The following is a 57,671-nucleotide window of genomic DNA, read 5'->3' on the forward strand; positions in this document are numbered from 1 at the left end:
GGCGAGGCGGCAAAGACCGTGAGGGACGCATTTACAAACTCCACAACGTGCAGTGCGGTTACGCGAGACTTGATAGCACTGCTTGGCGGAGAATGCTGGGTTAACCTTATTTTTCGGTTAAGGGCCGACGAAGATTAGAAATTTTCGATTAATTCTTTTTGCGGCGTCTATTGGCAAAGGGGTTCTCGCCCTTGCGCAAGAACAGCCGCAACGGCACGCCCCACAGGTCGAAATCTTCGCGCAGTTCGTTGATGAGATAGCGCGTGTATGAGGTGGGCAGCCCTTCGGGGCGCGAACACTGGACCATGAATGTTGGTGGCCGGCTTTTGGCCTGTGTTGCATATTTCAACCGAACACGGCGACCGGACACTGCGGGCGGTGGGTGGTGCGCTTGCACGCCATCGAGCCAACGGTTGAGTTTCGATGTGGATATGCGGCGATTCCAAACCTTGTGGGCTTCCAGCACCGCTTCCATCAGCTTGTCTACGCCTTTGCCCGTCTGGCCCGAAAGCGTGACGGTGCGGACACCACGGATTTGCGGCAGCAAACGATCACACTTTTCGTGCAGTTCGTTCAGCGTGGCCTGCTTGTCTTTGATCAGGTCCCATTTGTTGTAAGCGATGATCGGTGCCCTGCCCTCTCTGGCGATCAGATCGACAATTTGCAGATCCTGCTTTTCGAACGGGATTGTCGCGTCGAACACGATCACCACAACTTCAGCAAACTGCACTGCGCGAAGGCCGTCAGCGACAGACAGTTTTTCGAGCTTTTCCTGAACGCGGGCCTTGCGGCGCATGCCTGCTGTGTCAAACAGTTTGATCTGGCGACCCTGCCACTCCCATTCGACGGAGATGGAATCACGTGTGATGCCCGCTTCCGGGCCGGTCAGCAGCCGGTCTTCATCAACCATCGTGTTGATGAGCGTAGACTTGCCTGCATTAGGTCGCCCGACGATGGCGATGCGCATGGGCTTGGTTGTGTCGTATTCTTCCTCGACATCGTCTTCTTCATCGAACTCTATTTCAAACGTGTCGTCGGACGGGTCAATGTCGAAGTCCTCTTCATCGTCGCCCTCTATGACATCTTCGTCTTCCCCAGCTTCTTCCTCACCCAAAGCGCGGGCATGGCCCACGGCTTCGATCAAGGCGTCTCGCAGTTCCACGATGCCTTCGCCGTGTTCTGCCGAAAAGGCGATCGGTTCGCCAAAACCCATCGCGTAGGCTTCATAGAGACCCGCATCGCCGCGTTTGCCTTCAGCTTTGTTGGCCACCAAAATCACCGGCTTGCCAGCGCGACGCAGCAGATTTGCGAAACCTTCGTCCAGCGGCGTAACGCCTGCGCGGGCGTCGATGAGGAACAGCGTCGCGTCCGCTTCCAAGATGGCCATTTCCGTCTGCTGGCGCATGCGGCCTTCCAGGCTCTCGTGGGCGGCCTCTTCAAGACCAGCGGTGTCGATAACTTTGAATTTCAGATCGAGCAGTTTTGCATCCGCCATACGACGGTCACGGGTAACGCCAGGAGAATCGTCGACGAGCGCTAGGCGCTTACCAACCAGACGGTTGAACAGCGTCGATTTGCCGACATTCGGGCGGCCTGCAATGGCTATGGTGAAACTCATTAAGGCGCCTTGGGATGCTGCTATTGGGTTGGGGTCGTCTCGGTAGCGGGAGCCGGCGCTGCTTGTGCCGGAGCCTCGGTGAAGGCGGGGCCGCCCTGCGATGCGATCAATTCCAACATCAAGGTCACTCGGTTAGACAGGGTGCGCGGCGTGCCGCTGTCGGCACGGATTTCATTAAATATTTTCGCTGACTGTTCCAGATCACCAGCGCGGTAATAAGCCAGTGCCAGATATTCGCGGGCTGACGCACGGTAGGGTGCGCCGGGGCCGGTAAGCGGTGCAACGCGGGCTTCGACTTCCGTTACCGTGCCTTCATCCACCAGCAAGGCGGCTGCGCGAAGTCGGGCAATGGAGCGAAGGTTTTGATCGGCTGACGAGAGAGCCGCAACCGCATCATACGCCTCAACCGCCTCTTGCCATTTGCCCTGCTTGCCCAGTTCAGCGGCCAAACGCATGCGCGCTAGTGCTTGATAAGCGGGCGACCCTTCTTCGGCGATTTTGCCAAGGTCAACCAATGCTTGATCAACATCGTTGTTTTCCGCCCGCCGCACAGCTTCCATAAATTGATCGCCTGCCCGTGCGGCTTGATTGGCTGTATAAGTCTCATAGAAACGATAGCCGCCTGTGCCGACAACGATGGCTATCGCGCCGCCGATTACAAAGGCTTTGTACTTATCCCAGAAATTCTGCACGCGTTCGCTGCGCAGCTCTTCATCAACCTCACGGAAAAAGGAATCGTCCGACATAAATTCTCGTCCATCTGATCTGGCGTTGTTGGCAGCAGCCCACCCGCTTCTTCAAGCGGCCTTCTACATCATTTCGCGGCTTGCGTAAGGGGGAGATGGGATGGAACTGCAACCCGCGCAAGAGGAAGACGGCAGGGCGGTGCAAGCCTGACCCAGAGTCACACAATGCCGACGCCCACAATCCACTCGTGCAAAAACGATACGAACAGAACCGTCAGAACCAAACCTCCAACGACCGAGACAAGGTCGGGCCAAATTTTGGCGTCCGGCAAATCTCCGACTGGGCGTCGGTAGCATGAAACGAGGTCAATTGCCGCCCAAACCAGAAATGACCCAAACAAAATGACCGAGGCGGTATCCCCATTTGCAGTCAGATGCGCGGCAGACCAAAGCAGGACACCCCACAACATCGGATGACCAACAAGCCGCTTTATATGTCCGCGTGGCAATTGTGATGCGGCCAGCAGGATGAAGGCGATGGGCATAACAAGCAGTGCAACCGTGCGCCCCCAGGATTCAGGAATGTAGAGTTGGCCTGCGTTTTCCCGCGCCATGCCGTATCCATAGATCAGGGCGATAAACGCAAGAATTGAGACAATCGAATAAATCCCACGCCAACCGTTGGGTCCAAAACGCTCGACCATGGAAGCGCGAAAACCATGGGCTGTGATTCGTGTGGAGTGGATGCCGAGAAAGCCAACCAGTCCAGCAATCAAAAGGGCCATGAACGATTTCCTGTGCTGCGCGCATTTTTGCAATTTCTTCGACGCTAGGGTCTCATCTGTCGCAAGACAAGCGAATGCCGGGAGGAAGGAGCGGGTTATGGTCGATTTAGCGAAAGCGTCGCAACGATTGATGGCAAAACAAGAAGAACTGGAGGCTTCCTCCGCGCTATCAGCCGAGGCGCGCAAGCCGGTCGCGCTCGATCAGCAATCGGTGGGGCGTTTGTCGCGCATGGATGCGATGCAGCAACAAGCCATGGACAAGGCTACTGAAGCGAAGCGAAAGGCCGATCTGCTTCGTATTGAAAACGCCCATCGTAGGTTGCGGGACGGCGAGTATGGGTATTGCGAGGAGTGCGGCGAGGAAATCCCCGATGGCCGGCTGGCAGTAGACCCTATGGCCGTGCGCTGCGTGGGCTGCGCAGGCGGGTGACGCCTATTCCCACTCGATTGTTCCCGGCGGCTTGCTGGTAACGTCGTAGACCACACGGTTGATGCCGTGGACTTCGTTAATGATGCGTGTCGCCGCCCGGCCGAGGAAAGCCATGTCGAAGGGATAGAAATCTGCTGTCATGCCGTCGACGGACGTCACCGCACGCAGAGCGCAGACGAATTCATAGGTGCGGCCATCGCCCATCACGCCAACCGTTTGAACCGGCAGAAGCACGGCGAAAGCCTGCCAGATCGTGTCGTAAAGGCCGGCTTTACGAATTTCATCGAGGTAGATGGCGTCAGCCTTTTGCAGTATTTTCAACTTGTCGCGGGTAATGCCGCCCGGGCAACGGATCGCCAAGCCTGGGCCCGGGAAAGGATGGCGGCCGATGAAACTCTCCGGCAGACCAAGTTCCTTACCAAGCAGGCGCACTTCGTCTTTGAACAATTCGCGCAGCGGCTCGACCAACTGCATGTTCATCCGTTCCGGCAGGCCGCCAACATTGTGGTGACTTTTGATCGTTACCGAAGGACCACCCGTGAACGAGACGCTTTCGATCACATCGGGATACAACGTTCCCTGGGCAAGGAAACCCGCGCCACCGATCTTCTTCGCTTCGGCCTCAAACACATCAATGAACAACTTGCCAATTGTTTTGCGTTTGGTTTCCGGGTCCGCCTCCCCTTCCAGCGCATCGATAAACATATCGGCTGCATCAACATGGACGAGCGGGATGTTGTAGTGTTCGCGGAACATGGCGACGACTTCGTTCGCTTCGTTCATGCGCATCAGACCGTGGTCCACCAGAATGCAGGTGAGCTGCTCGCCGATGGCTTCGTGGATGAGCATCGCGGCGACGGAGGAATCCACACCGCCGGAAAGGCCGCAAATCACTTTGCCATCGCCCACCTGTTCGCGGATCGCCTCAATGGCCTTGTCCTTGTAGGCCGCCATCGTCCAGTCGCCGGCCAGACCGCAGATTTTGTGAACGAAGTTCGACAACAGTTTCGCGCCGTCAGGTGTGTGGACAACTTCGGGGTGAAACTGGGTGGTATAGTATTTGCGCGCTTCGTTTACGGCGACAGCCAAGGGCGCGTTGGGCGATGTGGCGATCACCTCGAAACCATCGGGCAATTCCGTCACGCGGTCACCGTGGCTCATCCACACAGGGTAGTTGTTTCCAACCGTCCAAAAGCCTTCAAACAACGGGCTGGATTTGTGGATGGTAATTTCAGCACGACCAAACTCCCGCTCATGGCCACCCTCAACCTTGCCGCCAAGTTGGTGGGCGGTGACCTGTTGACCATAGCAAATGCCCAAAACTGGAATCTTGGCTTCAAACACCGCTTGCGGCGCGAGCGGGGCGTTGTCGTCGTGCACCGAGGCCGGGCTGCCTGACAATATCACGCCTTTGGGCTGAAGCCGATCGAATGCCTCGGCAGCGGAATTGAACGGCACGATTTCGCTGTAGACACCGGCCTCCCGCACACGCCGCGCAATGAGTTGCGTGACTTGGCTGCCAAAGTCGATGATGAGAATAGCGTCGGGATGGTCTGTCATGGCTAGGGATTAATTCAGCTATGATCGGGGGGCAAGCCGCCAACTGTCCGAAGCCAAATTGCCCACATCATTCGCTCAAACAGCCAGGGGATTGCGCAAGGCCCGCCAACGGCCATTTTCGGCGCAGTGGCTTGACTACTCAAGCCTCAGTCAAGCACCTATGACCTGCTCCCAACGCTGGTATCTAAGAAATACAGAAATGGCGGAATCTTTGAGTTCATCGAACGACAGTTCCAGTTGGCGGGCTTACGTCATCAATTTGGATCGATCCCCCGACCGGTGGGACGCCATCGCAACCCAGTTAAACGATGTGGGGGCTGATTACGAGCGGGTTACCGCGATTGAGGGGCAGTCTCTCTTGCCTGACCTCGACGGGCTTGATCAATCCGCCTTTGACTTTCGCCACGGTAAAACGATCAACCCCAACGAGCTTGGCTGCTATTTAAGTCACCATAAAGCGATACAGACGTTTATGGAGTCCGATGTTCAATTCGGCATCATCTTGGAAGACGACGCGGACCTCACCGCCGACTTTCGCGCTACGATCGAAGCACTCATTCGTGAAGCGCATAGATGGGATGTCGCGAACCTGAACGGTCGTCACAGCGGTGCGCCGGTGCCGCAATGCCAATTGACACAGAACAATCAACTGGTGGCGTTCCTGTTTCGCCGCACGGGTGCGCGTGGATACATGATCAACCGCAAAGCCGGTCGTCTCTACTGCGAAAAGCTGTTGCCTATGAAAGTGCCATACGACCACGAGTTCGACAGGGCTTGGGTTTACGGCTTTCGCTTCAGAGGCGTTGTTCCGGCTGTGGTGACCGGAAGACCAAAAGCAAAAGCCGGCACAACCATCGGCTACGGGCCGCAACACGCAAACGCCAGTCAACGCAAAAGCCAATGGCGTCGCGGCTCCGTTTTTCTTTACCGCGCTGCCAATGAGGTGGCGCGACTAACACATTACATCGCGCGCGGGCTGTTCATTCCTAGAAGCTGATCAGTTCAGCCACCAAATCCCGGCATTCAGGGCGAATGCGAACGATACCCATGCCGCGTAGGGCACCATGCAGATCGCTGCGAATTTGTCATGCGGCCAGACCACGGCGATGAACCGCATAATCACGATGGCAAGAACGCCGATGATCACCATGCCCCAGAAAATCATGTGTGCGCCAAAGAATATCGGTGTCCATGACCAAGCCAGCACCATCTGCAAGACCCATAGCGACCAGCCCGGTGTTTTCCCTTCACTGGTGAATACGCGCCAACCGGAAAAAGCGATCAGAGTGAATAAAATGGGCCAGACAACGCCAAAGATATAGTTTGGTGGATTGTAGAATGGCTTTACCAGATCAGCATGCCATTGATCGGCAGGAAAAAGATAAGCCAAACCGCCACCAACACCCTGAACGATCAGGATAAAGATGAGAATAGAGAAGAAACGGGCCATCGGGAGGGTCCAAACAAACTGAATTTACTGGACGTCTATAGCATGGCTTTTGCAGGGGAGTCAGCGGCGGCGCTACTGCTTCTTTCGACCCATCACAGCGAAGAAAAATCCGTCTGTTCCCGTCGATGCCGGGGTGAGCGTGATGCTCATCATATCTGCCGACCACGGCTGCGGTTTATCGAATCCAAATATTTCCTGCCAGACTTCACCGGCTGAAAGCAGTTCGAAATCGGTGTTGTCTTCGAGGAAGGAAGCAATCTGGTTTTCATTTTCCTCCGGCAACACAGAACAGGTGATGTAGACAAAAAAGCCGCCCGGTTTCACGAATGGCGCGGCCTCAGTCAAAACCTCTTCTTGCTCGGTAAGGCGTGTCTCCAACGATTCTTTTGTTAGCTTCCATTTTGCATCCGGTCGGCGGCGCCATGTTCCGGTTCCCGTGCAGGGCGCGTCTACGAACACGCGGTCCATCGCACCCACGAGATCGGACAGATCGGCATCCGGCGCATGGACTTGTGCGTTGCGGATGCCTGCGCGTTTGAGGCGCTCATAGATCGGTTTCAGGCGCTGTTTATCGGTATCGTAAGCGTGGATTTGCCCCTTGTTTTCCATCGTTGCCGCCAGTGCCAAAGTCTTGCCACCAGCGCCTGCACAGAAATCCATGACCTGTTCGCCGGGACGGGCAAAAATCAGATCGGAGACGATCTGCGAGCCTTCGTCCTGGATTTCGAACCAGCCTTTCTGGAAAGCCGCATCGGCCTGCACATTAGGTTGGCGCGAGGCCCCCTCGCCTGCTGGAATACGCAGGCCGTGGCGGGCGATGACGGTTTCGACCGCACCCGACTTGTGCAGTGCTTTGGCAACTTTGGAGCGGTTGGCCTTCAGTGTGTTCACGCGCAGATCAACAGGCGGGCGTTTGGTGAAGGCTTGGGCTTCAGCGATCCATTCTTCGTCGAAATTTGCTTGAAAGGATGGGGCCAGCCATTCAGGAATATCGGCCTGCACGTGCTCTGGCGCATCTTTCAGATTGCGCGTCGTGAAGGCCTCGATTTCCTTCTGCGAGAGCGGGTCAGGTGCGAACTTATCGCCTTCAAAAGCAGCGTTGAGGCTGTCAGGGGTAAAGTCCCAGAACCGCATTAAGGTGCCGAGCACCAATCGGCGGGTTTTGTCGCTGTCCATAATGTAGTGCGTGGAAGCACGGTTGCGCAGCGCGTCATAGACGATGTTGCCGATGGCAGAACGATCGCCGGAGCCTGCGAAGCGGTGATCCAGACCCCACGCTTTCAGCGCTTCGGAAGCCGGACGCTTACGCTTCTCCATATCCGACAGCACTTCGATCGCCGCCTGAACACGTCCACCCAGTCTCATGTCATCAATCCTGATTTTTGTGCGAAAAACAGCAACCACATACAGGCGAGAGCTGCAAAGTTTATCACGAATACCTGTCCGCGAAGCGGCACGTTATCGCCGCTCACTTGAACGATGGTGTGGAGCACGCGACCGACCAAAAAGATAGTGGCGAGAATGATCTGAGTTGAGTTCACCATTTCCGTGGCGAACAACAGCGCGACCAGCGCGTAGAACAGCATCGGCACTTGAAACTGGTTATCAAGGTTTTTTGCCCAGCGGCGAGAAGCCTCCGGCTCTTCTCCGATACGGGCGAAGTCAGCGTTTTCCGCTTGCCCCCGTTTGACGGCTGACATGCGTTTGATCGAAACCATGACGAACAAGAAGAAGATCAGCATCAGATGCCCGAATACGGGAATCAATATGCCGTTTGGCTCATCAAACATGACAGGCTTACGCCCAGAGCAAGGCTGAGATCGCCAGTTCAACCATCAGCGCAATGAGGGCATAGAAGGACCAGATGAACAATTGTCGGCGGCGCAGCACGTTGTGCTCGCCGATCATTTCGTTTGCGTGTTGCCACCGCAAGGCAACATAGACCGCCGCGAGAACGACAGTTATCCAACTGGTTACCCCCAATGCCATACCGATGGCGATGACCGCGTAAAACAGGACCGGCGCTTCAAACTGGTTGGCTACCGCGCGGGTGTATACAGCGAGTTGTTCCGGCTCTGCCTGAGTTGCGCGGAAGATTTCCTTGTCCACCTCGCCCTTTTTCACGGCCGCATAGCGGGCTTTGCTCATCACGCCGTAAAGCCGCAATGCAAGCGCCATGTTCAGAAGAACGATTAGAACAAGCAGCCGCAACTGCCACGGTTCGGCAAAGGTCCAGATTGGTGCTATGAAATCCATGCCTATCTCCGCGAATAGTTCGGGCTTTCGCGCGTGATCGACACGGTGTGGGCGTGGCTTTCTGCCAGACCCGCCGTCGAAATTCGCACGAACTGAGCGCGCTTGTTGAACTCTTCCAGGTTGGCTGCACCGACATAACCCATCGATGCGCGAAGCCCGCCTGCAAGTTGATGCAGCACGGAACCGACCGGGCCTTTATAGGGAACTTGGCCCTCAATACCCTCCGGCACCAGTTTCATTGTGTCGCTGACCTCGGCCTGGAAATAGCGGTCGGCCGAACCGCGCGCCATCGCGCCGACGCTGCCCATGCCGCGATAGCTTTTGAACGAGCGGCCTTGGTGCAGATAAACTTCGCCCGGGCTTTCGTCAGTGCCAGCTAACAGGGAGCCGACCATGACGACCGATGCCCCCGCCGCCAAAGCTTTGGCGAGATCGCCGGAAAACTTGATGCCCCCATCGGCTATCACCGGAATATCGTGTCTGGACGCAACTTCCACCGCTGACATGATGGCCGACAATTGCGGGACACCTACACCGGCCACCACGCGGGTGGTGCAGATGGAACCGGGGCCGATCCCGATTTTCACTACATCGGCTCCTGCATCGATAAGTGCCTGCGTGCCAGACGCGGTTGCGACGTTACCTGCAGCGATGCGCACATGGTTCGACATCTTTTTGGCTCGTGTCACAGCATCCAAAACGCGCTGAGAATGGCCGTGGGCGGTGTCGATCACCAACAGGTCCACACCGGCATCAATAAGGCGCTCGGCCCTTTCCATGCCATCGGGGCCAACCGTCGTTGCTGCGCCCACGCGCAGGCTGCCGTGTTCGTCTTTGGTGGCGTTAGGATTGAGTTGGGACTTCTCCATGTCTTTGACGGTGATAAGCCCAGTGCAATTTCCCTTGGCGTCAACCACTAGCAATTTCTCGATACGGTGCTGATGCAACAGCTTGCGCGCTTCGTCTTGCGATACGCCCTCGCGCACGGTCACAAGGTTTTCACGGGTCATCAGTTCATAGACTTTTTGTGCCGGATCCTCGGCAAAGCGCACGTCGCGGTTGGTCAATATGCCAACCAGGCGCCCCGTGTGATGCCCGCCCTTGCCGCCGTTCTCGACGACAGGAATGCCGGAAATGCGGTGCGCCGCCATAACATTTTGCGCGTCTTGCAATGTTGCATCGGGGCCAATGACCAGTGGGTTGACCACCATGCCGGATTCGAACTTCTTCACCTGCCGCACTTCTTCCGCCTGTTCTTCAGGTGTGAGATTGCGGTGGATTATGCCAAGCCCGCCCGCCTGCGCCATTGCGATTGCGAGGCGGCTCTCGGTCACCGTGTCCATCGCGGCGGAAAGAATCGGAAGGTTGAGGCTAATGTCTTTGGTAAGGCGGGTGGAAACGTCGACCTGGTTGGGCATGACCTCGGAATGACCGGGCTGCAACAGCACGTCATCGAAAGTTAGCGCCTGTTCGCCAGTGGAAGTGGTGATGATTTCAGCCATTGTGTCAAACCCGCTTTGCGGCCCACTCGGCATCTCCGTAGGAGGCGAGGCAGGCATTGCCATTTGACGCTTGCTGCTATCACGCGGTCGAGCGGGTGAAAAGGCCACCACTTGCGGCTTTTGCGTCAAAGGTGTTGACGATCGCAATTTGTTTTCCCGAACCGCACATATGCCCCCGCACTTAAGAGCAGTAGCCGGGGCAAGAGGCAGGCACTTGAAGGTTTATTAACCAAGTTTGTTCACATTCTCTTTAGTTAAAGGTTTTGCGTCCGGCGCTCCCCAAAAACACGCTGGCGGTTGTTTTAGGAATTGGGAATGTTCAAGAAATCTTCGTTGGGCCTGCTTGCCATGGCCGTTTCATTTGTCGCCATGGCCGCGACCGCAAGCGCTTCGTGTCTGGGCGTTTCGCGCACGATTAACGTATCATCGTTCAACGCAGCAATGGGTGCCAATGCAAGCGCTGGAATTGGTCTTCGCCACAAAGAGGTGGTTCTGACATTTGACGATGGGCCCATGCCCGGCAAAACAGTCAGCATCCTGAACGCGCTTTCGGCTGAATGCACAAAGGCAACGTTTTTCATGGTTGGCAATATGGCAAGGGCTTATCCAAGCCTCGTGCAGCGTGTTGCCCGCGCCGGTCACACGGTCGCCCACCACACGCAAGCTCATTCGCACCTGCCCGGCACTTCAATGGCCCGTGCACGCGCCGAGATTCAAAACGGTGTCGCCATGGTCAACAAGGCGCTTGGCCCGATGCGCAGCCGCTCTTCCCGGCTGTTCCGCTACCCTTATCTTGCCCGTAACGCTGCGCTTGATCGTGTTTTGCGCGAGCACAGTTTGCTGCCGTTTTCAGCCTATATCGATAGCACCGACTGGAAACCTATTTCTTCTGACGCGGTGGTGAACCGCGTGATGAGCCTGCTCAACGCGCGTGGCCGCGGTGTAATCTTGCTGCATGATATTCAATCCCGCACAGTTTCTGCCCTGCCCAAACTGCTCGATCGGTTGCAGGCTGGTGGTTACAAGGTTGTGCATGTTCGCACAGGCCGCATGGGCTCACCTGCTATGGCATCGCTGCCGCCTTCAAAAAAGGCACGCAAAAAGGCGATCAGCCGAAAGAACGTAGACCGCCGCATCACCGCATCCATCAAACCCAAAAGCACACGCACGCGCACGGTTGTTACGTCCAGCCGTTCATCAAAAAGCGAAAAGCGAACAAGCCTGATCGGCCGGCTTTTTGGAAATAATTCCAAAGACGAAGTGACGAAGACAAACACTCGCAAGAAAGTTTCCAAGAGACGCGCATCCAAGGCGAAGGCAAAGCCCAACAAATCCATGTCTTGGCGCGAAAAACGTCGCGCCGAGTCGCTGGCCCGCTCCAAGGCCAAGAGGAAGGCTGCAAAGGCCAAAGTGAAGCGCTCAGCCAAAAAAGGCGAAACAAAAAAGCGGCGCTTTTCGTTGTTCCGAAACTCGATAAAGCGCAAGCCGGGTGAAAGCACAGCAAGCTATCATTTCCGCATCAAGCGAGCGCGGGAGCTAGCCAACCGCTAACCCCATATGATGAAATGAAAAAGGGCCGCTCGACTGAGCGGCCCTTTTTGTATCAACCGTTGTCGATTGGCTTGCGGTCCATCGCGAGGAGGTAAAGCTCCACGGAACCGTCTCGCGAGGCTGGCGGTTTGACGTGGTGAATGTGCTTGAAGTTGCGCTTCATCTGATCAAGCAACTCTTTTTCCGTTCCACCTTGGAATGTCTTGGTGAGAAAATGCCCACCGGGTTTCAGAACCTGAAGTGCAAATTCCAAAGCCACCTCCACCAAGGCCATAGTGCGTATATGGTCGGTGCGTCGGTGGCCTGTCGTCGGAGCGGCCATATCAGATATGACAAGATCCGGAGCGTGGCCTCCCAGAGCTTCCATTAGCGCATCCGGGGCGTCATCATCGAGAAAGTCTTTCTTCAAAATCGTCGCGCCCGGCACAGGGTCCATGTCGAGATAGTCGATGCCAACGACGCGGATGTCCTCGGCCTTGGAGCCCAGTTTGGCGGCAGCCACCTGACACCAGCCTCCCGGTGCCGCGCCAAGGTCCAGCACGCGCTGACCGGGCTTGAGCAAATTATAGCGCTCATCCATCTCGAGCAATTTGTACGCTGCACGAGAAGCATAGCCCTCGGCTTTGGCTTTTTGCACGTAAGGGTCGTTCAATTGGCGCTGAAGCCACAGCGTCGAAGACAGCTTGCGACCACGGGCCGTTTTGACCTTCGTGTGCATGTTGCGAATGTTGGTGGACTTGGGTGTTTTGGGGCCACCACCAGGTCTGGATCGTCTTGCCATAACTCTAATCCTTACCTTGGGTCGGCTGGCCCTGCTGATTTGACCTTTGCGGAGCGCGGTTTGCCGGACGGCGCTGCCAGGCGTTGTCTCGGTTCATCATTTCGGTCAGCAAACCCTCGCGCAGGCCACGGTCGGCAACACGCAGACGGGGACAAGGCCAGCGTTTCTGAATCGCAACCAGAATGGCGCAACCGGCCAAGACGAGGTCCGCGCGTTCCTGCCCGATGCACGGATTGCGCACGCGGTCCTCAAACGACATGGCCAGCAGCGCTTCGATCATGTCATCCACCTGTTTCGAGGCCATCCATGTGCCGTCAACCTGACGTCGGTCATAACGCGGCAATTTCAGATGGATGCCAGCAAGGGTTGTAACGGTTCCAGAGGTTCCCAGCAGATGCACTTCGCCTTCGCTGGCAGCATCTTCGAGCATGTGCTGGCCTTCGAAGTTTTCGAGAATGCCGCTAACCTCTTCCACCATGTTGGCAAAGATTTCCCGGGTGACATGCTTGCCGCCACCGTGACGTTCAGAAAGCGTGACAACGCCAACAGGCATCGAGGTCCATGAAACCATTGCCGGACCAAGATCATGCCGCTTACGTTTGCGCAAATCGAGTAGTGCCAGTTCCGATGAACCGCCGCCGATATCAAACAGAACCGCGCCCTTGGCCTTGCGATCAACCAACGAGGCGCAACCGGCAACCGCCAAACGCGCTTCGGTTTCGCGGTCAACGATTTCCAACTTCAAACCGGCTTCTTCTTCCACACGGGCGAGGAACTCCTCGCCATTCATTGCCTGTCGGCACGCCTCGGTTGCGATCAAGCGCACGCCTTTCATGTTTCGGCTAGCGAGTTTACCCGCGCAGGCTTTCAACGCTTCCACCGCCCGATCCATCGCCGTATCGCTCAATCGGCCTGACCCTGCCAAGCCTTCGCCTAGTCGAACGATCCGCGAAAAGGCGTCAACCACACGGAAACGACCAGGTTGCTGAGGGACAGCGACCAGAAGCCTGCAATTGTTCGTTCCCAGATCAAGCGCTGCATAAGCGTTGTTGTGCTGATGTTTGGGTCGCGCTTTGGGCGTCCCATCATGTTGCTGCGGCTGGAGTGGCGATTGCGGCTTTTTATTTTGACCTTGAGACTGGCGCGCCTGCGGGTTTCGGCGAACAGAACGGCGGTTTCTATGCTGCTGCTTGCCCGATTGCTTGGGTTTTGTTTCGTAGGTCGTTCCGGCCAGATTGGCGTTTTGATCGTGCGGATCAGTTACGCTTGTTGGGCCATCAACTTTATGAGGTTTACGCCCCCGACCTCTGCGACGCGCCCGCTTGCTCTTTTTCGCGTGGCCAAGCGATGAGCCATCGCTTTTATCTTCCGCGTTAGCTCGCGGCTCAGCCTTGGTTGCTTGCGCACCCTGAAGAGACCCTGCCCCGTCGTTGGAGGCATTTATGGCGTTGTCGGCCTGAACGTTTTTGCGTTTCCGATTACGGTTTCGACGCCGCTTTTTCGGTCCTGCTTTTGCCTCGCCATCCTTGCCAGCGTTCGCGTTGGCTGATGTCTCGGTTTCAACGCTCATCCCCGGCCGCTTGGGAGCTTGTGCCCCCGTCAATGCATCGGACACCGGAAATCCTTTTGGCGGCGCGCTTCCCGCAATCGCGGAAGCCTCGACCGGCCGTTATTTTCAAGTTGTCACCAAGATAGCACGAAGTGCTGCAGGCACAAGACTGGGTGTGAGCAAGTGCACCCATAGCGCGCACTTGACGGCTCAACACCGCAAGCCTAGATACCGCCCGCGCAGACCGCCTGCGTCCAATGGGGAATAGGTTAACGGTAGACCCACGGACTCTGACTCCGTTAGTCCTGGTTCGAATCCAGGTTCCCCAGCCAAAGCGGCTTTCTGCTTGTGGCGAATCATTCATCGCACGGTGCGGCTGTTGATCCTCTACGAATAAAATTGAGTTCCACTTCGCGCCGGAACTCTGGATTTGGCCTGCCGGTCTCATTCATCTCGACCAGAGTATCGGCAGCCAGAGCGCCAATCTTTTTGGCTGGAAGTCTGATTGTTGTCAGACCCGGTTCCATGTGAGCAGAACCTTGAAAGTCGCCGATGCCGATAATGGAGACGGCGTCCGGAACCTTCAAATGAAGTGCTTGGCAGGCAAACATTGCGCCGTGGGAGATAATATCATTGCCGCACACAATGGCTGTCTTCGGTTCGCTTTTCAGAATGTTCACGACAAGTCGCTTTGCTTCGCCCACATCGTAAGAGCAGGTATGAATAGCGTCTGCTGAAACCTGAATACCGCCTTCTTTCGCCTTGCCAATCGCACCATCCAGTCGCGCTCGCGCACGATCATTGCCCTTCGTGTCAGCGAAGATAAAACTGATTTTGGTATGTCCAAGCTCCAATAGATGTTCCACCGCCATCTGGCCCGCCTTGAAGTTGTTGGCGCCGATGCAAGGCAAGTCCGACGTTTCAGAAAAATTCCAGATGGAGACCACAGGCACATTGCGTTGGGCCAGCATATTGAGCGCGATGGGGTCGTGGTCAAAACCAATTAGGGCAATTCCGTCGATCCGACGTTCCAGAAGGGAGCGAACAATGGCAACTTCGCGCTCCAACTCGTAGCCATGAGCGGCGATCAGCATTGTGCGGTCATGAACGAGCAAGCGTGATGCAAACGACTCGATAAGTTCTGAGAAAATTGCATTATCAATAGTGGGCACGATGATGCCGATCGTTCCGGAGAAACGATTGTGCATGGAACCGGCCATGCGATCGCGGATGTATCCAAGATCGTTTGCTGCCCTTTCGATCCGCGTCCGTGTCGGTAGTTTCACCATGTCAGGAGTGTTGAAAAAGCGCGAAACTGTGGCTGGTGACACGCCGGCACGCGCAGCAACCTCAACGATTCCCGGGGCACCTTTTCGCGATCTGACGTGCTTGGGCATGTGCAAAACTCAAAATGAAAACGTTTGCATTCTTGTTTTCATGGCATAGCCTTTCGGCAATTGCCAGAAAATGAGAGATCTGGCGATTGGCCTCGCATGAGGTCACGATCTTGGGAGGGGTCAAGGCGTATGGAGTTTCTCGGCTATTTCGGCGGAGTTTTCGAACCAACGGCATTCCTGCTGTTGTTAGGCGGGACTATTGGCGGTCTGATTTTGGGCGCAACACCTGGCCTTTCACCGACAATGGCCGTGGCGCTGTTGATCCCATTCACCTTCCAGCTTCCGCCAACGCAGGGGCTTATTCTGCTCGGCGCCGCCTATACGTCAACGGTCGCGGGCGGGGCAGTAAGCGCCATTTTGTTGAAAATACCGGGGGCGCCTGCCAACATTGCAACTGCGCTCGATGGCAACGCGATGGCCCGCAACGGACAGGGCGCAAAGGCCCTGCATATGTCGTTCATGGCATCCGGCGTTGGTGGCGTGATCGGTGTTTTGCTGCTGATCTTTCTGACACCAGTTTTGGCCCAGTGGGCGCTGGCTTTCGGGCCGTCGCATCTTTTCTGGATGGCGATTTTGGGCGTCACGGTAATCGGTTCGCTTGATTCAAAATCCTTTGTCAAAGGGTTGCTTTCCGGTTGTATCGGTCTTTGGCTTTCGATGATCGGCTATGACGACATTCAGGGTGCGCAGCGGTTCATTTTTGCTGACGCGCTGACGGGCGGCATCAACATAATCTCGGCATTGATCGGAATTTTCGCCATTCCGCAGGTTATCGAAATGTTTGCCAAAGGGCGTGTGCCGACCTCCATCTCCGCGCTGGAGGTGGAGAAACAATCCATCATGGCATCGCTCCGCGAGACGTTTGTTTTCAAGCGGGCGCTTGCGATTGGCACGGTCAGCGGCTCTGTTATCGGGCTAATCCCCGGTGTTGGCGGGCAGATTGCTGGACTTCTAGCCTATGACCAGTCGAAGAAATTTTCGGCCGAAAAGGACAAGTACGGAACGGGTTATCCCGAGGGCGTGATCGCGGCGGAATCGGCAAACAACGCCATGGTTGGACCGTCGCTCGTGCCGTTGCTGACGCTTTCTATTCCTGGCAGCCCAACTGCCGCTGTGTTGCTTGGTGGCTTGCTGATCCACGGCATTTTTCCCGGTACGGACCTTTTTGAGAACCACCCTCAAGTGGCGTGGACTTTCATTAACTCGATGCTTATCGGCCAGATTTTGATGGTTATATTCGGCATCTATATCGCCAGCTATGCGGCCAAGGTTGCGCGCATTCCAACGCCCATAATGGCGGCGGCCGTGATGGTGCTGGCTCTGTTCGGCTCCTATTCGATCCAGCAGTCGTTTGGCGATGTTCAGATCATGCTATGCTTGGGTTTCTGCATGTATTTTCTGGAGAAGTTCGGCTTCTCAGCGGCACCGCTCGTGCTGGGACTCATCCTCGGGCCAATCGCTGAAGCGAATTTCACGCAAGGCAGCATGATCGCAACAGCGACAGATGGCTTGCTTCCCTACTTTTTCTTGGGCCCTCTCAACATGTTCCTCATCGCACTGGTTATCGCGTCGATTGCTTACAGCTTCTGGGCATCGGCTGTTAAACAAGCCAAGGAGCGCGAACCGCTTCTGGAGGCCGCGCAATGAAGGCTAGCATCGCAGAACACCGCATTGCTTCAGGCTTCATATTGGCTGTAGCCGTTGGCGTGGCCTATATAAGTTTCACTGGCGAGCCGGTGGAGGCTTTCCTGTTCCCGCGTATTATTGCTGTGGTCATGCTGACGCTGGCTGCTTGGAATTTCTTCCGCGCCATTACGGGCGTATCGAAAGTAGGCGAAGGTGTATCTTGGGAACTGGCGAAAACCATTGCGCCGGGGGCAGCAATCATTCTGGTGTACATATTCGTGCTGGCAAAATTTCTAGGCTTCTACACAGCGTCAATGGTCACATTCGTTTCCATCTTCGCGGTCTATGACCCCGCGCCGCACACCGAAATCATGTCATGGGTGAAACGCATTGCCGTTGCGTTTGTCTTCATGGCCGTGATGTACGGGCTTTTCAGCCTGTTACTGCAAGTCCAAACGCCGAGAGGCATGTTCTTCTGATCGCTTGGGTCAGACATTCTGGGAGGAATACGATGAAAAAGTTTTTTAAAACTCTGGCGCTTACCACGGTCGCAGTCGCGGCTAGCTGGAGCATGGCGCAAGCCGCAGATTATCCCGATCGCCCAATCGGTGTGGCTGTGTCTTACGGAGCTGGCGGCGCAACCGACTTTCAGGCACGCATTGTGACGATGGTGGCTGGCAACGAAGATATTCTGGGCCAGCCCATGTACATCATCAACAAGCCAGGCGCTGGCGGGCGCGTTGGCTGGAACTGGTTTGCCACCGAAGCAGAAGCCGATGGCTACACGTTGTCGGCCTACAATATTCCACATTTCATAGCGCAGTCGATTAAAGGCGGCGTGAAGTATTCTGCCGATTCCTTTGAGCCGATCGCAAACTGGGGTGAAGACCCTGCCGTTGTCATCGTGCCGAAGGACAGCCCCTACAATACGATGCAAGAGCTGATAGAATACGCAAAAGCCAATCCCGGTAAGGTGACGACTTCCGGGGCCGGCCTGTTCGTCGGCCATCACATCGCGGCGCTGCAGATCGAGAAAGCCTGTGAGTGCAAAATAGCCTATATCCCGACAAAGGGTGGTGGTGCGGCTGCGATGAAGGCAGTGATCGCCGGTGATGTTGTCGCCGGTATCAACAACCTTTCCGATGCCTACCGCGCTAGCCAAGCGGGCAATGTGAAAGTGTTGGGCGTGGCCGATTTAAAGCGCAACAGCGACTTCCTGCCGGACGTTCCCACATTGAAAGAAACCGGCCTTGATGTAGACAATTCGTCGGTGAACTACCGCGGCCTCATGGTGCCCAAGGGCACGCCGCAAGAGGTCATCGACAAACTGGCGGCCCAAGTGCCGATGATGTTCAAGCACTCGCGCGTTGCCGGCAAAATGAAGGCCGGCGGCTCCCCCATGAACATCATGACCCGTGACGAGGTAAAGGCGATGTGGGCCGCACGTCAGGAAACGCTGAAAGAACTTTTGGCCGGTCTTTAATCCGAACCTTCGACAGGCGGGTTACACCGCCTGTCGATGCTTTTCCTTTATTGAGAGACTTTTAAAAGATGGCCCTTGCGCTCCAGACGTCTGACCTGTCCGAAGACGAGATGATCGTCGATACTCTGATAGAGCGTGCACGGATTGCCCAACGCGCTTTTGAGCACCGTGCAGATCAGGCCCGCTATGACCGCGCAGCGCTTGCCGCCGCATGGGCCTTGATGGAACCATCGCGCAACGAGGAACTCTCCAAACTCGCCGTTGCAACCACTGGTCTTGGCAACGTGCGCGATAAGATAACGAAAAATCACCGCAAGACACTTGGGGTATTGCGGGATATCAAAAACTCCAAGACCGTAGGTATTATCAAAGACGACTCCGCGACAGGCATCACCGAAATCGCCCGCCCTATTGGCGTCGTGGGTGCAGTTGTGCCATCGACAAATCCGGTCGCCACGCCCACCAACAACGTGGTCAACGCACTCAAATGCGGTAATGCCATCATCCTATCGCCTTCGCCTAAAGGTGTTGAGGCTTGCATGAAACTGCTGGGCTATATCCATGCGGAATTCGACAAGATCGGCGTGGCAAACGATCTGGTGCAGATGATTCCGGCTCCGGTCTCCAAGGCCAAGGCGCAGCGTTTGATGGAGAAAGCCGATTTGCTCGTCGTCACGGGCAGCCAGAACAACGTCCACCGCGCCTATTCGTCTGGCACACCTGCTATTGGTGTGGGGGCTGGAAACGTCACCGTAATCGTGGATGAGACAGCTGATCTTGCTGCAGCTGCCGACAAAATCTCGGCCTCCAAGACGTTTGACAATTCCACATCATGCTCATCGGAAAACGCGCTGATCGTGGTCGATGCCGTGCGCGATGCGTTCATGGCGGAACTCCACCGCGCGGGCGGCAGGCTTCTGGATAAACCCAACGCAGCAAAACTCAAATCTGCCTTGTTCCAAGGCGACGGCTTGAACAGGCGCATCATCGCGCAAGACGTGGACAAGGTGATTGCTGAAGTGGGGTTAGACTTAGCTGATGCCGAGACAGCAAAATTCCTTGTCATCGAGGGAAGCGGTATTGGGCCAGACTATCCTGAATCTGGCGAGAAACTGTCTTTGGTCGCGACGCTGTATCACGCCCGCGATTTTGACGGTGCCAAGCGCATCGCCTCTGAACTTCTCACCCATCAGGGGGCTGGCCATTCGGTCGGGATTCACACTTCAATTGATGAACGTGCCGTGAGCATGGGTGCTGAAATGCCAACATGCCGGGTGATCGTTAATCAGGCCCACTGCTTTGCTACAGGTGGATCATTCGACAACGGCATGCCTTTCTCCCTGTCTATGGGTTGTGGCTCTTGGGGCGGCAATTCGATTGATGAGAACTTCAATCATAAGCATCTGATGAACATTACCAGAATAGTGCGCCCGATTCCGATTGATGAACCAGCAGTAGACGAGATATTTGCTGACTATTGGCAGGAAGCGGGAAAGTGACTTCTGTTGCTTTGGAAACGCCTGAAAATGATGCGCCAGATTTGTCTTCAATCAGGCAGATCATCGATCATCACGCTTCATCCCAACCTGACGATATCGCCCTCATTGACCCGCTGTCGGGTGCGGACATTACATATCGTGAATTGCAAACCAGTGTTCAGGCTGTTGCGCAAGCCATTGTGCTTCGGGGTGTGCGACCCGGCGAGGCTGTCGCCTATGCTGCCAGCAATTCTCCACAAACTGCGATCGTGGTTTTGGGCATCGCCTACGGCGGCTTTCTGGCAACGGCTATCAACCTTGTAGCGGGCAACAGCATTATTTCTTATGTGCTGGAGCATTGCGAGGCCAAGCTGATCTTCGCCAATGATGCCGGATTAATGGCGCTTGAAGAGCCACTGCAAACCGCTGGCGACCTTCCGCTAATGGAGATTTCCAACGACTTGTTCTTGCTCAGCGATGTCTATGCAGCAGACGCCTCAACAGCGGAACTTGGTGGCTTGTTGATGTACACATCCGGCACAACGGGGCGGCCGAAGGGCGTGGTGCTATCCCAATCGAACCTGATTGCAGGTGGCGCAAACACCGCTCTCGCACATCAACTTTCCAGCCGTGATCGTGGTCTTTGTGTATTGCCGCTTTATCACATCAATGGGCTTTGTGTGACTGTCATGGGCGCACTCGTCTCGGGTAGTGGCTTGGTTCTGCCGCCAAAGTTTTCTGTATCTACATTTTGGTCCACGGTCATTGAGCAAGGTTGCACGTGGTTTTCAGTTGTGCCCACTCAGATTTCCTATCTGCTCCATGATGAGAGCAAAGAAATTCATCCTTCTCTTTTACAAAGAGTTCGCTTTGGTCGCTCGGCATCAGCACCGCTGTCACCAGATGTCCAATCTGCTTTTGAAAAGAAATTCGGCATTCCAATCATTGAAACAATGGGGCTGACGGAAACCGCAGCGCAAATTCTCTCAAACCCATTGCCGCCAGGAACACGCAAGATTGGCTCACCTGGAATCGCATTTGGCAATGAGGTCATGATAGCAGATAGCGAACAGCGCGAAGTTGCCCGTGGTACAGAAGGCGAAGTGTTGGTCCGTGGGCCAAACGTGATGAAACTGTATTTGAAGAATGAAGAAGCAACGAGAGAAGCGATCACCGAAAAAGGCTGGCTGCGCACTGGCGACTTGGGGCGCATGGACGAAGACGACTACGTTTTTATTACCGGCCGCCTCAAAGAATTGATCATCAAAGGTGGAGAAAATATAGCACCGCGAGAAGTGGACGAAGCGCTCTACAGCCATACGGATGTTATCGAAGCTGCCGCATTTGCCTGTCGTTGCGAACGTTACGGAGAGCGCATTGAGGCGGCAGTTAAACTCAGCAGCGTTTCGCAATTGAGCGAAGCGGATCTGATCGAGCTGTGCCGCAACAAACTCGGAAAGTTCAAAACCCCCGACAGAATTTATGTTCTCGATGAACTGCCCAAGGGACCATCGGGCAAAATTCAAAGAATTAAACTCGCAGAAATCTTCGATTTAGCCTAGCCAATAGGTCCGCCTTGAAATAGGCGCGTTCACGTTCGGCATCTGGTCAATGCGGCTCGTTGTTGATCATTTCACTCTTTTGCAACTGCGGTGCGAAGCACGAGGGAAATTTGCGGTGGTATTCTCGAACAAAAACTCATTTTCGCAGCCTTGAGTATATTCTGCCAAAGGCGCTCGCTTGATAGCATGACTTCGATCTTGGTTGCTGCCGAAATCAATCGTTCTTTTTGAACACAACATCATCCAAAACCAGCAAACCCAAATCGGACGTGAAGAACACACCAAGCGCGTCTTCAATATCGTGCACCATTGGGCGACCCATGACGTTGAAGCTGGTGTTAAGCAAAATCGGTACGCCGGTTTCGCGATGGAATGCGGATATCAGCTCGTGGAAGAGCGGATTGCCCTGCTGAGTCACGCTTTGCAGGCGGCCTGTGTCGTCCGCATGGCGCACGCCTTCGGGAGCGCAGCCCGCCTTCCATTGCAGCGCACGCTCCATATAGGGAGACGGTTCGTAGTCGTCGAAATATTCCGGGCCGTGTTCGTGCAAAATCGCAGGTGCGAAAGGGCGAAATTCCTCTCGGAATTTGACTGCGGAGTTGAGCCTTTCGCGGACTTCTGCTGATCTTGGGTCAGCCAAAATGGAGCGGTTTCCCAATGCACGGTGCCCAAATTCGGCCCTGCCCTGCACCCAGCCTACAATAGCGCCGCGGGCAAGCTCGCCAGCTACAAACTCGGCCAAGTGCTTCGCTTCTTTTGCTGTGAAGCATGGTTTCATACCATGTTTCAGCAAGCGCGTTTGGGTATTTTGAGACAGTTTTGAACCCAGATAAGGCGTTGTGAACCTTGGCACTTGCTGGTTCGGATGATCGTCTTTCCAAGCTAGCAATGCGGCACCGACAGAGTTGCCATCGTCACCGGGGGCCATCGGCACATGCAGGTTTTTGAAGGGCGTGGATCCAACTATCTTTCCGTTGGCGCTGGAGTTTAGGGCGCACCCACCGGTGAGAACCAGGTTTTCACCGCCCCAGCGCTCGTGAGCCACTGTCAGAAATTCGAACAACACATCCTCAAAAACCTTTTGCGCCGTGCAGGCCAGATCAGCGTTTTCCTTGAACCCCCGTTTTCGAAACGAAAGCAACTTTTCAAACCATGCCGCATGAGAACGGGAGAGCGAGAAACGGCTACCGTCAACTCTAACCACGGGGCGCAAGAGGTCGTAGAGTTCTTCATCAACCTCGCCATAGGCTGCCAAGCCCATCACTTTCCATTCCTCTCCAGCGAGAGGGTCAAAACCGATGGCATAGCAAACCTGGCTGTAGAAAATTCCCAAACTGGCCAAATTGGCGAATTGTTTGGAGTCGAGGCGCTGAAGTTCTCCGTTTTCAAACGAGAAAAATGCGGTGCTGGCCCCTTCCCCCATGCCGTCAACTACAACGCAGAGTGCTTTGTCGTATGGGCTGGAATAACAAGCTGTTGCAGCGTGGCACAGGTGATGGTTCCACGCTTGCTTTCTCATTTCAAAGCGAAAGCCGCTGCGCTCTCGCAAACGCAGATCGACGTTCAGCAGCATGTTGTTTGCTGTTGTTGGAGCTCTGTAAAGGGCATGGCGGAAATACCAACCGCGCCAGAGCATGGCCTCCTCGTCTGTCGGTCGGATCAATTTGAAAGTGGCTATGGCCAAGCGGCTAAGCGGTGCCAGCACGCTCGATGCACGCAGAGATGTTCTTGTCCATGTCAGATTTGCGCAGACTGGACCCTCGCGCACATAGTCATCCATGATTGGCTCAATCACGCCGAAAGGGTCAGGCGCTGCGTGCCAACCGCGCTTATATTTGAGGGCACGTTCGTTGGCTTCGGCAAAGACAACTTCACCATCTTCATTGACCACCGCTATTGAAGGGTCGTGTTGGGAGCATGAAAAGCCAAGATAAGTGGTCACGGGCGTTGCTCCAGCACATCGTTGATGATTTTCACACCAGCCGCTTCACCACCGGCCTGCAGCAGCCACTGCTGAATCTGACCCCAAGAATAGCTGCGCGTTTCAACTGACTTAAGAGCCTTAGCGATCACCTGCGCATTGCATTCGTTGCCAGCTGCAAGACGCACCCCAAACCCCTTCGCTTCCAATTGAGAAGCAAGCACTTTCTGATCGGCGATTGTGGGGATAAACAGCGCGGGCTTGCTGTGTCTCACCGTTTCCCAAGTCGTTGCCATGCCGGCATGATGAATAACCACGGCCGCTTCAGCAATCAAAACTTCCAGATCGGGCACGGACTCAACAATTGTGGCTGTCTGCCCAACGTATTGGTTTTCCAAGGACTGCCCCACCCGTTCAAGATGTTGAATATCCACCTTTCCTCCGCACTGAGCGATTACGGAATATCCCGCCAAAAACGCGCCTTCGATGGCGGCTCTGAACCGTTCCGTTTCATTGTTGGACAGTGTGCCAAAAGTGATAAGAGCGTGTTTGCGTTCCACAGGTGAAACCGGCGCTTCGCTTTGTGAATAGGATGGACCGATATAATGGCGAGGCACGTCCCCACGCGGATTACCGACTTGCAGCGCCTCGATGCAGAACACCAACTCGCATACGGGTGGCGCTAGCTTTCGCCAAGAGCGTTCCAAACCGAACGCCTCTTGCACTGACACTGCGAATTTCGATCTGAATTTTGAACGGATGAGTGCGGGCATGCCCTTACTCACATCGCGTGCCAATTTCAGCAGGCCATCTTCACGGCGCATCTGTCTTTGGGTTTCGCGGTTAAAAACCAAGGTTGGGATCGTGTGAACGCGTGGGATACTGAGTTCAGTTCCAATTCGGCTGCCCCACAGCGCCATGAAGTCCTGCACGATCAAACGCGGCGCCAAGGCTTCCACCTTGCCCAAAAGGGCCGGATAGATTGTTTCGGACGCATCGATCAGGTCTGCTGCCATCTTTATCAAATTGAAGTCCGGTGCATCAATGTCGTATTGAATTTCAGGATATGCTTCGAAACGAGCGCCTGTCGCTCGAACGATGGTTTCGAATTTTGTATGACCAAAACAGACGACTTCTTGGCCGTCTTCCACCAAACCACGGAGCAGCGGTAACATGGGCTTAACATGGCCCATCGCCGGTGTGGTGAAGGCTACGATCATCTCTGAAAAAGTCCTTCTTCCAAGGTGCACTCGCCTTGCTTTCACGCTTCATCGCATTTCAGAAAGAATGCGAGGGGCAGAGCGCTTTAACAGTGGAAGCACATTTTCGCGTTCGGTTTTACAGTTATTGCGCATGTTTTTTGGATTGTCCGGTCAATATTGGCGTGCGGACACTTCTTTAGCTAAAGTGCAGCAGCGCAAGGGGCACTTATGAAGCGATTGTTTGTCACTGGATCATCCGGCCTGATTGGCTCTGAAGTTGTTAGCAAGTTCGCACGCGCTGGCTGGCAGGTACACGGCTTGGACAACAATATGCGCGCTGACTTTTTCGGGCCCTCCGGCGATACCCGATGGAACCAACGCCGCCTGCTGAGCGAATTGAAGAACTTTGATCATTATGAAGTTGATATTCGCGACCGCAAACGGGTTGGCGCTTTGGTCAAAGAGATCAAACCGGACGCCATCGTCCATTGCGCAGCGCAACCCAGCCACGACCTTGCTGCCAGCCGGCCTTTCGACGACTTCGATATAAACGCTGGCGGCACGCTGAACTTGCTGGAGGCTTGCCGCCAACACGCGGCAGAAGCACCATTTGTTCATATGAGCACCAACAAGGTTTACGGTGATGCACCAAACGAAATCAATCTGGTGGAGCGCCAAACAAGATGGGACTACGACGATCCGGCTTTTGTCGATGGCATTGCAGAGACATTTCGCATTGATCAGAGCAAGCACTCGATCTTCGGCGCGTCGAAGGTGGCTGCGGACGTGATGGTACAGGAGTATGGCCGTTATTTTGGTATGCCCACCTGCACTTTACGCGGTGGCTGCCTGTCCGGCCCAAATCATGCTGGCGTAGAGCTACACGGCTTTTTGAGCCACCTCGTGCGATGCAATGTTGAGGGACGAAAATACACAGTCTTCGGCTACAAGGGAAAACAGGTGCGCGACAACATTCACAGCACCGACGTTGCTGCATTTGTCTTGCAGTTCATTGAGGCTCCACGCGCTGCCGAAGTCTATAACATCGGCGGTGGGAAGCAGAATTCAGTGTCTATTCTGGAAGCATTTGAAATCGCCAGCGACGTTTCGGGAAAGGCGATGGTGTATGACTACGTGGACCGTAATCGGGCAGGCGATCACATCTGCTATTATTCAGATCTGACAAAAATGAAGACGCACTACCCGAATTGGGAAATTACCAGATCGGTACGTGATATTATCGAAGAAATTCATGCTGCCACCACCCCTCAAGCAACCACCTGAACATGGCGATACGCTAGCCTACCGCGCTGTTGTCTTGGGCAAGCTGTTTTTCAAAATAGGCAATCGTTCGCTTTAAACCGTCTTCAAGACCTACGATCGGTTCCCAATCCAAATCCGCACGGGCGCGGGTAATGTCCGGGCGGCGGCGCAGAGGATCATCTTGCGGCAACGGGTGGAACACGATCTTGGAACGAGAGCCCGTCAGGTCTATGGCCCGCTGCGCCAGTTGCCGGATCGAAATTTCTTTGGGGTTGCCGAGGTTAATAGGACCAGTCAGTTCGGCAGGTCTGTGCATCAACCGAAACAGTCCGTCGACCAGATCATCAACATAGCAAAAAGAGCGCGTTTGGCTGCCGTCGCCATAAACTCTGATATCTTTGTTTTGCAATGACCTCACGACGAAGTTTGAGACCACTCGACCGTCATGCTGATGCATTCGCGGGCCATAAGTGTTGAAAATTCGGGCAACCTTAATGTCGACGCCAAACTGGCGGTGATAGTCGAAAAACAACGTCTCCGCACACCGCTTGCCTTCGTCGTAGCAGGAGCGAATTCCGATTGGATTGACATTTCCCCAATAGGTTTCAGGTTGCGGGTGAACGGCGGGGTCGCCATAGACTTCAGATGTAGATGCTTGGAGAATGCGACACCGCGATTTCTTGGCGAGTTCCAAAAGGTTGATCGCGCCGATCACATTAGTTCGAACCGTGCTCACCGGATCCCGTTGGTATTGGCAAGGTGATGCCGGACAAGCGAGATTGTAGATTTCGTCCACCTCTGCATGCAGTGGTTCAGTTACGTCGTGAACCAACATTTTGAAATCAACGTGGTTGGCGAATTTCTCGACATTGACTGCTGTTCCGGTTGAGAAATTGTCCACACAGACAACGCTGTGCCCTTCATTCATCAGACGTTCGCACAAATGCGAGCCGAGAAAACCAGCGCCGCCAGCAACGAGAACTTTCTTGCTTAGCTTGGTCATATCTTGCTCGCCATCGAACTTGATTTGGAGTCTGAGACACGGCCTTCCAACCGACATTCCACGCGGCGAAGTTTACCCCGGGGCGGTTCAGTCAGTTGTTCAAAAGCCAGATTAATGGACGGCTCGCAGCCATGCTTTGCAAACAATTCGACAAGCCGCGCCCTTGCGCGCTCACCGATATCGGAGAGGCAGTCCTGTTCAAGCTTCAATTCAATGCGCTCTGGTGCTGTCTGAATGACACGGAAATCCCTGATGGTTCGATCGGTGTCCACGATTGTGTTTCGGATGAGATCGGGCGTGATTTCCACCGCGTTTCCGCTTGTATCGGAAAGCTTAAATACATCGTCCACACGACCTATGACTTCGCTCACAACGCGCAGGGGCGAACCACAGGGGCATGGTGCACTGTCCATACGCAGCAGGTCGTTCATTCGGTATCGCATCATGATTTGGGTTGTGCGGCTGAAGTCTGAAATGATGGGAGAGACCAGGCCATCACCAACATCTTCCAGCTCGAAATGCATGCAATCTTCGCACAGGTGCAATCGGTTATGCTTGCAAGAAACCGCGAGCAGGCCTTCACTCGCCATATAGATTTCGCGCAGCCGCGTTTTCAAACCGGCCTCGATGATATTCCTATCGAAAGCCTCCAGCTTCTCCGCAGCCGAGAACACCGACCTTGGCGATACGGCAACACCCATCTCCACCATTCGGCGCAACACTCGGGGAGGCGCAATCAGTATGGTGGGGACAAAACCCTCTAGACCGTCAATCAAGCTGTCGAGCGGATTGCTGGTATCAAAAAACTGTAACTGCAATCGGCTGGTTTTGTTGGCCGTATCGTATAGCGGCGTATCGAGCGGCAGCATGACGGCAACGCGGTCTTTGTGACGCCAGAAGTCCGGCACGCCCTTGGCAAGGATTGCTCCTAACCATCTAAACCGCTCCTGTTGCGAAATGACGAAAAGGCCACGGTTACCACTTGTACCTGTGCTGGCTCCTACGACGTAAGGCCCGATTTGCTTTGGGCCTGCAAACGCTTCCCAGCCCTGTTTCGCCGAAATCCCTGCGCTGTTGTAGGCGGCAAAATCCGCCATCAAATCGGCTTTGGTCATCACTGGGAATTGTTGCAATCGCGAACCGTCCCTCGCCGCTTCGCCAAATGCGGGAACGGCGCTGACATGCCGCTTGATCCAATTTGATAAGCGCTTGGTCTGCCATTTTTCCACCGATGTCGCGCTACCATGGATTAACGGGAATGTGCGCACCCGCAGGTAGGAGCCGAGTGCATGATAAAGGCCGACCGCGCTCATCCCGCGGCACCTTCGGCTGGAACGTTTCGATCAATATCGCGTTCGTGAAGGTGCCAATCATGGCACAACAAAACATCCGCTCCCTGCTTCATGTAGGCCTGAATTTTTTCCACACTCTCCATCGCTTCAACGCGGTTGTTATATGTTCGGTTGGCAGGAAAGCCGGGCATTTTGTTTTCCAACAACGCATCTCGTGCCCATTGCACGTCAGCGGCATAGAGAAAAGGTGGATCAGTTTGCGGGAAAAACACGCCTATTTGGCCTTCCAGATGGCCAGGCAACGCGATAGCGATCAGCGAACCGTCTCCAGCGATGTCAGTGCCGTCTGTCGCGTTCCGTTCCCCGCCATTGTCTTCAATGAAGGACAGCCGAGTTTCGAAGTCATCCGGCAGCAGCGTTGGATAGACGCCTTCAAGCGCGTTTGAGATTCTCGTTTTGGCTTGAAGGCTTTGCCAAGCGGCTTTTGAACAAAGAAACCGCGCCTGCGGCAAATCTCTCAAACCGCCTATATGGTCTGCATGAAAATGGGTGATAATGACGGTGTCGATATCAACCGGCTGTAAGCCCAAGCGGGCAAGGCCGCTTTCCAGCGGCGCGTCATTGATAATTTTGGGGCGCAACAACAGCCCATAGAGTTTCAAAAACCAATCTTGTTTGGTGAGGCTGAAAACGTGCTTGCTGTATCCGGTATCGATCAGCGTATGGCCTAGTTTGGGATGATGGAAATATCCAACGCGCACGCGCAGTGGCACGACCTTTCGCCCTCCGCCTTTCAACACAAGCCCACGCATGACGGGCATGATTGAACTGGTGAAGAATACCGGACCGGGCAGTGTCACGCGCTTTGCTCGCTGAAGGTTCGGGACAGACCTTCATCAAATGATATTCGAGGTTGCCAATTGAGCAGTCTTTGCGCTTTTGAAATATCGAGCGTCTGGCTGTACGCAAAAATACCGAGACCATAGGCCGTCACCCGCGGCTCTGGCTGGTTTTTGCGCAGGCGCGCGATGCCTTCGCCCAACCGCACGGCCGCTAAAGCTGGTGCCACCGGGAGGTTGCGCCACCGAACGCGCGTGCCGCTGGCCGCGCATGCCTTTTCGACTATTTCTCCGATGGGAAGCGCATCGCCGCCAGAGACGTTAAACACTTCACCTGTCGCTGCTGTGCCCGCGTTCAACGTCGCCATAATGGCAAAAACAACATCCTCCACATACGTTATATCGGTCTTTGCGGCACCGTTGCGAAAGCGTGGTAGCGGCCCGGTCGCAGCAGCTTTCAACAGCCTTGGCAACAAGGCGGTATCGCCCGCTCCGTAAATGCCCCTGGGGCGCAAAATGCTGAACGGGACACCGCTGTCACGGACACGCTGTTCAGCAATTGCCTTGGTCTCCGCGTAAGCGTTGATTGGCTTGGGCAGCGGTTGCGTTTCACGAATGCCTATTTGGTCTTCAAACTTGAAATACACCGCCGGTGTCGACACGTGAACGAAGTGGCGCACGTTCAGCTTTGACGCCAAGTCGAGGCAGTTTTGTGTGCCGTCAACATTGGCAGACCAAAACTGGCGCTGATGGCCCCAAGCCGATGAATATGCGGCGCAGTGAACGATCGCAGTCACGCCACCAAGCGTTGCCAGCAGATTTTCGTCCATCGGTTCAGCCATATCCCAGACAAAACGATTGCAATCTGCCATTGGCAGTTGCACCAGCAATTGTTCGTTTCGCCCTGTGGCGATGACGTCAACTTTCTCCGTCACAAGACTGCGCACCAGTGAACCGCCTAAGAAGCCAGTCGCGCCTGTTACAAGCACCCGTCCCACGCCTAAAGCCCCATCACAATTCCGCCGAACGAAACACCGGCTGACGTGCCGAGCATAAGAATTCGGTCGCCTCTTTTGATGAGGCCACTCTCGTTTGCATAGTCTAGCGTGAAGGGGATGGAGGCCGCGATTTGATTGCCAACTTGCGAAGCGATGTTGACGACGCGCTCTGATTTGAAACCGCAGAGTTTAATCATGTGCGCCAGTGCACTTGGGCTCGCCTGATGGGGTATCACAAGATCAATATCATTTTGTTGCAATCCCGTTGACGCGAGCAGCTTCTCAACGAAGGAACCAAAGTGTTTGGCAGTTAGACGGAACAGTTCTTTTCCGTCCATCGTGAACTGACTGTGCGCGGCGAACATGTCGGGCTGCTTTGCAAAATCGAAACGGGTGCCGCCCGCTGCGAGCGAGCAATTGTCGTAGGCCGAAGCATGAGTCTCAAAGCGGGCAGCAAACAGTTTTTTCGAAGGGGCCGACGTCAAAACTGCTGCCGCTGCGCCATCGCCGAATAGCCCAGCAACATCGGGTTGGGTTTTCCACGGCAGGCCACGTGAGGCCAGCTCAGACGAAACGATCAGGATTTTGGAATAAGCACCAATAAGGCCATTTGCAAATTCAAGTGCCGCGGGAAAACCCAAGCAGGTGCAGTTTATGTCTGTCGCAAAACACGTTCCGTCGGTGATGCTTAAAGCACGTTGGATGGCAGGAGCTGTGGCGGGTATCGGTTGAAATGGAACGGCGCAGGCGCTGATAATGAGATCAATATCTTGTGCATCAATGCCGGCCTTGGATATGGCGGTTTTTGCAGCCGCAACACCGAGATCAATCTGGTTTTCTTCGTCACAGAAATAGCGGCTCGACACACCGGTTTTTGCTTCCAAAAATCCTGGCTTCAGCCCGTGGAGCTCTTCCAAATGGCAAGATTTAAACATGTCTGTAGGCAAGGCACGCCCTGTGCCAACAATTGCAAAATTGCCAGAGTTTTTGGGATGCAAATGCACAGCGATTTGTTGCCCGTTTTCAATTTTGGCACAGCATGACTTACATCAATCACTTTGTCTGCCAACAGAAACAAACTGCCCCAAACAAATTTCGCCCTTGTTGGGGCAGACCTGAATAATGATGCTTGTAAATGAACACATGACGGAGCGTGTATTGGAGGCCGATTTAAATTCGCAACATCTTAGAAAATTAACTTAATCTGCTATTTAGGCCTGGGGCGAATATTGCAGCCTTTTCTACTGCTTTCAGAAAAAACAAAAATCTCAAAACCGATGTATCGAAGGGCGTGCTAACAATCAGAGTGATTGATCGTGGGGAAAACTAGAGTTTGATCCAAGCTGTTTTCAGATTGATGTACTTATCGATCGCGTGGAGTGATTTGTCGCTGCCATTGCCCGATTGACCGACACCACCCAAGGGAACCGTGCCATCAGCTCCGCCGTATGTGTTTACATGCATCACACCAGTTCGCACATCGCGCACCATGCGGTGAGCGCGGGAAAGGTTTGAGGTCCACACCGCACCCGCCAAGCCATAGATGGTCGAGTTGGCGATCCGCACTGCCTCCTCATCGCTGTGGAACGGCGTGATACCCAGAACAGGCCCAAACACCTCTTTCTGTGCCAGTGTTGCATCGGGCGTCACGTCAGTGAAGATTGTTGGTTGCATGAAATAGCCGCCGGTTTCCTCCAACGTTCGCTTTCCGCCCGTCATCAGATTCCCGCCCTCCGCCAATGCCGTTTGGACGAATTCCAGATTCCGATCCAGCTGTGCTAGCGAATTGATCGCGCCTATATTTGTATCTAGTTTCAGCGGATCGCCGACCTTCATGGCCTCCGTGACCTTGATCAATTCAGCTACAAAGTCGTCATGTATGCTTGCCTCCACCAGAAGCCGAGACCCGGCCACGCAAACCTGTCCCGCATTCCGGAAAATGCCGCCAGCAGCGACCTTGACCGCCTCATCAAGCTTGGGAGCATCAGCGAAGACGATGTTGGGCGATTTTCCACCCAGTTCCAGATAGACCCGTTTCATGTTGGAGCGTGCGGCATATTCCAGAAGTCGGCGGCCGGTCGTGCCGGAACCAGTAAAAACCAACACATCCACATCCATTGATAAGGCCAGTGCTTCACCAACCACCGCGCCTTCGCCTGTCACCGCATTCAGCACGCCTTCCGGCAAGCCTGCTTCAAGGGCCAACTCCGCCATGCGCATCAACGACAGCGAAGCTGTCTCGGATGGCTTCAGCACGACCGAATTGCCCATAGCCAGCGCGGGGCCGAGCTTCCACGCGCCGATCATCAGGGGGAAGTTCCACGGAATAATCGCGCCAACAACACCAACCGGCTCCTTGTGGATCATGCCCAGTATGTCGTCGGAAGTCGGCGCAATTTCACCGTATATCTTGTCGAGCGCTTCGGCATAGTAGCGGATGGTAGCGGCGGCAGATCCCGGCTCGGCCTTCAGCGCCATGCTGATCTCGGTCCCGTTGTCACGCACGCCTAGGACAGCGAGTTCCAAGGCATTGGCGTCAATCAGATCAGCCCACTTCAGCATCACCTTCTTGCGAGCGGCAGGCGGTTGTCCGGCCCATCGTTTGTCTTCAAAGGCAACGCGTGCAGAAGCAATCGCCGCCTCCATGTCCTCAGTTGTCCCGCGAGCCGCCTTCGTGAGCAATTGCCCGGTCAATGGTGAGAGGATATCCATCTCGCCACCGTCTGATGCAGCAACGTGCCTGCCGCCAATCAGATGAAGCTGCGGCACAATTTTGCTGTTCCGCACGGCGTCGATAGAAGTCTGGTCCATTGGATATCCCATCCTGTCACGCCCAAATATGCAAATATGGGCAATTGCTTTTTCTTCCCTAGCGCCCTTCAATGTGCAGCAGATGGCGCGCCGTGAAAACATCAAAAGGCGCGATACACGAGCAGAAGCAAGCGGAGCCTGCAGAATGAAAGATTCAAACTTCCTGAAGGAAAATAACGGTCGTCTGATGTGGCACCCAATGACCTCACCGCAGGACAGCATCGACCATCCGCCCAAAATCATCACCGGCTCCAAAGATGTGACAATCACCGACATAGACGGACACAAAGTGGTGGACGCTGTGGGCGGGCTTTGGAACGTCAACCTGGGCTATTCGTGCCAACCGGTGAAAGACGCGATAGCCGAACAATTGGACAAGCTGCCCTACTATTCCACCTTTCGCGGTTCATCGAACGATGTGGCGATTGAGCTTTCCTACGAACTGCGCGAATTCTTCGAGCCCGACGGAATGCACAGAGCCTTCTTCACATCCGGTGGATCGGATTCAGTGGAGACTGCGCTTCGCCTTGCACGGCAATATCACAAGCTGCGCGGCAATCATGGACGGGTGAAGTTCCTCAGCCTGAAGAAAGGCTATCACGGCACTCATATTGGCGGGGCCAGTGTAAACGGCAACGCCAATTTCCGTGCCGACTACGAACCGCTGCTGCCGGGATGCTATCACATTCCCGCACCTTACACTTATCGCAATCCGTTCAACGAAACCGATCCGGAAAAGCTGGCCAATCTATGCATTGCGGCTCTAGCCGACGAGATCGCATTTCAAGGGCCGAACACAATTGCAGCAATGATCATGGAACCGATACTGGGTGCAGGCGGCGTTATTCCTCCGCATAAATCGTTCGCTCCGATGGTGCGGGAGATCTGCGACCGGCACGGCATTTTGCTCATCACCGACGAGGTCATCACAGCTTATGGCCGCACTGGCGCATGGTCTGGCGCGCGTCTTTGGGGCATTCAACCCGACATGATGGCGACTGCCAAAGCAATCACTAACGGCTACTTCCCTTTCGGCGCGGTAATGATGGGCGAAAAAATGGTGGAAGCGTTCGAGCACAATCCAGCCGCCAAAATCGGTCATGGCTACACTTATTCGGGGCATCCCGTTGGAGCCGCAGCTGCACTGGCCTGCTTAGCCGAAACCAAGCGTTTGAACGTCACGGAAAACGCCGCGGCCCGGGGTGATCAAATGTTTGAAGGCTGCAAAAAACTGCAGGAGAAATACGATATTATCGGGGATGTGCGCGGTGGCCACGGGCTCATGACGGCGATGGAACTGGTCAGCAACCGAGAGACCAAAAAACCCATCGATCCTGAAACGGCAGCGATTATTCAAGAAGTGACATATCAATCGGGTGCGATGGTTCGCATTTCCGGTCCCAATGTCATCCTCTCGCCCCCGCTGGTGCTGACTGAGCAAGACACTGACATCATTCTGTCATCGCTTGATAAAGGCTTCGCGGCAGCCGCATGAGCGAAAACTATGTCGCTCTGTTGGGCACTAAAGGCGGGCCGGCTATTCGACCTGGCTCATCCATACCGACCTCTAGCCTCTACGTCTTGAACGGTGAAAAACTCGTCGTTGATTGCGGCTTGGGCGTCACTAAGGGGCTGGTTGATCAAGGTATGCAACTCAAGGAGCTCTCCCGGATCTTCATCACGCATCTGCATTCAGATCACTATCTGGAGCTTGGGCCTCTTATTCACACGTCATGGACGGCTGGATTGAAAACGCCGGTAGACGTCTTCGGACCGAAGGGCCTGGACGCCTATTGGAATGGTTTCCTTCATTCCATGAAGGCTGACATTGAACTGCGCCAAGACGACGAAGGCAGGCCAACGTTGCGCGATCTGGTGAGGATTCACGTCATCGAGGAAGGCGTGGTGTTGGAGCAGGATGGGATCACCGTGTCCGCAATTCGCTCGCTTCATCCGCCTTTGGTGGATTGCTTTGCGCTTTCGTTCAGAACCGCCAAAGTGCAGGTGGTGTTTTCAGGCGACACGGCCCCTCTTCCCGCACTGGAAGACTTTGCGCGTGGCGCTGACTTGCTCATTCACGAAGCTATGCTGGAGGCTGCTTTGCCTGCACTGATGGAGCGTGTGGGCAATGGCAGCGACAAGCTTATGCAGCACTGGTTGCGCTCTCACACGTTTGCACATGACGCCGCGAAGACCGCAACAAACGCTGGTGTAAAGCGACTGGCGCTTTCACACCTTATTCCGTCGGATGACCCTACCTATAACGATGATCACTGGCTGGAAGCCATTAAAGATCATTGGAGTGGTGAATTGTATATTGGGAAAGATGGCATGCGGATTTCGCTCGATTAAGAAACACCCCTGCCGTCAACCGCAATCTTTCTTACTGGTGAGCCTGGCCCAAGTGAGCTACCCTATCACAACACTGGGTGAGCGCATCGCGGCCCGAACCGAAGCATTCGTATATTTTGGAATCGCAGTCTCATGAAAACTCTCTCCCTAGCCGCCTTGCTCGTCGCTCTTCCCCTTTCGGCGCAAGCTGAACTGCGTGTGAAATTCGATGAGGGTGCGCCAAAAGATCGTTTTACAATTCGAAATGCTGGCAAATGCACCATCAAAGATGCGCAAATCACTGTCGATCTTTCCGGTTCAAAGTCAGGTTTGATTTTCGACGTCACGAGTGCAGGCGCAGGCGTGGAAGTATTTCAACCGCTTGATATCGTTGCTGGCCGCCAGTCACTTTCAAAGATTCCGAAAGTGCGCGACGGCGACAAAAAAATCGTCTTTGACGTGCGTGAATTGAGTGCCGGAAAATCCCTCGCTTTCACGATTGATGTTGATGACACTGTAGGCACACGCGAGATCACTGTGTCAGGCTCGGAGATTGAAGGTGCTGGCGTGCGCTTCAAGGGCGCTGAAATGAGCGGTTTTGGGAACTTCTCGACCAATGCGCGTGCGGTGGTGAAAACGCCTAGCTGCTAAGTCAAAATCCGCTCTCCCGGATAAGAACCGAGCCGATACGTCTAAAAACCCGTTGTGACAACGAAACGGCTTTCGCCTGCAAGTGAACGGTTCCAATTTGGGTTTGTTCAACTGCAATGCTTTGATCGTCGGATGCCGCCAACTTCGCACGGTAATAGCTGCCCATGGGCGCAGGCTTTTCGCCGGATTGATCCATGATCGGAACCGTGCCGCCATAAATGTCAGCTAACTCGACGAACGCGATCTGCTGGATTGGTGTTTCACTTATCTGGTTCAAAATGAGTGGAATTTTTTCAAGCGCGAGGTTTTCGGGAATGAACGCGCCCTTTGCTTGAAGTGTCAGCCTCGGAACCTGATGTTCAGCGACCAGGCCCGACACCGAAACCTCCGCGTCGGTTTTGATGCGGAACATTAAGTGCCCACGCGCCACCATGTCGCCAGAACGCAGGCTCCTATCCATATCAACGACGACACCGGAAAATGCTGCCTTGATGACGAGTTCGTCGGACCGCTGCAAAAGTCCCGACAAGGTTTGCTGCTTGCTTACAAGCTGCGACTGCAAAATCCTGGTTTGGTTTTTTTCCTGCGTATTGGAACCGCTGCGGTCGATACGGGTTTTGAGCAGTTCAATCTCGCTTTCAACGCGCTCGATATCGAGCGCTAATGTCTGCGACTGCATCTGCGTCAAAGTCTGACCAGCGGCGACGCGGTCTCCCTGTGCAACTTTCAAAGACACCAGTTTCGCAGAAAGCGGTGGCACAACTTCCACTTCTTGCGAGGCGTGAAGCACGGCAGGAAAGCGAACCTCGTTTGACAGTGGCGCAAAAAACGCAATTGCGAGCCCAACCCAAACAGAAAGCGTGGTCCAGCCTCGGCGGGTTTGAAAAAGACGAGAGCGCATAGACCACCAGACTTTCATTTCTCGATAGATGGGGAGCAAAATGAACCAAGCGATCTCCACCACAAAAAGGAAAATGCCGATCACTTTGATAAAAAAAGCGTAGACCAAGAACGCGATGCCGAGGAAAAGGAAGAAGCGGTAGATCCACGTTCCCCACGCATGCAGCACGAGCGTTGCCGCAAGCCGTCGCGACAGTCTCTCAGGCGGTGGTTCGCACAGCGCAAAAAGCACTTCCCGCAGTTTCCATCGCGCCATTTTGAAGCCTCGTTCTTGCAGGTTTTCAAAACCGAGGACGTCGGAAAGGATGTAATACCCGTCGAAGCGCATGAACGGATTGAGATTAATCACCACACTCAAAATCCAACCGGCCGTAGCAATTGAAAACGCGATTGCACGCATCGTGCCGTCTGGCAGGAATACCCAGAACAAGGTGGCTATCACCGCCAAGCACATTTCGGTCATGATGCCGGCGCCGTCCACCATCAACCGCTTGCGCCGCGACGGCAGGCGCCATGCGTTCGACGTATCGGTATACATGATCGGCATGAGCACAAGAAAGGCGACCCCGATGACGGGAACGTCCAACCCGTATTTCGTCGCCATATAGGCATGGCCCAATTCGTGAACGATTTTCACGAAGACAAGACTCACCGCGAAAAGCGCGATCCCCTCAATCGAGAGAAAATGCATGAACTGGCTGGTAAATGCGCTCCACTGTTGGGACACGAGATAGAGCGATAGCAGGCCGAAAATTATGAATGCAGTTGCGGCGGCAGATGAGAACAACGGTTTCACAATTGGCCACGTAGCGCGCAGGAACCGCTGCGGACGAAACAATGGCACTTTGAAAAACAGATACCCATGCAACGCTCGGCCGAACAAGGATTTATGCTTTTGCGCCTCAATGCGGGCATAGCTCGTTGCTTCGCCGTCTAGCGGCTTTGCCGTCAGTTCGTTAGCGAACAGGAATTTGACAAATTCACCTAACTCACCGCCTTCGACAGGGCGATGAAGCGCGGCAGCAGCCCTTTCTGTGATTTTGGAAAACTCATCGGATTCCCAAAAAGCGAGCATCTGGAACATCGAGTTGTTGATGCGGAAATAGCGGTTGCGCAGCGGGTCGAACAAAAGCCAAGTTGGTGCGCCGTTGTGGCTGGGCCAGCCTTCCAAAATCTCCAAGTCTTCGCGCAATTGCGGAACCCGCAACTCCGCTCTGCCGTGCGGTGGCGGCGGCGCGCACTGGACAGACATTCTACCAACCTATCCATTGACGAATGTATGCAAGCGGCTTCCTGAACAGGAAAAAGCCAAGTGTTGTCGTCTCACCAAAGACCTGCGCGGTGCCACGGGTGCCGATCCGCAAAAGGGCATCTTCTTCGCCCGATATACGAGCGACCACTCGGTAAGATGCTTCTTTGCCTTCATGCGGCACTGCCCGATAGCTTGCAGATTTCACCGTTGCAGGAATTGCTGACAGAGGACTGGAATCGAGAAAAAGCCTCACCTCGGCGTCTTTATGCAAAACGATAGCATCGCTAACAGGTAGGAACATTTCAGCTTCCACCGACCTCGGATCAGCGATCTCCAGCACACGTTCGCCCACAGCAATAGGTCTGCCCTGCCAATCGGATTTACGGTCGAAAACAGCTACACCATCGCGCGAAGAAGCGACGACGGCCTTCGCCAACTGAGACTCGGCGTAAGCCAGTTCTCTCAAGGCTAGCTGTAACTCCGCCTCTGCTATGGCAAGATCGCGTTTGCCTTCGCCATTTCCGAAGGAATTCTGCTGCGCAGTGTTCAACCGTGCAATCGCAACCAGCTTTTTCTCGTTGGCAATATCGCGGTTGGAAGCAAGCGTAGTATCAACGAAACGAAAAAGCGGTTTGCCTTTGCTAACAATCGAATTGGGTTCAACTAATATCTCTTCGATAATTCCATCAATGGGTGCCGCCACGACCTGCGCGTCGCGAGCAACAATTTCCACAGGCGCAAGAGCGGTGAGTGAAACCGGAATGAACATCACTATGATAGATGCAACAGCCAAGACAGCGCTCAAATAGCGCGGCAGTCTTATAGAACCCGTCGCTCGGCGGCGTGGTTGTAGTTTAAGCCAAGCATGGCGGGCAACGTCTCCGACAAGCGCATGGATGGGCTGCGCTTCGGAAACTTTGTTGTTAGCACTGACGAACACCAAAGCAGCAAACGGTAATTTGCGGTCGTCCAGCAGGGGAACGAGAGTGCCCGCGAGCGCAGAAGAATCCTCATGCCTACCGAAAGCGAGAGGCTGGCCAACGACAGTCTCTTCCCGCTGCATTGCCACTTTAAGCACTTTGCCAAGCGCGTCCTCCAAAGCTCTCACCTTAGGCGCGTTTGCGTCTACCGATGACAGGCTCGAGACAGCGTCAAGTTTAACCTTATCAGAGCGGAAACCTCTCGCCCTAAAGATCAATATTTGACGACTTTCTACCAGATCGAGCGGTTTGTTCGCGATGCAATAAACAAGCTCTCGAAACGTTCGGCACTTGCGCACAGCGTCTTCAAATTCGAGTAGCGCCTCCAGCTTGCTCAGCCTGCTTTCAGTCTGCAACAATTTGCGGCGCAAACTGCGCATTTCATCAGGGCCAGACACAGGACCAAGCCGCTGCGCACGTGTTTTGAGCCGCTCATCAGCCGTATCGTTAGCTGGCTTCGGCCCCTCGCCAATAGGCGCACTCGGCTCAATTCTGATCGCCTTAGCTGTCACGTTCAGGAACCGCTTGCAGGAAAAAGGGCCGAACCACTCATGCCGGCGAGAACGTCCGAAGTATCACCTTCTAGCGTCCCAAAAATGCGAATTGTCTGGCTTACGGGATCAATCTCTGCGCCCATGCGAGTAACTTTTGCTGAATAGTTTTGCCCTGTCTCATCGACAGAAAATTGAAAGTCCTGCCCTATTTTCAGCCAACGCAACCAGTTGGACGGCACCACCAGTTCAAGCTCCAACGAGGTATCATTGATGATGACCATGAGCGGCGTGTTCACTTCGGGCATTTCGTGAACATGGGTGTTGAGCGCCACAACGCGGCCATCAAACGGCGCGCTAATCGTACAGTATTTCATTCTAGCGCGAACGGCAGCAGCGTCAGCCAAAGTGCGGTTTACGGCCGCTTGAGCGATGCGCACTTCACTGGAACCTGCCGCTCCATTGGCACGCAAAGATTTCTTGGCTTTCAACTCTAACGAGGCGCTGGATGCCGCCGCCCGGGCACTGTTCAACTCAGCCTTCAAACGCGAACAGTCGAATGCGATGAGTTCCTTACCCTTCGCAAATGACATGCCTTCGCGGTAGTGAACCCGCTCCACCACGGCAGACAAGTCCGAGCGAATTTCTACCCTGTCGTTGGAACGCACCAGACCGCGTGATTGCAACGTAGTATCCTCTGCAAACGCCGGTGCAGGCAGTGCCGACAGCGCGAGTAAAGCTGCCGATAGCCTCACTAAATTTGCACCCCAAAAGTGTTTTGTGAACCTCATGTCATATCCCCTTGTCCTTGGCCGCCTCCTAGAGATGTGAGTCGCCGCGATCCCGCCAGGTCTTCTTCAAGACTGCCGAAAGCTCGGAGACGCTCATGTCAGTAGAGATATTCTGGTCGTACGGATCAGACCCGACCGCCGCATAAACCGCCGCAAAGGCATTCTGCAGATCGGCATAGGCAACATCAAACTGAACAGCGGCCACCAGTGTGTTCATCTCTTCGCGAATACGGGTTTGCTCGGACGCCACACCAGCCCTTACAGAGGCATCAATTTGGGCCTTCAGCTTGCGCTGCACCTGATAGTATTCGGCGGCTGTCTGCGCTGACTGATAAAGATATTTGTAGCGAGCTCGCGAAACATAAACCTGCGTCATGATCGCCATAGTTGTTGCCAGAGCACGCTGGTCGAGCACTTCTTGCTTGGCATCAACAGCGCCTTTACGTGCAGGATAGGTGAAGACCTTCATCAGGTTCCAACCGACTTTTGCGCCGTAGCTGACCCAGTTGGAATTGAACAGAAAGTCATTCGTGTCCAGATTTAGCCCTGCATAGACCGATGCTCCCGGCAGAATTTCCAGTAATGCAGCCTTCGCTTCTTTAACGTTGATGCGCTCCTGATAACCGACTTCGCGCAGTTCTGGCCGCTTCTCAAGCGCCACACGCAACATCTCGTCGCCAGACGCTTTGATCGCCAAATCTGTCAAGCGACGCTTGGGAATATGCAGCGAGTATTTGCTGCCAGGGCTGACATTCATCAGTGCGGCAAGTTGGATTTTTGATGTTTTGAGTTCACGTTCCAAACGATGAATTTGGCGCTTAATGTCAACCAATTCGCGCTGGTAGGTGAGCGCCGAAACCGGTGAAGTTTGACCAGCTTTCAAAATACGCTTCGATTGAGCTAATGCTCGCTCCGTGCGGTGGCGCAGCTTGTGGAAGCCCTCCAACAAACGGTCGGCGCTGACAGCCCGCCAATAGGCAGTGCGCACATCTTCCACGATTTTATTGATGATTTTGCGCTTGCGTTCCTCGGCAATCAAGGCCTCGTCAGCTGCTTGTTGAGCACGGATATAGGACAAACCAAAGTCCAGAATGTGCCATGAGAATGTCACGTCCCCAGCAAATTTTCCTTGTTCTTTTGAAAATGTGGGATCGACCGAACGCACACCTGCAAAGAGCGTTTGCGAATAGCTGGCAGCGCTGTTGTCGCGGTCAGCCCATCCGCCATTGGCAACCACTTTTGGCAACATGGCATAAGACTTCAAACGCAGATTTTTGTTCGCCAATTGGCGGTTCATAATCTCGACCTTGTAGTCGAGATTGTATTTCAAAGCCCGCGCCATAGCATCGTAGAGCGTGATCTGGCCCGTTATCGGCTCTTGATCTTGCGTTACTCTCGCCAGCTTGTCCTCCGAGTAAGCCGCGATCTCAAGATCAGTCATTTGCTTTGGCGCAATTTGGCAGCCTGCAAGCAGCGAGAGAGCAAGCGTGGCAGCGATGCCGTGGGAAATGCGGTGCACTTTTGGAGTCATGATCTCGGATCCTGGCGTGAGAGTGTTGGTTGTGCGTGACTGTATAATTGCACTAATAGGTTGTATTTGTGGGCGAGTTTTATCGTTGGTGGAAACCATCGTTATTGTTCCGTCATATTTTGAAGAGTGATTGCGTTACTGATCGCGCAGACTGCGCAAATTTCTGAACCTGCTGCGAGAGCGAATTCGATGCACCGGTTTCGGCTTCCGCCGGCGGCCCATCAAGTTGTATCTCGCCTGTTGCCATGTTCACGTTCACCGAGAACACCGCGAATTGGCCGTTTCGCATCTTCGCGATGATGTCCAGCTCAACGAAATCAATATTCGCGACCCGCTCAAGCAGAATTACATTTGAACCGACTTGAGCAACCTTGTTCGGATAGTCGCTTCCCGAAGCAAGCTCTACTTCCCAAGATGCGATGCGAGCGTTTCCAAAGGTCATCAGATCGACAGCCATATGTGTTTGGAACACCAGCGTTCTTAGCGTCACATCGCAAGCACCGTTGCGCAGCGTGGTATCAACCTGCCCACCGACATACGGATAATAATCCATATCACTTAGCCCATCGTCTTCATATATACCGAAGCCGGTTCCCGTTTCGCGATCGGTTTCGATCTGGTTTCGAATAGCCTCCATAATCGGATGGTCTTTATCGAACAGCCCGACACCACCGCCGAGCAATCGAACATCGTTTACGGCTTGTGTCACGACCAGGTCACCTTCCAGCGCCGTGTTCGGGCCAAGTGGGCTTTGGGCGTTGACGCCATCGCTTACCGACAAACCCACATCACCGACAAATGGCACATTCGGGTCCTCGGGACCTGACGTGGGCGTATCCGGCTGATCAAGGATACTGACCTGAAGCGGGTTGGCATCGAAAACAAAGGTGGTCGATACAATTCCGCCCTGCCCGTCATCAACCGTTATCGTGACAGGATAAAACCCATCCGCATTCGGTCCACCGTTTGAAGCGTTGCCGTCAAGCGTGCCGCTGATCAGCCCGGTTACAGGGTCAATCGTCAACCCAGTCGGCAGTCCAACTTGGGCGTAGCTCAGCGTGTCGCCGTCAGGATCATTAAAGTGAACCGACGTGTCGATACTCACATCAAATCCGTCAACGCCTTCCTGATCAGGGATCCCAAGCGACACCACAGGTGGTGGGTTTTCGATCACGTAAGTCAGATTGGTTGTGAAGGTCAGCGTGGGATCGTTCGGATCGGTTGCAGTGACAGGAATCACGTAGACCCCTGGCGTTCCACCTGGAACATTCGTCAGTTGACTGGCATCTCCATCTGGCGTGCCGGAGATGATGCCTGTTGCTGGGTTAAAGGTCAGACCCGGCGGAAGATCGCTGGGCACAACGGAAACCAGAGGCGCTTCGCCAGCATCAGGATCGCCGAAATAAGGCGTTAGATCCAGTGGAGGAATGGGGCTTCCATCTTCTCCGGCCTGTTCTGGAATGTAGTCCTGCGGATCAATCGGCGGATCGCGGGGATCGTCCGGGTCGGATGGATCAAGCGGGTCGCTTGGACCAACAGGCTGCTCCGGATCGACCGGGATCGGACCATCGTTGGAACCCGTGACCGTGATCGTCACCACAGCATTGTCAAAGCCACCCTCCCCATCGGAGATCTGATAGGCGACCGTTGTGATGCGGGTTTGGCCCTGTTGCAGATCATCGAAGTCCAAAGCCGGATCGAACGTGTAGGTGCCGTCCGGGTTGATCGTGAACGTGCCACCGTCAGAGCCGGCAACCGGCGTGCTCACGTTGGCCGGATCGCCAGCGACTTCGCTGACCACAATCGTATCGCCATCGGGGTCACTATCGCCCGTGGCTGTGCCGTTCGGATCAAACACCGAGCCGGTGGTCACACCGTTCTCCGGCGCGGTGATCGCATCATCTTCTGCGACAGGCGCGGGATTGGTGATCGTGTAGACCACGTTGGTCGTGAACGTCAGCGTTGGATCGTTCGGATCGGTCGCCGTCACCGGCACCGTGTAGACACCCGGTGTGCCCGGATCGCCTAACTGGCTGGCATTGGCGTCCGGCGTACCGGAGATGATGCCCGTGGTCGGATCGAAGGTCAGGCCCGGTGGCAGATCGCTTGGGGTAACGCTGAGGATCGGCACGTCACCGGTATCGGGGTCACCGAAGTATGGTGTCAGATCGAGCGGTGGCTGTGGCGCTCCATCGTCACCGGTCTGGCCGGGGATGTAACCCTGCGGATCAACCGGCGGATCGCGGGGGTCGTCCGGGTCGGACGGATCAAGCGGGTCGCTTGGACCAACGGGCTGCTCCGGATCGACCGGGATCGGGCCATCGTTAGAACCCGTGACCGTGACCGTCACCACAGCATCGTCAAAGCCGCCCTCCCCATCGGAGATCTGATAGGCGACCGTTGTGGTGCGGGTTTGGCCCTGTTGCAGATCATCGAAGTCCAGAGCGGGATCGAACGTGTAGGTGCCGTCCGAGTTGATCGTGAATGTGCCACCGTCAGAACCCGCAACCGGCGTGCTCACGTTGGTCGGATCGCCAGCGACTTCGCTGACCACAATCGTATCACCATCGGGGTCGGTATCGCCCGTGGCCGTGCCGTTCGGATCAAACACCGAGCCGGTGGTCACACCGTTCTCCGGCGCAACGATCGCATCATCTTCTGCGACAGGTGCTGGGTTCGTGATCGTGTAGACCACGTTGGTTGTGAAGGTCAGCGTTGGGTCATTCGGGTCGGTCGCCGTCACCGGCACCGTGTAGACACCCGGTGTGCCCGGATCGCCCAACTGGCTGGCATTGGCGTCCGGCGTGCCGGAGATCACGCCCGTGGTCGGATCGAACGTCAGACCCGGTGGCAGATCGCTTGGGGTGACGCTGAGGATCGGCACGTCACCGCTGTCGGGATCACCGAAGTATGGTGTCAGATCGAGCGGTGGCTGTGGCGCTCCATCGTCACCGGTCTGGCCGGGGATATAGTCCTGCGGATCAATCGGCGGATCGCGGGGGTCGTCCGGGTCGGACGGATCATCGGGATCGCTCGGACCAACCGGCTGCTCCGGGTCGACCGGGATCGGACCGTCGTTAGAACCCGTGACCGTGACCGTCACCACAGCATCGTCAACGCCGCCTTCCCCATCGGAGATCTGATAGGCGACCGTTGTGGTGCGGGTTTGGCCCTGTTGCAGATCATCGAAGTCCAAAGCCGGATCGAACGTGTAGGTGCCGTCCGGGTTGATCGTGAACGTGCCACCGTCAGAGCCGGCAACCGGCGTGCTGACATTGGCCGGATCGCCAGCGACTTCGCTGACCACAATCGTATCGCCATCGGGGTCACTATCGCCCGTGGCTGTGCCGTTCGGATCAAACACCGAGCCGGTCGTCACACCGTTCTCCGGCGCAACGATCGCATCATCTTCGGCGACAGGTGCTGGGTTCGTGATCGTGTAGACCACATTCGTTGTGAAGGTCAGCGTGGGATCGTTCGGGTCGGTCGCCGTCACCGGCACCGTGTAGACACCCGGCGTGCCCGGATCGCCCAACTGGCTGGCATTGGCGTCCGGCGTGCCGGAGATGATGCCCGTGGTCGGATCGAAGGTCAGGCCCGGTGGCAGATCGCTGGGCACAACGCTGAGGACCGGAACATCGCCGCCGTCGGGATCACCGAAATAAGGCGTCAGATCGAGCGGTGGCTGGGCCACACCATCATCGCCGGCCTGTTCGGGGATGTAGTCCTGCGGATCAACCGGCGGATCGCGGGGGTCGTCCGGGTCCGACGGATCAAGCGGATCGCTTGGGCCGACGGGTTGCTCTGGGTCGACCGGGATCGGGCCATCGTTGGAACCCGTGACCGTGACCGTCACCACCGCATCGTCAAAGCCGCCTTCCCCATCGGAGATCTGATAGGCAACCGTTGTGGTGCGGGTTTGGCCCTGTTGCAGATCATCGAAGTCCAAAGCCGGATCGAACGTGTAGGTGCCGTCCGGGTTGATCGTGAATGTGCCACCGTCAGAACCCGCAACCGGCGTGCTCACGTTGGCCGGATCGCCAGCGACTTCGCTGACCACAATTGTATCACCATCGGGGTCGGTATCGCCCGTGGCCGTGCCGTTGGGATCAAACACCGAGCCGGTCGTCACACCGTTCTCCGGCGCGGTGATCGCATCATCTTCGGCGACAGGTGCTGGGTTGGTGATCGTGTAGACGACGTTGGTTGTGAAGGTCAGCGTGGAATCGTTCGGGTCGGTCGCCGTCACCGGCACCGTGTAGACACCCGGCGTGCCCGGATCGCCCAACTGGCTGGCATTGGCGTCCGGCGTACCGGAAATGATGCCGGTGGTCGGATCGAACGTCAGGCCCGGCGGCAGATCGCTTGGGGTAACGCTGAGGATCGGCACGTCACCGGCATCGGGGTCACCGAAGTATGGTGTCAGATCGAGCGGTGGCTGTGGCGCTCCATCGTCACCGGTCTGGCCGGGGATGTAACCCTGCGGATCAACCGGCGGATCGCGGGGGTCGTCCGGGTCGGATGGATCATCGGGATCGCTTGGACCAACCGGCTGCTCCGGATCGACCGGGATCGGGCCATCGTTTACGCCATTTATCGTTATTGTAACGGTGGCTGTGTCGAACAGACCGTCGCCATCACCAATTTGATAATCGAAGGAGTCCGTGGCGGTTTGACCAACGCCAAGGGCTTCGAACCGGCCATTTGGATCGTATTCAAACGAGCCGTCATCTTGCAGCGTCAGGAGAGCGCCTGACGCAAGCGTTACCTGAACACCGGGCACCAAGGGCTGCCCGTTCAGTTGTGTGACCGTTAGCGCGTCACCATCGCCATCTGTGTCGTTGTTATTGATAACACCAGTGGCAAGCGGCACCGTCAGCGGCGCGTCTTCGGATGCGGTGTAAGCGTCATTTACCGCATCGGGCGGCAGGTTTCCGATGTCATAGAGCACGGTGGTCTCAAAACTCGCCGTGCCATCGGAGATGGAAATCACAACAGGATATTGGCCATCGCTTGTGGGGCCATCGGTTGACGCATCGTTTGGTGGTGTGCCGATGAGTTGCGTCGGATTTGCCGGATCGAACGCCAGCCAACTCGGGCCGCTCACGATGGAATACGTGAGATTTGGCTGATCGCTTACGTCTGCATCCTGGAAGTAGGGCTGGACATCCAGCGGGGCCAAAGGAGCATTGTCTGTTCCGGTTTGGTCCGGAATATAATCGCCGGGATCAGCAGGACCAGTCGGATCGTCTGGGTCGAACGGCGTTGGCGCGTCGTTCAAACCATTGACGGTAACACTGACCACGGCTGTAGCAGTGCCGCCTTGGCCATCGTCGATTTGATAGGCGATGGATGTGACGGCAGCCTCTCCATCATCAAGGTAAGCAAAATCGCTGCCGGGGTTGAATGTATATGAACCATCGGCCGCGATTGTGAAGGTGCCGCCCGATGAACCTGTCACAGACGTAGCAACGCCAGTTCCATCAGTGAGGGGCGTTAGTGCCGTAACATCCGTTCCAGCCACAACACGAGTAACGATGAGCGTGTCGCCATCTGGATCCGTATCATTGTCATTGATGATGCCAGTCGCGGCAGTCCGGGTTATCGAAGTGTTCTGATCTGTCGTTCCGATATCATCCAAGGCTGTTGGGCCGGGATTGGTGACGGTGTAGGTGAGATTGGTGACGATCGTCGAGCCGTTACCGTCGGTCACAGTGATTGGAATTACGTAAACGCCATTTCCATCGCCACCCTGAGAAGCGTCTTTGTCCGGCGTGCCGGATAGAACACCGGCAGCGCTCACACTCATACCAACGGGAAGGTCTGCGGGATCGGCAGAGAATGTGAGCGTGTCATTGGTATCTGCATCGGAGAAGAACGGCGCCATGTCGAATGGTGCGTCGAGTTCACCATCTACGCCCGTCTGGTTTGACAATTCACCCGTTGGATCATCGAAAACAACAACATCATTGGTGCCTGTGACCGTCACCGTCACCGTTGCTGGCGTTACACCAACGCCGCCATCAGCATCTGTGACGTTGTAGGTGATGGTGGTGGTACGGGTTTGTCCAACTGCGAGGTATTCGAATTCGCCGTTATCATCGAACGTGAAAGAGCCATCGTCTTCAATTGTAATGAGGCCACCATTGCTGGCTGCTACAGGCTGGCCGACATTGGCGGCTGAACCAGCAACTTCAGTGACAGTGAAGCTGTCGCCGTCACCGTCATTGTCATCCGTGGTTGCCGTGTTGGGGCTGCCATTAGAGAAGACTGTGCCAGTAGTGTTGGCCGCACCTTCAGTATGGGTGAAGGAATCATCGACTGCCACTGGCAGAGGGTTTGTGATCGTGTAGGTGACAGTAGTCGAGCCGGATAATGGCGGCGTAGCCGGTGTTCCTGTTGATGGGTCAAGCGGATCGACCGGCACCAAAGGATCGGCGCGGACTTCGGGTCTGCCGGGGTCGGTGGCTATTACTGTGATTGTGTAGACGCCATCAGCGTTGCCCACCACGTTTGTATTCTGGCTGGCGTCAGGAGGCGGAGTACCGGTAATCGCACCTGTGTTCGGATCAACGCTGATCCAGCCCGGCGTGTCGCTACCCAGCGAATAGGTCAGCACCGTGTCGTCAGCATCGCTGAAATAGGAAGTAATATTGAACAATGGCAGAGCGGCAGAATCCACTCCAACTTGTGGCGGCATAGCGTCATCTTCAATGCCCGGATTGCCAGGGTCTTGTGGAATAGGCGCATCGTTGACCGCTCTCACCGAGATGGTTGCCGTGCCGACATTAGAGGCATCTTCTCCATCGTTGACCACCACGTCGATCAATCGATCAGTCTCGATTGGGTCTTGAGAGAGCGTGTTGAAGTTGATGGCATCAAGCGCTGCTTGGTAGTCAGCAATAGAGGCGTCGCCCGTCAGTATGACATTGGTTGCCGTTGATGCTGGATCTATCGTGATGCCCGCCGGCAGCGTTGCGCCGGTTGCGACAATGAGTTCGTCGCCGGCTTCCGGATTGGTCAATGTTATTGTCATCGACTGCATGTTGGCGTCATCCAAATCCTGCAACAGCGTATTGCCAGTGTTGGAGATTGGTGCGCCGCCGGAATCTTCTACAAAAATTCCGGAATAGTCATTGCCGCCATCGGTGGTGTTGGGGCGGTCGAGATCAAGGAATGGCACATCGTTGACGGGCACCACATTGATGCAAGTCGTGACGGTTGCGCCTTGGGTGTTGGAATCGTCAATGAGATAGATTTCAAACTCACGTACACCACCAACGGGATCTTCAGAGGAATTGAAGAAACGCACGCCCTGAATAGCGAGTTGCATCTCTGCTGGCGTTGCGTTGCCGTTTAGGGTCACCGTGATTTCACCAGCAACTGACGTATCCACGGCAGCAGAAATTGCGATGCCGCTTGGCACCTGCACGTTCAAGACATCGCTCACCTCAGCGTTTGTGAGTGTGATGACAGCGGTTTGAATTGTGGTTGAATCCACATCAATCACGCGCACGTCACCATCCACAATCGGTTGCGGATTGCCGTTTTCAATGAACTCACCGAGATATTTGCCACCAACCGTATTGTTGCCGTTGGGGTCCGGCACAATTACGGGTGGATCGAGATTCGGCACAATGGAAATTGTGGACGTGGCAATGTTAGAGTCTGTATCGCCGTCGTTAACCTGAAAAGTGATGATACGGTCTGCCAAGTCGGGGAATTGGCTGGTGTTGTTGAAATTGAGAGAGCCCAAGAGTGCTTCGTACGCTGCCTTTGTGGCAGAGCCTGACAAGCTGACAATCAGCTCTCCTCCGCCGCCCGTTGAGACGGTGTAGGCGATACCGGAAACTGTGCCGGTGTCACCAGAAGAGAGTACGGTCGCGCCGAGCAGCAATTGATCGTTTGCCGAAGGATTGGTGAAGGTGACCGCGCCACTTTCGATATTGATGTCATCAACGTCAACGATTGGAGCATCGCCCACAGACAGAACCGGAACCGCGCCGAGGTCTTCGGTGAAGATGCCTTGATAATCGGCACCCGTTGTTGTGGCGTCCGCGCCATCAAGATCAATGGTTGGGGCATCATTGACGGGAACCACTGTGATCGTCGAAATCGCGTCTGGGCTTACCGCTACGCCGTTATCAAGATTTACAATCAGGTTGCGATCACCTGCTGTGGGATCATCGCTCGTGTTTTCGTATGTAATGCCTTGAACCAGAGCTGTCAGATCAGCGTCGGAAATGATAGCTCCACCGGAGCCGGATATCGTGAAAGTTGCGCCGTTGAACACGATCTCTGCAGTTCCGCCACCAGCCAATGAAACAGTCGCAGTTTCGGCAGCTCCTGCTTCAAATTCTTCACCGCCGATTACGAATTTTTCGTCCGCGCCGTCTGCGATATTGTTGAGGGCAATGGTCAGAACCGATTGGGTGGCTCCGATGTTGTCATCGATAACCACGTCATCAGCCACGGCAACAGGCGTGTCACCTTCGGCAAATGTATCGGCGTAGCCCTTATCCGGATTGACGTTGGTGATGGCTGTCAGATCGGCTGTGTCGCTTGAAAGCAATGCAAATGTGCCGCCGCCGCCACGGTAATCATACGTCAGCGTAAAGCCGGAAACATCTTTGTAGGCGAGCTGAAAGCGTGCTTCGGGGTCTGTGCCGCCTTGCGTTTGAGTGCCGACAAATTCGATGCGATCAGCAAAGTCGTTGATATCAAGGTTTGTTGCAGGATCGACCGCGTAGGCAATGAGGCCGTCCTTTGAAACCGTCACTCTTTCGCCTGTGCTCGGATCGGTTGCGTCTCCGTCGATGTCAACAATTGTTGGCAGTATGTCGCCGAAATAGGGTGTGTTAGTGCCTTCAAGAAACAGTTCCCACCGAATTTCAGCGACTGTATCTGTTGAAAGTGTGTTGGCAGCTCGGCCTCCCGGAGACAGCCCGAAACTAACGTCACCGCCCGCTGAGAGGCTCACCACTGTTGCCCGCAATGTCAGCGGCGTTCCGTCTGACAAGACCGATGCGCCAGTCCATTCAGCGGTCTGACCTATAGCGCCAGTTGTTCCGGTGACCGTTGGCCCGACCATGTTGGCCAGTTCAACATTGCCGCTGAATATGGCGGCAGCACCGCCCACGTGGCTGTCATCGCCGTCGAGATCAATGCATGGCGCGGGCACTGCGTCGCGGTAGTCGAGATCGGCTAGCAAGGGAATGGCGGTTGCCGCATCGGCATCATTGTCCGGTAAGGTGCCATCCAACGGAGAGATGCCTTCGTTGACCACGAAACCGTCATTTGTGTTGCCGTCAATCGCTGTTTCGAAAATATCGAAAAGTCCGTCCCCGTCAGCATCATTGGCGGCGGTTGAAAGACCTGTTTGCACTGGCTGGCCGAAACCGTTTTCGGCGGCGTCCGTCACACCATCACCATCGGAATCCGTGTCGAGATAGTCTGGCGTTGCGTCGGGAACGATCGCAACCCCGGCAGGCGGCGTTCCGCCATCAGTGTTTACCGGTGCCAGCCCAATGGAACCTGCGCCATCTGCCGTACCATTTGGTGTTGCATCATAGGCATCATCCAAACCGTCTCCATCCGCGTCACCCATCAACGCGCCAACGCCGGAAGGAGCAATGTAGCCAACGGTGGTCTGCGCTTCGATGTTGTCGGTTATGCCGTCATTGTCTGAATCTATGTCGAGATAATCAGCAATACCGTCCCCATCTGTGTCGGCGGGGCCGCCTAGAAATGTCAGGCCGATATCGTCGATATTACCGCTGGTCGCCGGAGAACCGTGCAGATAGAGGCGTACAATGGCTGTTTGGCCTGCGCGAACCGTTGGCTCGTCGCTCAAGATGGCGTTATTTGTGAAGCCGGTCGTGTTGAGACTGATGCCCGAATTGTCGAAATCAGATTCAGCAAAAGGCGTAAAAGTCGTGCCGCCGTCTGTGCTGACCATCCATGTCCCGTTCAGGCCCGCAACATCGGGATTGGTGCCATCGGTATAGACCGACATGAATGCATTTGCGATACGCGCATCTTGGTCGGGAACGAATGCGACATCTATATAATCATCATTGGCAATCGCATCGGTGAGCGTGGCAGAGTCCAATCCATCAATTGCAATATGATTGTTGTCAGGCACAGACGAAGCAACCCCAGTTACCCCTGGACCAAAAGACAGGGGCTGCATATCCGCAGTGCTGGCAATGAAGTTCGCATCACCTGCTGTCAGCGAAGGCTGCTGAAAGTTTGTTACATTCCAAACACCAACCTGAAAACCAGGCGAATAACGCTGTTCAACGCTGTCTAATATACCGTCATTGTCATCGTCGATATCATCAATGTCAGCGACGCCATCGCCATCGGTATCGCTTACAATAGCAGCTGCAACGCTGGCTACAGCAGTGGCGCCAGATGAGTCTGCAATTTGATAGTCAAACACCGCTGAGCCTGTAGCTGTGGCTGGAGCGGCAACAGAAAGCTGCCCATTTGGAAGCAGGGTCACTGTCGTTCCATCAGCAAATATAGCGCTTCCGCCCGAGATGAGCGGAATGAAAACACCCGGTGCAGATGGGTCAAAAACTCCGGTAACATTGATCGGATTACTGTCTGGATCAGTGTCGTTGAACAAAACATCGACTGGAACAGCCGGACCACCGGCAATTACGTTCACCGCATCCGGATTGGCAATCGGCAACTGATTAGACTGACCGATATTGATCGTCACCGTTTCGGTTTCGGTCACTCCACCGGATGTGACCGTATAGGTGAAGGTTGTGGAACCCGTGAAGCCGGCACTGGGCGTGAATGTCAGTGTACCGTCGGCATTATCAATCGACACGCTACCAGACGTTGGCGTCGATACAGCAATCACCTGCGGCGTGCCTTCAAAGTTGTCCGCTACCGCGCCTGTTGCACCGGTTAACACGTTGAAAGTGATTGCGGTTGCATCGTCCGTCGAAAGCGTATCGGCGGCCGTGTCCACGATAGGATTGACCGTCACATCGATTGTATCGGTAACAGCTGGCGCAACGCCGTCAGTCGCACTGATGTTGATGGGAATAGTGCCGAGGATCGAGGTGTTGAAATCAGCAACTGGTGTGAAACGAACGGCCTCCAGAGAATTCTGCAAAGCACCCGCAATGCCCGTCATGGTGAGCGTGTTTGTGCCATTTCCCGTGAAAGTGACGCCAGGTGTAACAAAACCAGACAGTGTTCCGTGCGCCGGATCAACCGAGAACGTCATCGTAATGGAACCTGCATCCGGATCATTTACGGTGCCACCAAAATTGATGGAACCGTCTTCATCTACCGACAGAGTTCCCGGAAAGCTGAACGTTGGCGCGGTGTTTGACGCGCCAACGTTGATTGTAACCGTTGCACTCTCTGTGACACCGCCAGATGTGACCGTGTATGTAAAGGTTGTAAGCCCCGTTGAACCTGCTGCGGGTGTGTAGGTGATTGTGCCGTCGGAGTTATCCAACGAGGCACTGCCCAGAGTTGGCTGGGTGATAGACGTAACAATCGGCGTACCGTCAAAGTTATCAGCAGACGCTCCCCCAGCACCTGTAAGCACGTTGAAGGTGATCGGTGTCACATCACTGGTCGATAACGTGTCGGGCACGGCATCGACAACCGGCAGCACGGAAACAGAGTTGACGACAGTGTCGTTTTGCGACACGGCGGCAAGGGAGACGAGATCGAGGAAATTGCCTTCAGAGTTCGTGTTTGCACCCGTGCCTGAACCGGCAATGGCCTCAAACGAAAGCAGGACAGCATTGCCTGTTGCCGGTGTCGAAATTGAATCGGTATAAAACTCCCATGCTGCGCTGTTGCTCGTGTAGTCTTTGGTGAAAATGACCGCGTCATCACCGCCGCCCAATACGCCGTTCGCACCCAGATCTGTGACGGTCACACGGGCGGTGTTGTCGATGTCCACATAGTTGAAAACCGTATTTCCATTGACGACTGTAGCACCGTCGAATTGCGGACGCGCGCGGTGGGCAAAGGAGAATTCGAGCGTGGAACCGGCAACAGGTGTGATGGTTTGTGTGAGCGCTGAAGCGGAATTCGCATTCAGTTCGACCCAATAGCCGGTTGCATCTCCGGTGGCGGGCACCCAACTGGCTGGATTTGGAAAACCGGTTTGAGGGCCGTTCCAAAACTCTATTTCATTGGAACTGTCGGTGGTGTCCCAACCGCTGACAAGGTTCGCATCAACAAAACCGGCTTGTCCGGGCGGCAATGCGAAATCACCATTGATCAGATTACCATTGGTCGCTGCTTCATCTTGCGCGCTGATGGTGAGTGGGATGGACGTCAGAGCTTGCGTGTTGAAGTCTGCGGTTGGGGTGAACGTCGCGCTGGCAAGAGCGGTGTTGACGTTGGCAACAGCACCAAAGACCGAGACGGCGGACGTGCTTTGGCCTGTGATGGTCAGGCCTCCCACATTGCCCACATTAAGGGTGCCGTAAGCTGGATCGACCGACAGTGTCACCGTCAAATTGGCTGAATCTGGATCGCTCACGGTGATCGCATTGGCCCCCGTGAATGAAAACTGCCCATCCTCAAGGACTGTGATCGCGGCGGGTGCGTTCACAACGGGTGGATCGGGCAAAACGCCGTCATAGGAGGCGCTTGATATTGCAGCAGCTTCGATACTGCCGCGCTCAACCTCCAAGTCCCAATCACCACCATAGGTTGCAGATCCGGTCAAATCTTCGGATGCGGCAATGTCTGCGCCTGTTGCCGCAGCGAATGCCTCAACGGCGGACACACCGCGGGCGTTGGCGGCGAAGTCACAGCCGTAAATCAGGATATCGGCGGATTCCGATAGCGAATCGCGGATAATGGCCATCTCATCGGCGTGGCGGCTGTTCATCGACGCCTCGGTCAGTTTGGTGGACCCCAAATCCAACGTGCCTGAGCGTCCGTGAGAGAAAATGTGAATTGCGTCGAGATTTTCGCGCTCCGCCAGCACTGATGCCATCTGTTCCACGCCGTCGCTGTCGGCGCTCAAGACATAGACTTCGACATCATCGCCAAATCCTGCGATCAAGGTTTGTGCGTCTTCAATGCCTGCATCAACAAATGCGATCTGCGCTGTTTGCGGTGCCTCGAAGCTCTCCAGCAACGCTTTGGTTGCGGTATTTTCGTCTGAAGACCAAGGCGCAACGCCCTTGCCTGCCAGCGCATTATCGACGGCATCACTCACCTCTGCCGAGTGTGCTGCGTCGATTATTTCGGCACCGGTTTCAAAACCTGCCGCGTCCAGCAAAATGCGCGGCTCCAGCGCGTGCATGTCCGAAGTGCCTTCGATTTCACCAAGCGCTGACGAATCAAATGCTTTGGATTCTAAGGAGATCGGACCCGCCTTAACGCGAGCACCCTTGGGTGTTTTCAAGGATTTCATGGATTTTCAGCCTAGGTTGCACAAATTCTTAAATGCAACTTAAACGCGAAAACTTAACAGATGTCTACCAGCGGTTTTGAATTTTTTGCTGGCGCTGACTCTTTGGTAAACGACCGAAACAAACAGCCTGAAATTCATCCCGATCTCAATGCTTCCAGCTTGTCCAAAAGCCGCAATCAAGCGATTGCCGTGCACTTGCAATCAAACTTGTAGTCACGAATGAAGCCGAACAACCTATCCGCAGATGAGCCATAGGCTTGCGTTATGCGCTCAAAATACCGATCACCCACTTTTTTGCGCAGCGTGTCCGGATTGTTAAAAAGCAAGATCGGGTGACCTGCCTACCTGCGCGGCCAGAAGCGCCATAGCCAACATCACTAGCGTCAATCACGACGACAGTGGTGCCAGCCTCAGCCAATTTGTGCGCTGCTCGTAAGCCGGTAGAGCCCGCACCGATTACCAGGACGTTGCACGCAATATCGCCTCTCACAAGAACGGTGGCGTCAGTTTCAGGCGAGGTTCCCATTCGATAGAAACGGGCGGTTTCATATTTGCAACAGACATGTTCACCCTGTTTGGTCGAATTTGCACAAGACCAGCGTCACGAGCCGACTTTACAATGCGAGTGGGCCAGATTCTGATTTTGCACGATACCAGAAGGTTTCAACCCCCTCACCACCCGGTCATTTCATTGACACTCCTTCAAGTTCAGTCCTAGCTTTCAACAGCTTACCTTTAGCGCTGCGACAAGTTGGTGCGACGGCGGCTAAGTCAAAGTCCCCATGGGACGCTTTCAGGGAGAACATGAATGAAAAAAGTACTCAAAACCGTATTGGCTGGCGCCATTGTCGCGCTGTCCAGCACTGCAGCCTTCGCTGGTTCGCATTCCAAAGAAATCACGGTTGGCTACTTCCTCGAATGGCCGATGCCATTCCTGGCCGCCAAGGCCGCTGGCAAATACGACGAAGCGCTTGGCGCGAAAGTCAACTGGCGTGCGTTTGAAACGGGCACGGCAATGTCCGCTGCTATGGCTTCTGGCGACGTTCAGATTTCCGTATCGCAAGGCCTGCCACCGTTCGTGGTCGCAACTTCTGCCGGTCAAGATCTTCAGATTGTTGATGTGGCCGTTTCTTATTCCGAAAACGACAACTGCGTCGTGAAAACCGCGCTTGAGGTCACCAAAGACAATGCTAGCGAACTTGCCGGTAAAAAAGTTGCTGTGCCACTCGGTACCGCTGCTCACTACGGCTTCTTGCGTCAGATGGCTCACTTCAATGTTGATGTTGCAAGCCTTCAGGTCGTCAACATGGCGCCACCGGAAGGCGCTGCTGCGCTGGAACAGGGCGCTGTTGATTTCGCATGCGGTTGGGGCGGCGGCCTTGCTCGCATGAAAGAGCACGGCAACACGCTTCTGACGGGCGCCGAAAAAGAAGAACTTGGTATTCTGGTTTTTGACGTAACCTCGGCTCCAGCTTCCTTCATCGCAGAAAACGGTGACGTGGTTGCCAAATTCCTGAAGGTGACGGCAGAGGCCAACGCTGAGTGGAACGCCAACAAGAGCGACGAAATGTTGGCTGTGATTGCTAAAGAGTCCGGCATGGACTTGGACGGTGCCAAAGCTTCCATTGGTACAATGACTTTCCCGTCGATTGACGAGCAGATGGGCAAGAAGTGGTTTGATGGCGGCATGGCGACCTTCATGAAAGGCGTGGCCGACGTCTTCGTGGAAGCCAAGAGCATCGACAGTGCGCTTCCAGACTACAGCGCTGCGGTGAACGCAGGGCCAATCACTGCCGCTAAAGGCATGTAAGCAACGAAAGCACGGCGCGGGGGAAACCTCGCGCCGTTCTTCTATCTTCACCAGCACACATTCAAACGCGCCGCACAAACGCGGTCCGGGGGTCCATGTCTAATCTGCTTATCGACAATATATCCATGCGGTTTGACCTGCCCTCGGGCGGACACGTTCAAGCGTTGCAAGACGTGACTCTGGAGCTGAAGGCCGGGGAATTGATGAGCGTGCTGGGGCCATCGGGTTGCGGCAAGACCACCCTGCTCAACATCGTTGCGGGCTTTCTCGCGCCCACGAAGGGCCGCATCATGCTGAACGACAAGCTGGTGACAGGGCCGGACGCCCATCGCGGCATGGTGTTTCAGCAAGGCGCACTGTTCGAATGGATGAGCGTGCGTGACAACGTGAGCTTTGGGCCCCGTATGGCGGGACAGTCGGCTTCGCAATACGGTGCCAATGTCGACCATCTGCTTGAAGTGGTCGGCCTGAGAGATT

41 protein-coding genes and 1 tRNA gene (2 of these 42 running past the window's edge) are annotated in these 57,671 nt (G+C 55.1%); 15 read left to right on the forward strand and 27 right to left on the reverse strand.

Annotation, left to right across the window (positions count from 1 at the left end):
* From ACFQ14_RS06260 to ACFQ14_RS06275, 4 genes are all read right to left on the reverse strand, one after another.
* On the reverse strand, nt 1-31 hold the start of the coding sequence (locus ACFQ14_RS06260) for a cell wall hydrolase (protein ID WP_377211842.1). Its footprint begins 1,289 nt before the window's first position; the window shows 31 of its 1,320 coding nt (coding positions 1-31); the start codon lies at nt 29-31; its stop codon lies off the left edge, out of view.
* A 117-nt stretch (nt 32-148) separates the two neighbouring features.
* Nucleotides 149-1,618, reverse strand: coding sequence for a ribosome biogenesis GTPase Der (gene der / locus ACFQ14_RS06265; protein WP_377211843.1), 1,470 nt, complete (start codon nt 1,616-1,618; stop codon nt 149-151).
* A 20-nt stretch (nt 1,619-1,638) separates the two neighbouring features.
* On the reverse strand, nt 1,639-2,364 hold the full coding sequence (locus ACFQ14_RS06270) for a tetratricopeptide repeat protein (RefSeq protein WP_377211844.1): 726 nt from the start codon (nt 2,362-2,364) through the stop codon (nt 1,639-1,641).
* A gap of 158 nt (nt 2,365-2,522) precedes the next feature.
* The gene (locus ACFQ14_RS06275; RefSeq protein WP_377211845.1) at nt 2,523-3,089 is read right to left on the reverse strand and encodes an NnrU family protein; all 567 of its coding nucleotides are present in this window, start codon (nt 3,087-3,089) and stop codon (nt 2,523-2,525) included.
* A 97-nt stretch (nt 3,090-3,186) separates the two neighbouring features.
* On the opposite strand from ACFQ14_RS06275, the gene ACFQ14_RS06280 reads away from it, so the two are divergent.
* Nucleotides 3,187-3,519, forward strand: a complete 333-nt coding sequence (locus ACFQ14_RS06280) for a TraR/DksA family transcriptional regulator (RefSeq protein WP_377211846.1) — start codon at nt 3,187-3,189, stop codon at nt 3,517-3,519.
* Between the two features lie 3 nt (nt 3,520-3,522).
* On the opposite strand, the gene guaA is transcribed toward ACFQ14_RS06280, so the two are convergent.
* On the reverse strand, nt 3,523-5,079 hold the full coding sequence (gene guaA / locus ACFQ14_RS06285) for a glutamine-hydrolyzing GMP synthase (protein ID WP_377211847.1): 1,557 nt from the start codon (nt 5,077-5,079) through the stop codon (nt 3,523-3,525).
* A 199-nt stretch (nt 5,080-5,278) separates the two neighbouring features.
* Here guaA and ACFQ14_RS06290 point away from each other — a divergent pair, with 199 nt between their 5' ends.
* Entirely contained in the window at nt 5,279-6,076 is a 798-nt protein-coding gene (locus tag ACFQ14_RS06290) for a glycosyltransferase family 25 protein (protein WP_377211848.1), read from the forward strand.
* On the opposite strand, the gene ACFQ14_RS06295 is transcribed toward ACFQ14_RS06290, so the two are convergent.
* The 5 genes from ACFQ14_RS06295 to guaB all read right to left on the reverse strand — a co-directional run bounded on the left by ACFQ14_RS06295 (nt 6,077) and on the right by guaB (nt 10,287).
* Entirely contained in the window at nt 6,077-6,529 is a 453-nt protein-coding gene (locus ACFQ14_RS06295; protein WP_377211849.1) for a TspO/MBR family protein, read from the reverse strand.
* 72 nt (nt 6,530-6,601) lie between these two features.
* Nucleotides 6,602-7,894 carry an RsmB/NOP family class I SAM-dependent RNA methyltransferase gene (locus ACFQ14_RS06300; protein ID WP_377211850.1) on the reverse strand — a complete coding sequence of 431 codons (1,293 nt, stop codon included), beginning with the start codon at nt 7,892-7,894 and terminating at the stop codon, nt 6,602-6,604.
* Nucleotides 7,891-8,319 carry an MAPEG family protein gene (locus ACFQ14_RS06305; protein WP_377211851.1) on the reverse strand — a complete coding sequence of 143 codons (429 nt, stop codon included), beginning with the start codon at nt 8,317-8,319 and terminating at the stop codon, nt 7,891-7,893. The genes ACFQ14_RS06300 and ACFQ14_RS06305 overlap by 4 nt, the downstream gene beginning before the upstream one ends.
* A gap of 7 nt (nt 8,320-8,326) precedes the next feature.
* Nucleotides 8,327-8,785: an MAPEG family protein gene (locus tag ACFQ14_RS06310; RefSeq protein WP_377211852.1), complete on the reverse strand. Its 459-nt coding sequence runs from the start codon at nt 8,783-8,785 to the stop codon at nt 8,327-8,329.
* Between the two features lie 2 nt (nt 8,786-8,787).
* The gene (gene guaB, locus ACFQ14_RS06315; RefSeq protein ID WP_377211853.1) at nt 8,788-10,287 is read right to left on the reverse strand and encodes an IMP dehydrogenase; all 1,500 of its coding nucleotides are present in this window, start codon (nt 10,285-10,287) and stop codon (nt 8,788-8,790) included.
* Between the two features lie 315 nt (nt 10,288-10,602).
* Here guaB and ACFQ14_RS06320 point away from each other — a divergent pair, with 315 nt between their 5' ends.
* A complete protein-coding gene (locus tag ACFQ14_RS06320; RefSeq protein WP_377211854.1) occupies nt 10,603-11,838 on the forward strand; it encodes a polysaccharide deacetylase family protein in 1,236 nt (411 codons plus the stop codon).
* Between the two features lie 52 nt (nt 11,839-11,890).
* On the opposite strand, the gene ACFQ14_RS06325 is transcribed toward ACFQ14_RS06320, so the two are convergent.
* Both ACFQ14_RS06325 and ACFQ14_RS06330 read right to left on the reverse strand, forming a co-directional pair.
* Nucleotides 11,891-12,619 (reverse strand): RlmE family RNA methyltransferase, encoded by a 729-nt coding sequence (locus tag ACFQ14_RS06325; RefSeq protein ID WP_377211855.1) that lies wholly within the window; start codon nt 12,617-12,619, stop codon nt 11,891-11,893.
* A 4-nt stretch (nt 12,620-12,623) separates the two neighbouring features.
* A complete protein-coding gene (locus ACFQ14_RS06330) occupies nt 12,624-14,189 on the reverse strand; it encodes a Ppx/GppA phosphatase family protein (RefSeq protein ID WP_377211856.1) in 1,566 nt (521 codons plus the stop codon).
* 237 nt (nt 14,190-14,426) lie between these two features.
* Here ACFQ14_RS06330 and ACFQ14_RS06335 point away from each other — a divergent pair.
* A tRNA-Gln gene (locus tag ACFQ14_RS06335) sits at nt 14,427-14,500 on the forward strand.
* Between the two features lie 24 nt (nt 14,501-14,524).
* On the opposite strand, the gene ACFQ14_RS06340 is transcribed toward ACFQ14_RS06335, so the two are convergent.
* A complete protein-coding gene (locus ACFQ14_RS06340; protein ID WP_377211857.1) occupies nt 14,525-15,565 on the reverse strand; it encodes a LacI family DNA-binding transcriptional regulator in 1,041 nt (346 codons plus the stop codon).
* 129 nt (nt 15,566-15,694) lie between these two features.
* On the opposite strand from ACFQ14_RS06340, the gene ACFQ14_RS06345 reads away from it, so the two are divergent.
* The 5 genes from ACFQ14_RS06345 (at nt 15,695) to ACFQ14_RS06365 (ending at nt 21,714) form a co-directional block, all read left to right on the forward strand.
* Nucleotides 15,695-17,212 carry a tripartite tricarboxylate transporter permease gene (locus tag ACFQ14_RS06345; RefSeq protein WP_377211858.1) on the forward strand — a complete coding sequence of 506 codons (1,518 nt, stop codon included), beginning with the start codon at nt 15,695-15,697 and terminating at the stop codon, nt 17,210-17,212.
* Nucleotides 17,209-17,670 carry a tripartite tricarboxylate transporter TctB family protein gene (locus ACFQ14_RS06350; RefSeq protein WP_377211859.1) on the forward strand — a complete coding sequence of 154 codons (462 nt, stop codon included), beginning with the start codon at nt 17,209-17,211 and terminating at the stop codon, nt 17,668-17,670. Before ACFQ14_RS06345 ends, ACFQ14_RS06350 begins: the two co-directional genes overlap by 4 nt.
* A gap of 32 nt (nt 17,671-17,702) precedes the next feature.
* The gene (locus ACFQ14_RS06355; RefSeq protein WP_377211860.1) at nt 17,703-18,674 is read left to right on the forward strand and encodes a Bug family tripartite tricarboxylate transporter substrate binding protein; all 972 of its coding nucleotides are present in this window, start codon (nt 17,703-17,705) and stop codon (nt 18,672-18,674) included.
* Between the two features lie 68 nt (nt 18,675-18,742).
* Nucleotides 18,743-20,173 (forward strand): acylating sulfoacetaldehyde dehydrogenase, encoded by a 1,431-nt coding sequence (gene sauS / locus ACFQ14_RS06360; protein ID WP_377211861.1) that lies wholly within the window; start codon nt 18,743-18,745, stop codon nt 20,171-20,173.
* Nucleotides 20,170-21,714: an AMP-binding protein gene (locus ACFQ14_RS06365; RefSeq protein WP_377211862.1), complete on the forward strand. Its 1,545-nt coding sequence runs from the start codon at nt 20,170-20,172 to the stop codon at nt 21,712-21,714. The genes sauS and ACFQ14_RS06365 overlap by 4 nt, the downstream gene beginning before the upstream one ends.
* A gap of 214 nt (nt 21,715-21,928) precedes the next feature.
* Here ACFQ14_RS06365 and ACFQ14_RS06370 read toward each other — a convergent pair whose 3' ends face one another.
* On the reverse strand, nt 21,929-23,656 hold the full coding sequence (locus tag ACFQ14_RS06370) for a carbamoyltransferase family protein (RefSeq protein ID WP_377211863.1): 1,728 nt from the start codon (nt 23,654-23,656) through the stop codon (nt 21,929-21,931).
* A complete protein-coding gene (locus ACFQ14_RS06375) occupies nt 23,653-24,855 on the reverse strand; it encodes a glycosyltransferase (protein WP_377211864.1) in 1,203 nt (400 codons plus the stop codon). The genes ACFQ14_RS06370 and ACFQ14_RS06375 overlap by 4 nt, the downstream gene beginning before the upstream one ends.
* A 210-nt stretch (nt 24,856-25,065) precedes the next feature.
* Between ACFQ14_RS06375 and ACFQ14_RS06380 the strand changes: the two genes are divergently transcribed.
* The gene (locus ACFQ14_RS06380) at nt 25,066-26,121 is read left to right on the forward strand and encodes an NAD-dependent epimerase/dehydratase family protein (protein WP_377211865.1); all 1,056 of its coding nucleotides are present in this window, start codon (nt 25,066-25,068) and stop codon (nt 26,119-26,121) included.
* A gap of 13 nt (nt 26,122-26,134) precedes the next feature.
* Here ACFQ14_RS06380 and ACFQ14_RS06385 read toward each other — a convergent pair whose 3' ends face one another.
* From ACFQ14_RS06385 to ACFQ14_RS06410, 6 genes are all read right to left on the reverse strand, one after another.
* Entirely contained in the window at nt 26,135-27,103 is a 969-nt protein-coding gene (locus ACFQ14_RS06385; RefSeq protein WP_377211866.1) for a UDP-glucuronic acid decarboxylase family protein, read from the reverse strand.
* Complete coding sequence (locus ACFQ14_RS06390) at nt 27,100-28,416, reverse strand: F390 synthetase-related protein (protein ID WP_377211867.1); 1,317 nt, start codon at nt 28,414-28,416, stop codon at nt 27,100-27,102. Before ACFQ14_RS06390 ends, ACFQ14_RS06385 begins: the two co-directional genes overlap by 4 nt.
* Complete coding sequence (locus ACFQ14_RS06395) at nt 28,413-29,255, reverse strand: MBL fold metallo-hydrolase (protein ID WP_377211868.1); 843 nt, start codon at nt 29,253-29,255, stop codon at nt 28,413-28,415. Before ACFQ14_RS06395 ends, ACFQ14_RS06390 begins: the two co-directional genes overlap by 4 nt.
* Nucleotides 29,252-30,232 carry an NAD-dependent epimerase/dehydratase family protein gene (locus ACFQ14_RS06400; RefSeq protein WP_377211869.1) on the reverse strand — a complete coding sequence of 327 codons (981 nt, stop codon included), beginning with the start codon at nt 30,230-30,232 and terminating at the stop codon, nt 29,252-29,254. Before ACFQ14_RS06400 ends, ACFQ14_RS06395 begins: the two co-directional genes overlap by 4 nt.
* A gap of 2 nt (nt 30,233-30,234) precedes the next feature.
* Entirely contained in the window at nt 30,235-31,116 is an 882-nt protein-coding gene (locus ACFQ14_RS06405) for a 3-oxoacyl-ACP synthase III family protein (protein ID WP_377211870.1), read from the reverse strand.
* Between the two features lie 442 nt (nt 31,117-31,558).
* Nucleotides 31,559-33,043, reverse strand: coding sequence for an aldehyde dehydrogenase (locus ACFQ14_RS06410; protein WP_377211871.1), 1,485 nt, complete (start codon nt 33,041-33,043; stop codon nt 31,559-31,561).
* A gap of 145 nt (nt 33,044-33,188) precedes the next feature.
* On the opposite strand from ACFQ14_RS06410, the gene ACFQ14_RS06415 reads away from it, so the two are divergent.
* The 3 genes from ACFQ14_RS06415 (at nt 33,189) to ACFQ14_RS06425 (ending at nt 36,025) form a co-directional block, all read left to right on the forward strand.
* Complete coding sequence (locus tag ACFQ14_RS06415) at nt 33,189-34,538, forward strand: aminotransferase class III-fold pyridoxal phosphate-dependent enzyme (protein ID WP_377211872.1); 1,350 nt, start codon at nt 33,189-33,191, stop codon at nt 34,536-34,538.
* Complete coding sequence (locus tag ACFQ14_RS06420) at nt 34,535-35,395, forward strand: MBL fold metallo-hydrolase (protein ID WP_377211873.1); 861 nt, start codon at nt 34,535-34,537, stop codon at nt 35,393-35,395. The genes ACFQ14_RS06415 and ACFQ14_RS06420 overlap by 4 nt, the downstream gene beginning before the upstream one ends.
* 132 nt (nt 35,396-35,527) lie before the next feature.
* Nucleotides 35,528-36,025 (forward strand): aggregation factor core, encoded by a 498-nt coding sequence (locus ACFQ14_RS06425; protein ID WP_377211874.1) that lies wholly within the window; start codon nt 35,528-35,530, stop codon nt 36,023-36,025.
* 1 nt (nt 36,026) lies between these two features.
* Here ACFQ14_RS06425 and ACFQ14_RS06430 read toward each other — a convergent pair whose 3' ends face one another.
* The 6 genes from ACFQ14_RS06430 to ACFQ14_RS06455 all read right to left on the reverse strand — a co-directional run bounded on the left by ACFQ14_RS06430 (nt 36,027) and on the right by ACFQ14_RS06455 (nt 55,910).
* Complete coding sequence (locus tag ACFQ14_RS06430; protein WP_377211875.1) at nt 36,027-38,177, reverse strand: site-2 protease family protein; 2,151 nt, start codon at nt 38,175-38,177, stop codon at nt 36,027-36,029.
* Between the two features lies 1 nt (nt 38,178).
* Entirely contained in the window at nt 38,179-39,669 is a 1,491-nt protein-coding gene (locus tag ACFQ14_RS06435) for an efflux RND transporter periplasmic adaptor subunit (protein WP_377211876.1), read from the reverse strand.
* A 2-nt stretch (nt 39,670-39,671) separates the two neighbouring features.
* A complete protein-coding gene (locus ACFQ14_RS06440) occupies nt 39,672-40,439 on the reverse strand; it encodes an efflux RND transporter periplasmic adaptor subunit (protein ID WP_377211877.1) in 768 nt (255 codons plus the stop codon).
* Between the two features lie 28 nt (nt 40,440-40,467).
* Nucleotides 40,468-41,970, reverse strand: coding sequence for a TolC family protein (locus tag ACFQ14_RS06445; protein ID WP_377211878.1), 1,503 nt, complete (start codon nt 41,968-41,970; stop codon nt 40,468-40,470).
* Nucleotides 41,971-42,082: 112 nt separating this feature from the next.
* Nucleotides 42,083-55,384, reverse strand: a complete 13,302-nt coding sequence (locus ACFQ14_RS06450) for an Ig-like domain-containing protein (protein WP_377211879.1) — start codon at nt 55,382-55,384, stop codon at nt 42,083-42,085.
* 262 nt (nt 55,385-55,646) lie between these two features.
* Nucleotides 55,647-55,910, reverse strand: a complete 264-nt coding sequence (locus tag ACFQ14_RS06455) for an FAD-dependent oxidoreductase (protein WP_377211880.1) — start codon at nt 55,908-55,910, stop codon at nt 55,647-55,649.
* Nucleotides 55,911-56,192: 282 nt separating this feature from the next.
* Here ACFQ14_RS06455 and ACFQ14_RS06460 point away from each other — a divergent pair, with 282 nt between their 5' ends.
* Nucleotides 56,193-57,194, forward strand: a complete 1,002-nt coding sequence (locus tag ACFQ14_RS06460) for a taurine ABC transporter substrate-binding protein (protein WP_377211881.1) — start codon at nt 56,193-56,195, stop codon at nt 57,192-57,194.
* A 95-nt stretch (nt 57,195-57,289) separates the two neighbouring features.
* Nucleotides 57,290-57,671, forward strand: partial view of an ABC transporter ATP-binding protein gene (locus ACFQ14_RS06465; RefSeq protein WP_377211882.1) — the start only. Its footprint extends 428 nt past the window's final position; only the first 382 of its 810 coding nucleotides appear in the window; its start codon is at nt 57,290-57,292; the stop codon falls past the right edge of the window.

This window comes from Pseudahrensia aquimaris (assembly GCF_042676045.1).
GTDB classification, from domain to species: domain Bacteria; phylum Pseudomonadota; class Alphaproteobacteria; order Rhizobiales; family Rhizobiaceae; genus Pseudahrensia; species Pseudahrensia aquimaris.

What these genes read in the sequence shown, in the direction of transcription:
- der (WP_377211843.1), bottom strand. Translation starts at nt 1,618, where the DNA reads ATGAGTTTCACCATAGCCATTGCAGGCCGCCCGAATGTCGGCAAATCG.
- ACFQ14_RS06270 (WP_377211844.1), bottom strand. Translation starts at nt 2,364, where the DNA reads ATGTCGGACGATTCCTTTTTCCGTGAGGTTGATGAAGAGCTGCGCAGC.
- ACFQ14_RS06275 (WP_377211845.1), bottom strand. Translation starts at nt 3,089, where the DNA reads ATGGCCCTTTTGATTGCTGGACTGGTTGGCTTTCTCGGCATCCACTCC.
- ACFQ14_RS06280 (WP_377211846.1), top strand. Translation starts at nt 3,187, where the DNA reads ATGGTCGATTTAGCGAAAGCGTCGCAACGATTGATGGCAAAACAAGAA.
- guaA (WP_377211847.1), bottom strand. Translation starts at nt 5,079, where the DNA reads ATGACAGACCATCCCGACGCTATTCTCATCATCGACTTTGGCAGCCAA.
- ACFQ14_RS06290 (WP_377211848.1), top strand. Translation starts at nt 5,279, where the DNA reads ATGGCGGAATCTTTGAGTTCATCGAACGACAGTTCCAGTTGGCGGGCT.
- ACFQ14_RS06295 (WP_377211849.1), bottom strand. Translation starts at nt 6,529, where the DNA reads ATGGCCCGTTTCTTCTCTATTCTCATCTTTATCCTGATCGTTCAGGGT.
- ACFQ14_RS06300 (WP_377211850.1), bottom strand. Translation starts at nt 7,894, where the DNA reads ATGAGACTGGGTGGACGTGTTCAGGCGGCGATCGAAGTGCTGTCGGAT.
- ACFQ14_RS06305 (WP_377211851.1), bottom strand. Translation starts at nt 8,319, where the DNA reads ATGTTTGATGAGCCAAACGGCATATTGATTCCCGTATTCGGGCATCTG.
- ACFQ14_RS06310 (WP_377211852.1), bottom strand. Translation starts at nt 8,785, where the DNA reads ATGGATTTCATAGCACCAATCTGGACCTTTGCCGAACCGTGGCAGTTG.
- guaB (WP_377211853.1), bottom strand. Translation starts at nt 10,287, where the DNA reads ATGGCTGAAATCATCACCACTTCCACTGGCGAACAGGCGCTAACTTTC.
- ACFQ14_RS06320 (WP_377211854.1), top strand. Translation starts at nt 10,603, where the DNA reads ATGTTCAAGAAATCTTCGTTGGGCCTGCTTGCCATGGCCGTTTCATTT.
- ACFQ14_RS06325 (WP_377211855.1), bottom strand. Translation starts at nt 12,619, where the DNA reads ATGGCAAGACGATCCAGACCTGGTGGTGGCCCCAAAACACCCAAGTCC.
- ACFQ14_RS06330 (WP_377211856.1), bottom strand. Translation starts at nt 14,189, where the DNA reads ATGAGCGTTGAAACCGAGACATCAGCCAACGCGAACGCTGGCAAGGAT.
- ACFQ14_RS06340 (WP_377211857.1), bottom strand. Translation starts at nt 15,565, where the DNA reads ATGCCCAAGCACGTCAGATCGCGAAAAGGTGCCCCGGGAATCGTTGAG.
- ACFQ14_RS06345 (WP_377211858.1), top strand. Translation starts at nt 15,695, where the DNA reads ATGGAGTTTCTCGGCTATTTCGGCGGAGTTTTCGAACCAACGGCATTC.
- ACFQ14_RS06350 (WP_377211859.1), top strand. Translation starts at nt 17,209, where the DNA reads ATGAAGGCTAGCATCGCAGAACACCGCATTGCTTCAGGCTTCATATTG.
- ACFQ14_RS06355 (WP_377211860.1), top strand. Translation starts at nt 17,703, where the DNA reads ATGAAAAAGTTTTTTAAAACTCTGGCGCTTACCACGGTCGCAGTCGCG.
- sauS (WP_377211861.1), top strand. Translation starts at nt 18,743, where the DNA reads ATGGCCCTTGCGCTCCAGACGTCTGACCTGTCCGAAGACGAGATGATC.
- ACFQ14_RS06375 (WP_377211864.1), bottom strand. Translation starts at nt 24,855, where the DNA reads ATGATCGTAGCCTTCACCACACCGGCGATGGGCCATGTTAAGCCCATG.
- ACFQ14_RS06380 (WP_377211865.1), top strand. Translation starts at nt 25,066, where the DNA reads ATGAAGCGATTGTTTGTCACTGGATCATCCGGCCTGATTGGCTCTGAA.
- ACFQ14_RS06385 (WP_377211866.1), bottom strand. Translation starts at nt 27,103, where the DNA reads ATGACCAAGCTAAGCAAGAAAGTTCTCGTTGCTGGCGGCGCTGGTTTT.
- ACFQ14_RS06390 (WP_377211867.1), bottom strand. Translation starts at nt 28,416, where the DNA reads ATGAGCGCGGTCGGCCTTTATCATGCACTCGGCTCCTACCTGCGGGTG.
- ACFQ14_RS06410 (WP_377211871.1), bottom strand. Translation starts at nt 33,043, where the DNA reads ATGGACCAGACTTCTATCGACGCCGTGCGGAACAGCAAAATTGTGCCG.
- ACFQ14_RS06415 (WP_377211872.1), top strand. Translation starts at nt 33,189, where the DNA reads ATGAAAGATTCAAACTTCCTGAAGGAAAATAACGGTCGTCTGATGTGG.
- ACFQ14_RS06420 (WP_377211873.1), top strand. Translation starts at nt 34,535, where the DNA reads ATGAGCGAAAACTATGTCGCTCTGTTGGGCACTAAAGGCGGGCCGGCT.
- ACFQ14_RS06425 (WP_377211874.1), top strand. Translation starts at nt 35,528, where the DNA reads ATGAAAACTCTCTCCCTAGCCGCCTTGCTCGTCGCTCTTCCCCTTTCG.
- ACFQ14_RS06430 (WP_377211875.1), bottom strand. Translation starts at nt 38,177, where the DNA reads ATGTCTGTCCAGTGCGCGCCGCCGCCACCGCACGGCAGAGCGGAGTTG.
- ACFQ14_RS06440 (WP_377211877.1), bottom strand. Translation starts at nt 40,439, where the DNA reads ATGAGGTTCACAAAACACTTTTGGGGTGCAAATTTAGTGAGGCTATCG.
- ACFQ14_RS06445 (WP_377211878.1), bottom strand. Translation starts at nt 41,970, where the DNA reads ATGACTCCAAAAGTGCACCGCATTTCCCACGGCATCGCTGCCACGCTT.
- ACFQ14_RS06450 (WP_377211879.1), bottom strand. Translation starts at nt 55,384, where the DNA reads ATGAAATCCTTGAAAACACCCAAGGGTGCTCGCGTTAAGGCGGGTCCG.
- ACFQ14_RS06455 (WP_377211880.1), bottom strand. Translation starts at nt 55,910, where the DNA reads ATGGGAACCTCGCCTGAAACTGACGCCACCGTTCTTGTGAGAGGCGAT.
- ACFQ14_RS06460 (WP_377211881.1), top strand. Translation starts at nt 56,193, where the DNA reads ATGAAAAAAGTACTCAAAACCGTATTGGCTGGCGCCATTGTCGCGCTG.